The following is a 57,671-nucleotide window of genomic DNA, read 5'->3' as shown; positions in this document are numbered from 1 at the left end:
AGAGCAGGCAAAGCCTACAGTTACGCAACTGGCGAGGAGATGGTGAAATACACAGAAGAGAAGGTCATCGACATGGTGGCAGCAGACTATAGCGGCTGCAAAATCCTCATCATGGCTCCTGTGGTAAGAGGCAGAAAGGGTCACTACCGCGAACTCTTTGAAAGTATGCGGCGAAAGGGCTATCTCCATATCAGAGTGGATGGCGAAGTGAAAGAAATCACACGGGGCATGAAGGTGGACCGCTATAAAAACCACGATATCGAAGTGGTCATCGACCGGTTGGCTGTCAAAGGCAACGATGACGAACGACTCAAGAAGAGCATCCGCATCGCCATGAAACAAGGAGACGGTCTGCTGATGGTCATGAATCACGACACGGGAGCGGTCAAATATTTCTCACGCCGGCTGATGTGTCCAACAACGGGAATCTCCTATAGCGACCCCGCCCCCAACACCTTCTCGTTTAACTCACCGCAAGGTGCGTGCCCTCGCTGTAAAGGTCTGGGATACATCAATGAAATAGATCTCGGTAAAGTGATTCCTAAACGCAATATGAGCATTTACGAGGGAGCCATCGTGCCATTAGGAAAATACAAAAACCAAATGATATTCTGGCAAATCGATGCCATCCTCAAGAAATACGACTGTACGCTAAAAACAAAAATTGAGGACATCCCCGATGATGCGCTCAACGAAATACTCTACGGTTCGTTGGAAACGGTGCGCATCGACAAAGAACTGGTTCATACGTCAAGTGACTACTTCGTAGATTTCGACGGTGTAGTGAAATATCTGCATGATGTGATGGAAAATGGCGAGAGCAGCAACGGACAGAAATGGGCGGACCAGTTTCTTGCCGAATGTGTATGTCCAGAATGTAAAGGACAAAAGCTCAATCAGGAAGCACTCTCCTATCGCATCTGGGATAAAAACATTTCGCAGCTTGCCAATATGGACTTGGTAGAACTGCGCGAATGGCTCAACGAGGTGGGAAACCACATGGACGACCAACAACGGCAGATTGCCACAGAAATACTCAAGGAGATTCGCACACGAATAGATTTCCTCCTTGAAGTAGGTCTTGACTACCTATCGCTCAACAGACAGGCAGCAACGCTGTCGGGAGGTGAAAGCCAGCGCATACGTCTTGCCACGCAAATCGGTTCACAGTTGGTCAATGTGCTCTATATCCTTGACGAGCCAAGCATCGGACTGCACCAGCGCGACAACGACAGACTCATCCGTTCGCTGAAAGAGCTACGCGACCTCGGCAATACGGTCATCGTAGTGGAGCACGATCGCGACATGATGCTCAATGCCGACTATATTGTGGATATTGGGCCGAAAGCAGGAAGAAAAGGTGGAGAGGTGGTCTTCCAGGGAACCGTTGAGGAGATGATGCACACCAATACCATCACCGCCCAATACCTCAAAGGCGAGCAACAGTTGCAAAAAGGACGCCACAGAAAAGGCAACGGCCAGTTACTGACGTTGCGAGGATGCCGAGGCAACAACCTCAAGAACATCGATGTTTCGTTTCCTTTAGGATGCCTGATTCTCGTCACAGGAGTCAGCGGTTCGGGAAAATCAACGATGATCAACGAAACGCTCTACCCCATCCTCTCCCAGCATTTCTACCGTTCGTTGCAAAAACCCATGCCCTACGACAGTATTGAAGGACTGGAGCATATCGACAAGGTGGTCAATGTGGATCAGAGTCCCATAGGACGCACTCCACGATCAAACCCTGCCACATATACGGGGGTCTTTGCCGACATACGATCACTCTTCGTGAATCTGCCAGAAGCACAGATTCGAGGTTATAAGCCAGGACGCTTCTCGTTTAATGTCAAAGGCGGAAGATGTGAAACCTGTGGTGGAAACGGATACAAAACGATAGAAATGAACTTTCTGCCCGACATACAAGTACCGTGTGAAACCTGCCATGGCAAGCGATACAACAGGGAGACGCTGGAAGTGAGGTTCAAGGGAAAATCTATTGCCGATGTCTTAGACATGACCATCAACCAGGCCGTCGAATTCTTTGAAAATGTGCCCGATATCTTGAGGAAGATCAAAACCATACAGGATGTGGGATTGGGATACATCAAACTCGGACAACCTTCGACAACGCTCTCTGGAGGTGAAAGCCAGCGCATAAAACTTGCCACAGAACTGTCGAAAAAAGATACGGGCAAAACCCTTTATATCCTTGACGAGCCAACCACGGGACTTCATTTTGAAGACATCAGAATTCTTATGGATGTTTTACAGAAACTGGTAGATCGTGGAAATACCGTTATCGTCATAGAGCACAACCTCGACGTCATCCGCCAAGCGGACTACATCATCGACATGGGGCCGGAGGGCGGACGAAAAGGCGGTGAGGTGCTTTCTGCCGGTACACCAGAAGAAGTGGCGAAGAGCAAAAAGGGATTCACGCCCAAATTCCTGCTTGAAGAAATGAAGAGAAATAGTGACGCTCCCGACAAACCCTGTGGAGGTAGCTGTGCAGATGCTTGAAACAAGTTCTTTGTAAACAAATGAAAAGTCTACAAGGTCATTAATTTGGCGAAGCAAGTGCTTCTGTGGAACGACCTTGCCATATAGACCGGAATAATCGGTAAACTGGAATGTTTCTTGTTGTGGCCAGCATATCTCTCTAAATATGCTATAAAGGTACAAAAAATAATGCACATATGCGAGCAAAGCGCCCTACACATGAGCATTATTTTTAGACATAAAAGAATTTGAGAATTTTTTTTCAGTGCTCTCCATCGAACTTAACTTTCGATGGGAGCAACTCTCAAATTTATGTAGAATATAAAGATTGGTCAGAAACTGTATGAGAGGGTGCAGAGTACCTGATGGCGCTTGTCGCTCACACTAACAGGTGAACACTCATTGACCTCGGTCTGACGCACATTGTCGGCATCAATATAATCGGCTGAATAATAACTCATGAAGGGATAGAAATCGCCGTTGCGCTGACTATACTGGTAAGCCAAGTCTAAACGGAACTTGTCGAAGGTGAAACCTACACCTGCCGTGATACGGTCGGTTGCCCCCCAGTTCGTATAGTCGGTGGTCGAAGCATAATAGACACCCGGAGAGTCGATGGTCTGGTCGCGCACAGCACCTTTGTTAAACATCGGAGTCACGTGGTTATAACCCAAACGAATGGCGAAACTCTTATCAGGACGGAACTCGCCTCCGAGTTTGATAGTGCTCACACCTTTGAGGTTCTTCTTGGTCAACTGGTTCATATAAAACTCACTACTGCTATTCTCATGATAGCCATCGTAGTAGTCGTAATAGGCATCGTCGATGGTGCGCATGTCACACGAACCGTAGTCTGCATATTCGTAAACGGCTCCAAGGGCAATCTGATTACCAATGGTGTGACCGAGGCTTATGCCAAACTTCCATGGCGTATTGAAACGGAAATCCTCACTGGCTGCCGACTTATCAACATTGGAACCAATAGTGGTGTAGTTCTCTGTGGTGAGCTTATAGAAGGTGGGAGTAGTTACAGAGAGACCGATGCGGAAGGGAGACTCTTCAATGGGACGGAAGATGGCACCAGCCTTGATATTGAAACCTGTTCCCGAAATATTGTGCTGATCGCTGATGAGCACACCTTCTATATGATCTTGGTTTGGCTGTAAAGTCTCGTAATACTCGCTGTAGTCCTTATAGTGAACATCGCTAATACCTATGGTAAGACCAAGATAGAGGCGGTTTTTTTTATTACCACTGATATTTATGTCGTAGTTGCCTATGTAGCCTGAGGTGGCACGGTTGAAGTCGTACATATCGCCTCCATAACCCACAACATATTTTTCATGCGTATCAGGATCTTCTTGGAGCAGCAAATTACCCAGATAAATATCGTCAAGCTGCGAATAAGCCAACGAATTCTTATTGAGCAGTCCGTTCATGTCCTTGAGCGTGGTCTGCAAACTCTGCGACGAACCATTCAACTTGGCTGCAGCGGTGAGTATCTGATTGAAATTGCGGCTTTTGTGATAGTTGAAACCAAAATTGAGGAAACTGCTCACACCGGTTCTGGTGCTGAGCACCACACCAATCTGGTCAAACGACACATTGGTCTTGTTGGCATTGGCAAACGAGGCGGCATTCTGCAAATTGACAAAGCCAAACGAAGTGCTCACCTGTCCCTTGCGAAACAATCCGATACCGGCAGGATTGGTGCCGATTGTGGAAATATCTGCGCCAAGCGCATCCATGGCTCCACCCATACCCACATAACGGGCTGTACCATTCAGGTCTTCTGTAGATAATGCTGCGGCATCATACGAGTCGCCAACGGCTGGCACCTCAGATTGTGCCTGCATCTGAACTGCTGCGGCAGAAGCCAGCATGACAGCGGTAATTGCTTTTATATTCATAGTCGTATTTTGTTTTCGTTGATAAAATATTTGTATCTCTCACCAAATAGCGATGACGCATCAGCGGCGTCCGCCATAGTTATGACCGCCTCCTACTGAGCGTCCACCACCAGAACGGCTGCTTCCGCCAAACGACGAACCGCCATTGCTGTAAGACGGACGGCTGTAGGAACTGTTGCTGTTACTGTTGTAAGAGCGTGAACGATAACCGCCCAAATCGCGCACATTGTTACGCTGACCGCGGGTGCCGTAGTCTATGTTACTATTACGCTGACCACGATAGCCTGCCAGACTACCTCCACGGCGGTTGGCATTACTGTCGGTGTTGCCTGCGTATTTATGATGTGAATAGCCTGAGCGACTCCACGATCTGCCGGCATGCACAGGACCTGAGATATAGACTCCTCCTCCCCAACCCCAATAGGGACGATCCCAGTAATAGCCGTAATGCCAAGGACTGTACCAAGTGGAATAATAATAAGGTGAATACCATCCCCAATAAGAACTATAGTACCAGGGATCATACCATGGGTCGTACCATGACGAACGCCAAGGACTGTACCACGAACCGTACCAAGCATCGTACCATCCCGGACGCACACCTGTCCATCTTCCGTCGCGGTAACCTTCCCAATAGGCTTCACTGGGCGTATAACCGTCAAAACGACTCATCTTACGCGTACAAGCGTAGTCGTCGGCTTCTGAATATGCGGAATCAGGATAGACACCCTCTGTGGCTGAGAAATTGATAATATCATTGCCTGCCGAATCAATGGGAGCAACAGAAGACCATGCACGACGATTGTACTCGCGCGATGATTTCTTACTACCAGAATAATAGGTGTCTGCGGGCATTCCGTAGGATTTGAGTTCTTTGGCTTTCGATTCCTTGGTGGGAACGAAATACATATCGTCATCCTGTGCCATAGAGAGCATCGGGAGACTCACCAAAATCGTTGTCATTAAGATAATCTTCTTCATATCTCATTGCATTTTTATAATTTCACATTGCAAATTTATTATCAAATATCATGCAAATTTAGGGATTTTCCCTAAGAAGGGGTAGGTTTTTCCCTATTTTTTGTAATTTTGCACAAAAATAAAGCAATAAGATGAAGTATTTTGAAGTAGATTTCCAATTATCGCCTCTCTCGCAAGACGCTTGCGACATTTTGGCAGCACTTACTGCCGACGCAGGATTTGAATCCTTCGAAGAAACGCAACACGGCATACGGGGCTACGTACAGCAACCATTACTCGATAGACAAGCACTTGAAGATATAGTAAACAACTTCCCTATAATGGGAACCAATATTATTTACACAATAAGCGAGGCAGAAGACAAAGACTGGAACGAGCAATGGGAACAGGAAGGCTTCGAACCTATCATCGTAGGCAACAACAGACTGGCGATTCACGATGGGCGACACCTGCCATCCCAACCTGCCGACATCAGTGTGGAAATAGATGCACGACTGGCATTCGGCACGGGCACCCACGAGACTACCCAGATGATTTGCGAATGGATGCTCGATATGCCCATGAAAGACTTACGCGTCATGGATGCGGGATGCGGAACGGGCATTCTCGGCATTGTTGCACTAAAACTCAAAGCAAACCATGTAACTGCCTACGACATAGATGAATGGAGTAGCGACAACACTCGCCATAATGCCGTTATCAACCGTGTTGACAGTCAATTGTCTGTTTACTGTGGCGATGCCTCCCTACTCGACTCCAAAACTGCCGACTACGATTTGGTACTTGCCAATATCAACCGCAACATCCTACTCAACGACATGCCTCGCTTTTGTCAAATCATGAAGCAAGATGCTAAACTCATTCTCAGCGGATTCTATACCGAAGATATTCCGTTGCTTGAAGCACGTGGAAAGGAACTCGGGCTTACATTGACAGGTGCGAAAAACCGCGACAAATGGGTTTCCATCATCATGCAACGCGTAAATAATGCGTAAATAAATAGGTGGAATCATTTCGCCAATTCGCAACTTTTTGTTACCTTTGCATAGCAAAAAAAAGAAAAAAATTCATAAACACACATAATTATGCTTACACTTAAACTCATCAACGAGGAAACAGAACACGTCATCAGCGGACTGGAGAAGAAACAGTTCAAAGGTGCACGCGAGGCCATCGAAGAAGTATTGGCCGTGGACAAAAAACGCCGTGAAACCCAGCAGCAGTTGGACAAAAATCTAAGCGAACAGAAACAGCAGGCTGGACAGATTGGCAAACTGATGAAGGAAGGAAAACGCGAAGAGGCGGAAGCTATCAAGAAAGAAGTGGCTGCCATGAAAGAGTCCTCTAAACAACTGGAACAGCAGATGGGTGAAGCACAGGAAACCTTGGTAAAACTGCTCTGCCAGATACCAAACATCCCTTACGATGAAGTGCCCGAAGGAAAAGCCGCAGAAGACAACCATGTGGTAAAGAGCAATCAGAAGGAATGCGACGGAACAGATACCGTGGGAACATGGACTGCCAACCCCAAAAACGATGAAGCAAAAGTGCCCCACTGGGAACTTGCCAAAAAATACAACCTCATCGACTTTGACCTCGGTGTGAAGATTACCGGTGCCGGATTTCCCGTTTATATTGGTAAAGGTGCACGCCTGCAGCGCGCCCTCATCAACTTCTTCCTTGACGAGGCACACAAGAGCGGATACACCGAAGTCATGCCACCTACCGTGGTCAACGCTGCTTCTGGATACGGAACTGGACAGCTGCCCGACAAAGAGGGACAGATGTACCACTGCGAGGTAGATGATTTCTATCTCATCCCTACTGCCGAAGTGCCCGTGACCAATATCTACCGTGATGTCATTCTCGACGAGTCGCAACTTCCTATCAAAAACTGTGCCTATACTGAGTGCTTCCGTCGCGAGGCTGGATCATATGGTAAAGACGTGCGTGGACTGAACAGACTGCATGAGTTCTCAAAAATTGAACTCGTACGCATCGACAAGCCCGAACACTCAAAACAGAGTCATAAGGAAATGCTCGATCACGTAGAGGGACTGCTCAAAAAACTCGAACTCCCCTACCGCATCCTCTTGCTCTGCGGAGGCGACCAGTCATTCACCTCTTCCATCTGCTATGATTTCGAGGTTTATTCTGAAGCACAGGGGCGCTGGCTCGAAGTATCGTCAGTTTCCAATTTCGATACCTATCAGGCCAACCGTCTGAAATGCCGCTATCGTCGTGCCGACAACAAGAAGATCGAGCTATGCCACACTCTCAACGGTTCGGCTCTCGCACTCCCACGTATCGTGGCTGCCATTCTCGAAAACAATCAGACTGAGAAGGGCATTGTCATTCCAAAGGCACTCGTACCATACACTGGCTTCGACATCATCGACTAAACAGAAGCCTCATACTAAACAAAAACAAGACAAGCCAACATCATGAACAAAATCGTAAGGAAAGAGCAATTCTCTGAGAAGGTATTTCTCTTCGAGATAGAAGCTCCCCTGATTGCCAAAAGCCGTAAGGCTGGCAACTTTGTCATCGTGCGTATCGGTGAGAATGGTGAGCGCATGCCGTTGACCATTGCCGGTGCCGACATTGCCAAAGGCACCATCACACTCGTCGTACAGCAAGTAGGTCTATCATCGAAAAAGCTTTGCATGCTCAATGAGGGTGACTATATTACCGACGTGGTAGGACCACTGGGCAACCCCACACGCATCGAAAACTACGGCACCGTCGTCTGTGCTGGAGGTGGACTCGGTGTGGCTCCTATGCTGCCCATCATCCAGGCACTCAAAGCTGCCGGAAACCGCGTATTGTCAGTCATGGCAGGCCGCTCTAAAGACCTCATCATCCTGGAAGACAAAGTGCGTGAAAGCAGCGATGAAGTGATCATCATGACCGACGATGGCAGCTATGGCGAGAAAGGCGTGGTGACCATTGGTATTGAGAAATTCGTAGAACAGGAACACATCGATAAGGTGTTTGCCATCGGACCTCCTATCATGATGAAATTCTCAAACCTCACCGCACAGAAGCACAATATTCCTTGCGAGGTGTCACTCAATACCATCATGGTGGATGGTACAGGTATGTGTGGTGCCTGTCGCCTGAGCATCGGTGGTAAAACCAAGTTTGTCTGCATCGACGGACCTGAATTTGACGGTGCACTCGTTGATTGGGATGAGATGTTCAAGCGCATGGGTACTTTCAAAGAGGCTGAGCAGGAAGAGCTGCAACACTTTGAAGAACACCTCAACGCATGCAAGAAATGCGACAAGCAGAAGAAAAACACCGACGTGGAGATGGACGTAGAGCCTACCGACGAACCCATGGAAGTGCTTATCGACCGCAATGCACCATGGCGAGATGAACTCCGCAAGAGCATGAAACCCAAAGAGCGTACTCAGATTGAGCGCGTGAATATGCCAGAACTCGACCCTGTCTATCGTGCAACAACACGTACCGAAGAGGTCAACATCGGCCTCACCAAGACCATGGCGATGACCGAGGCCAAACGCTGTCTGGACTGCGCAAAACCCACCTGTGTGGAAGGCTGTCCTGTAAACATCAACATCCCTTCGTTCATTAAAAATATAGAGCGCGGACAGTTCCTTGCAGCTGCAAAGGTGCTGAAAAACACCTCTGCCCTACCTGCTGTCTGCGGACGTGTATGTCCACAGGAGAAACAGTGTGAGAGCAAATGTATCCACCTGAAGATGAACGAACCTGCAGTAGCCATCGGCTATCTGGAGCGCTTCGCGGCCGATTATGAGCGCGAGAGCGGCAATAGCAGTCTTCCTGAAATTGCTCCCGCCAACGGCATAAAGATTGCCGTAGTAGGATCAGGTCCTGCCGGACTCTCCTTTGCTGGCGATATGGTTAAGAAAGGCTATGAGGTCCATGTCTTTGAGGCGCTACACGAGATTGGCGGTGTACTCAAATATGGTATTCCCGAATTCCGACTCCCCAACCGCATCGTTGATGTAGAGATAGAAAACCTCTCGAAGATGGGCGTCAATTTCCAGACCGACGTCATCGTGGGAAAGACAATCAGCGTAGAACAACTTGAAGCAGAGGGCTTCAAGGGAATCTTCGTGGGATCGGGCGCTGGACTGCCTAACTTCATGGGCATTCCTGGAGAAAACGCTATCAACATCATGTCGAGCAACGAATACCTGACTCGTGTCAACCTCATGGATGCTGCAAACCCCAATACCGACACTCCCATCAACTTCGGTAAGAATGTATTGGTGGTAGGTGGAGGAAACACCGCCATGGACTCTTGCCGAACCGCCAAACGACTGGGAGGAAACGTAACCCTCGTCTATCGCCGCAGCGAACAGGAAATGCCTGCCCGTCTGGAAGAGGTGAAGCACGCCAAGGAGGAAGGTATCAACTTCCTGACCCTCCACAATCCTATTGAGTATCTGACCGATGACAAGGGAGCCGTCAAGGCTGCCGTTCTTCAAGTGATGGAGTTGGGCGAACCAGATGCTTCAGGACGCCGCTCTCCTGTTGCTGTAGAAGGAAAGACTGTCACCCTTGATGTAGATCAGGTCATTGTAGCAGTAGGTGTATCTCCCAATCCATTGGTTCCCAAATCCATTGCCGGACTGGAACTCGGTCGTAAGAACACGATCGTTGTCAATGAAGGTATGCAGTCTGCCCGTGAGGAAATCTTCGCAGGTGGTGACATCGTGCGCGGTGGCGCAACAGTCATCCTCGCCATGGGTGACGGACGTCGTGCAGCAGCCCACATGGACGAATATCTGAAAAAGCAGTAATCGAATGAACGGAATATATACCGTATGTCTGTTGCTTTTAAGCAACATCTTCATGACCTTCGCATGGTATGGACATCTGCGATTACAGCAGACTGGAACAAGTAGCAATTGGCCTCTCATCGGGGTCATTGCTTTTTCTTGGGTCATAGCCTTCTTCGAGTATTGCTGTCAGGTACCTGCCAACCGCATTGGTTTCGAGGGTAACGGTGGGCCATTCTCGCTGGTACAGTTGAAGGTCATCCAAGAGTGTATCTCGCTGATTGTCTTCGCTGTGATTGCCAATGTGATGTTTCAAGGACAAGAGCTCCACTGGAACCATTGTCTGGCTTTCCTCTGTCTCATAGCCGCAGTCTATCTCGTATTCATGAAATGATTACACAACCAAACTAAAACCCGAAACTTCCGAACGTAAGGAACGAAGTTAAACTCGTTAGAGTTTGGGGCATGGTGAGAAACGAAGGATGAAATTGATATGGATTTCGTCCTTCGTTTTTTTAATCACACACGCCTCACAAATATACTTTTGCATGTATAATATATTTACCATTTTTATCTCTCTTTTCATTACATTACATTTCGCAGAACTCCCTTACCTTAGTTTTATAAGAACAAAACCATGAATATCTTTGGGAAGATTTGCCTAATTAGAACAATAAAATTAGCTTTTCAAAAACTGTAATACTGTAGGACATTTCGTCACGAGTTGACGGACAAATGGGTGAACCTATTGCTTTTCTTTGTACCTTTGCACCGGCGTCCAAGATAGGCGGCACCTCGGAAATGAAAAGAAAAACGAGTTTCTCTTTTACATTCCACTCGGTTTGCACTATCTTTGCACTGCGATTCAAGAGAGAATCACTCATCGCACTGAACATTCCGTCCGCACACAGACGTGGGCAACTCCTCAGTAAGTCACCAGTGAATCCGCATTAAATCCCAGAATCAGGCGGGCGACGATGGGACAAAATGGGAGGAACATGGGAACTGAAAAGGTGAAAGGCCAACGATGTAGGAATGAAAAGGTGCGAAAAAAATGGAGGCGTGACAATGACTTTGACACACCTCCCAGTATAATGAAAATCTGATAAATCAGTCGAGACCGAACAACAGTCGCAAGCCGCCGTCAACTCCAGAGAAACCCATGAAGGCAAGACTCAACAGACCTGCTGACAACATGACGATAGCCATGCCACGCATACCCTTGGGGATGGATGAGAGTTCCATCTGCTCGCGCATTCCGGCAAACACGGTCAATGCCAAGCCAAAACCGAGGGCTGTAGAGAACGCATAGACTACCGACTGGAGCAATGAGAAGTCTTTCTGAATGACGAGGATTGCCACACCAAGTACTGCACAGTTGGTGGTGATAAGAGGCAGGAAAATACCTAATGCCTGATAGAGCGCTGGCGACACCTTCTTGAGAATAATCTCCACCATCTGCACCAGAGCGGCAATGACGAGGATGAAGGCTATGGTCTGAAGATAAGCCAAACCGAAGACGTCGAGCACATAATGCTGTACAAGCCAAGTAACGATGGTGGCGAGAGTCAGCACAAAGGCTACTGCGGCAGACATGCCGAGCGAGGTATCTACTTTCTTTGAAACGCCAAGAAACGGACAGATGCCGAGAAACTGTGACAACACGATGTTGTTCACAAAAATGGCGGAGATAAATATCAATATATATTCCATAACATTATGCCTTCTTTAGTTTGTTTACAATAGCCACAAGGAAACCGAGAGTGATGAAGGCTCCTGGAGGCAATACGAAAAGTAGGATATTGTAGGTCTCGGGCAAGAGTTGCAGACCAAATACGGAACCAGAGCCTAACAGTTCACGGCAAACGCCAAGCAGTGTCAGACCGATGGTGAAGCCCAGTCCGATGCCGATACCATCAAAAAGCGACGCTACGGGCGAGTTCTTTGCAGCAAAGGCTTCCGCTCTACCGAGGATGATACAGTTGACGACAATCAAGGGAATGAAGAGTCCGAGAGAGGCGTCGATTTCAGGCAGATAGGCCTTGATAATCATCTGGAGAATGGTAACAAACGCTGCAATCACTACAATGAAAACAGGGATGCGCACCATGTCGGGGGTGACTTTCTTGATGCAACTGATCACAAAATTGGTGCAGATGAGCACCGCCATGGTTGCCAGTCCCATTGACATACCGTTGATAGCGGAAGTGGTCGTGGCGAGTGTAGGACACATACCCAACATCAAGACGAAGGTTGGGTTTTCCTTCACGATTCCATTTTTTATTATACTCAGATAACTCATAACGTATTACTTTTCATTGGTTTGTTGAGTGGCTCCGGTCTGCGCATCGGCAGAGGCTCCATTCTGGATGTTCTTATTGTTCTGCATATAAGCGGAATAGGCATTGTTGACAGCCTTGAGGAAGGCACGACTTGTGATGGTAGAAGCTGTAATCGCATCCACATCACCACCATCCTTCGATACGGTGAGCGGGGTGATAGGGTTCTTACCAATGATGTTACCCTTTTCGCCCTTCTGGAACCACTTGTCGGCCTTGGCGCCCAGTCCTGGGGTTTCAGCGTGTTCCAAGAGTGTATAGCCCAAGATATTACCAGCCTCGTCAAAGCCTACCAGTACCTTGAGGTCGCCACCGAAGCCACCTGTAGTACTCTCTACGGCAGCGCCATAGGGTTGACCGTTGTTTTCAATAGTGTAAATGACAAAGAGCTGTTCCTTTCCCTTGCTATCAGTCTGAGACAAGGTATCGGTTTCAGCAACGACAAAATTGTCTATTCCCATGACCGCCTTGATACCGTCAGCGAGGGCTTTCTCTTTCTGTTGTGCTATGGGTTTACTCGTGATGTCGTTGACAGCAGCGAGAATGCCTCCCATGATGACCGTAACGGCTGTGAGCACGAGGGTCATATTGAGCAATGATGATTCTAATTTCTTCATTTGGCTACCTCCCCGAAACGTTTAGGTTTAACATAATTGTTGATGAGGGGTGTGAAGGCATTCATGATAAGAATGGCAAACGACATACCTTCAGGATAGGCGCCCCAGTTACGGATGATGACGGTTAGTGCACCGATTGCCACACCGTAGATGAGTTGTCCGCGATGAGTCATCGGCGAAGTCACATAGTCGGTAGCCATGAAGATGGCACCAAGCATCAGACCGCCACTGAGTACTACTGAAACGGGATCGGCATAGACAGGATTAACCACGTGCATCAATCCGGCAAGAACAAATACCGTGACGATAATGCTCACGGGAATGTGCCAAGTGATGATTTTCTTCCACAGCATATAAGCCAGTCCGAGCAGCAAGGCAAGGGCACAGATTTCACCCATGGCACCTGCTCCGTCAGGATGATTGCCGAGGAAGAGCGACAAGGAGTCTGGCAGACGGTCGAGCACAGAAGCATCACCACTCTTGATAGCCTGTTTCATGATAGACAGCGGTGTGGCGCCGGTCTCTGCATCGAGATAGGCAAAGGTCTGTCCTACCTTAGGCCATGTGGTCATCTGCGCAGGGAAAGCTACCAACAGGGCTGCACGTCCTACGAGTGCAGGATTGAACAGATTGTTACCCAGTCCTCCGAATGGCATTTTTGCAAAACCGATGGCGAAAAGGGCACCGATAATGATGATCCACAACGGAAGGTTGGACGGAAGGTTAAAGGCAAGGAGCAATCCGGTGAGCACGGCAGAACCGTCGCATACGGTGGTGCGCTCATTACGGAGCATGTATTTGTTTATGGCCCACTCGAAGAGTACACATGCTGCAACACTTGTTGCAGTCACGATGACCGATCCTATGCCGAAGAACCAAAACGAAGCCACCAAAGCAGGCAACAGGGCGATGATGACGCCATACATGTTGCGCTCGACGGTATCAGTTCCATGAGCATGGGGCGATAATGAAACGATGAGTTTTCCCATTGTATTTTCGATATTTATATTTTAAATAATGTGTCTTTTGATTATTTCTTGGCCTGACGGCTGCGGATGATTCCCATGACGGTCTGCTTACCCAAGCGGATGTTATCAAGCAGCGGACGATGGGCGGGACAGGTAAACTGGCACGATCCACATTCAATGCAGCTGACAATGTCTTCGGACTCGCAACGTTCCCAATTGCTCACAGCAGAAAGTTTGGCAAGCAGATAGGGTTCGAGGCCCATCGGACAAGCACTCACACACTTGGCGCATCGGATACAGGGCTGTGGTTCTTTACGTACAGCATCCTCACCAGAGAGGATGGTCACCGAGTTAGTACCCTTGCACACAGGAACATCTGTGGAGGTCAGAGCTTTACCCATCATAGGACCGCCTGCGAGCACCTTAGAATCTTCTTCTGGCATTCCACCGCACACGGCAATGAGGTCTTTCATAGGCGTTCCCATACGCACCAGATAGTTGCCTGGCTGACGCAACTTCTTACCAGTCACGGTTGTGTAGCGTTCAAACAGAGGTTTGTGTTTCATCACTGCCTCATAGACAGCAAAGGCTGTTCCTACATTCTGCACAATGGCGCCAACATTGACGGGTATGGCAGGAGGTGCGGGCACCTGACGGTTGATAACAGCATCAACGAGCTGTTTCTCACCACCCTGTGGGTAGCGCTGCTTCAAGGGTACTACTTCTACCTCATAGGCAGAACCGCCAAACTTCTTGGCACACTTATCAGCAAGGAGTTCAATGGCCTGAGGCTTGTTGGTCTCAATACCAATATAACCACGGGTAACCTTGGCAGCCTTCATGAGCAGTTCGAGACCAACGAGAATCTCGTCTGATTTCTCAAGCATAAGACGATAATCTGCGGTGATGTATGGTTCACACTCCACTGCGTTGATAATGACACACTCAGCCTTGGCTGTGGGAGGCGGACAAAGCTTAATAAAGGTAGGGAATCCTGCACCACCCATTCCAGTGACGCCAGCCACCTTGATGCGATTGACAATCTCTTCTGGGGTGAGTTCGGGATGTTCCTCTACGGTTTCGAGTTTGTTAGAGCGGTCGATACTCTCCTCCCACTCGTCACCATCTACATTGATGATGATGGCAGGTTTACGGTAACCAGTAGCATCTACGGCAGTGTCAATTTTCAACACGGTACCGCTTACCGATGAATAAATAGGTGCTGAGACGAAACCGCCTGCTTCAGCAATCATCGTGCCGACCTTCACCTTGTCGCCTTTGGCAACAACAGGTTTGGCAGGAGCACCAATATGTTGCGAGAGTGGGAAAATAGCTTGAACCGGTAATGCTGCTACCTGAGTTGTCGCATCGTTGCTGAGTTTGTTTTCCTCTGGATGTATTCCTCCTATACTGAATGTTCTGATTTTCATGCTTGTTCCTCCTCTTGTTTGGTTGTCGTACTGGCCTTTGGCTGTGCGACAGGTTTCACTGCCGAAAGAGTAGCTTCAGTCTGCACCTCTGCCTTAGGTTTAGGGGCAGGGAAATTAACAGCCTTGATGGCGTGTGTAGGACACACTGCCACGCACTTGCGGCACAGACGACACTTGGTATAATCAATATACGATACGTTGTTCTCTACAGTAATGGCGCCAAACGGACACTCCTTGGCACACTTGCCACAGCCTATGCAGGCAGCCTTACAGGCCTTCAAGGCAACGGCACCCTTGTCTTTGTTGACACACTCCACATAGACGCGACGGCCCTTGACACCTTTCTTGCGCAACTCAATGACGTGGCGCGGACAAGCCTTGGCACAGGCTCCACAAGCCGTACAGCGGTCTTCATCCACTTCTGGAAGACCCGTTTCTGGATTCATGTGGATCGCGTCAAACTGGCAAGCAGACACACAGTCGCCACAACCGAGACAGCCGAAGCCGCAACCGGTCTCACCGGCTCCACAGGCATTCATTGCCGCACAACTGCGAAGGCCGTCATAGGACACAACCTTCTGGCGTAACTCGCAAGTACCGCCACATCGAACTACTGCCACCATAGGGTCGCCATTGGCAATGGCCATTCCCAAAAGGTCTGCCACTTTGCCCATCACTTCCTGTCCACCAACGGGACAGCTGATGCCGTCGAGACTTCCTGCATCAGCACCTTTGACCAGAGCATCGGCCAAGGCACTACATCCGGCAAAGCCGCAACCACCACAGTTAGCACCGGGCAACAATGCTGCAACCTGCGAGATACGAGGATCCTCATAGACAGCGAATTTCTTCGAGCAGACATACAATACCAAGGCCGCCACCAAACCGATAGCGCCCAATACTGCCACTGCAATCATCATAAAATTCATAATAGCTTTTATATTTGTTTTAGTTTAATGCTTTTCTATTCCGAAAGTCAACTGCCGGCGCATACGATGGCGCAACAGATAGAGTACACCATAATAAGGCAACAGCGACAGCAAAGATGCTACAGCTGCAATACCCTCATGACCAACAGTCTCCATCAACACAATCAGCACAGTCACCATCAATACAAAGGGTATGGCAAAAGCCCATAACAACGCACGCGATGCTACAGCAGCAGTGGCCCACACCACTACACTGTCACCCTTTTCAAAGGACGATGCAGAAGAGGTAAACACATCTACCATTTTCTCCTTAGATTCAGAGGCATGGCAGAAAGAGGCTGCCTGACAAGCTGCACATGCAGAAGTCTGCATGATACGCACCTTTACAGCATGTGGACCAACACTTTCCACAACACCTTCGTGACGGATTCTTTTTTCCATTGAATTGCAATCTCGACTTTACAATGCAAAGATACTATAAAAATGCGAAATATATAACACGTCAGAAGAAATATTTTTATTTTTCTTCGTAATCGTTTGCAATTATCGGTACTTTTTCTTACTTTTGTACCATATTACATAAATATGACTATGAAAGCAAACGAGCAAACCCTACAACAGATTGAAAGGGCAATCAGAAAAGTGGCGGATAAATTTCCACCAGTTGAAGAACCCACCGTACTGACAGACATCCACTTACGCGTCAATCAAGAGACGGGCGAGCTGTTGGCATTTGATGATGACGACAACGAAATCACTCGTTGTGTAGTGGAACAATGGATAGATAACAAGGATGATAATTTCTACGATGAGGTGACGGCAGCATTGCGCAAGACCATTGCCAGCAAACGAGAAATGGTCAACCAAATGTCTATACTCAAGCCCTACTCTTTCGTACTGGAAGACGAAGAACGAGAGAATATTGCAGAACTCTACGTGGTAGATGACGACACCGTCATTATCGACAAGGAACTCATGGAAGGGCTGGACAAAGACCTAAACGACTTTCTCAACCAACTACTGGCGTAAGCCGCATCCACCTGCCTAACGCAGGTAAAGGCGGTCGCCCACTTCCAACTGGTAATCGGCAGGAAGGTGGTTGAGTTTATAGAGATACTTCAGACGGATTCCATACTTCTGGGAAATGGAATACATCGACTCACCCGGACGTACATAGTGCGCCCGGTTTTTATATTCTTTCGGTGCGTTACGACGCTTCTTTTGCAACCACACATAAGTGCCTTCCTCTAATTCTGCACCAACATAAAGTTCGTTGAAAGATGCTAACTTACGCGCAGAAACACCAACTTCCTTACCAATCAACGCAAACGTATCTCCTTTTTTAGCAACAACATAATAGTTTTTATTAAAGGAATGAATAGTATGCATCAATGAAGTAGGCTGATGGGTTTGATACTCATTATAACGGTTGTATTTGCGTGCTTCGTCGTACTGATAGAGTTTGTATAACTGGATGATATCTATCAGTTGAGCGGCGTAACGCGGATTGGTGGCATAGCCACACGACTTTAAGCCATGGGCCCAACCCTTGTAGTCTTTCAGGTTGAGTCGGAACAAGGAACTGTAACGGCGACTACTCACCAAAAAGACAGAATGGTCCTCATAACTGTCATAAACATTGTCATAAGCACGGAAACATTCATTGCGCTCATCATCATCGTGATAAGTGGTACGACCAGTCCAACCGTGACACTTAATGCCAAAATGATTATTACCCTTACGAGCCAATTCACTATAACCTGCACCCGACTCCAACACTCCTTGTGCCAGCGTGATACTGGCGGGAATGCGATGTTTCTTCATCTGTTCGATGGCGAGATCCTTGTAGCGGTCGAAATATTCCTGATAGCGTGTGTTCCACTTGATCTGTGCCACAGACGTAAACGGCAACAGCAACAAGAGAGCCACTCCAATGCTTATTCGTCTCATGTGTGTTATTTTTCCTAATTCTGTTGCAAAAATAAAGAAAAAATATTATATTTGCAACAAAATCCTATACATTATGAAAAAGATAACCTTGAATATTGACATTCAACTCGCTCAAATTGACGAATTGCCTGAAGAGGACCAGCAACTCGTCAAGATGGCGATAGAACAGACAGAGCATTCATACTCACCATATTCGCATTTCTCAGTTGGTGCTGCGCTACGGTTGGAGAACGGCATGACGGTGAGAGGATGCAATCAAGAAAATGCCGCCTTCTCTGTCACCATCTGTGCAGAACGATCGGCGCTGTTTGCTGCGGGGGCAGCCTTCCCCGATCAAGCCGTCACCACACTTGCCATTGCTGCAAGAAAAGAAAACCACGAACTATTGGAAGAACCAATCAGTCCATGTGGCACTTGCCGGCAAGCCATCATCGAGACGGAGACTCGCTTCAAACGCCCAGTCAGAATTTTGCTTTATGGTAAAAAACACATCTATGTGTTTGACAGCATCAAAGCATTAATGCCGTTATCATTTACTGAATACTAAACACCATGATGCCGCACGACACGAGAAAAATGGTATTAAGGTTCTGAACTTGTTGTTTTCTCACGAATGTCACCAATGCCGAGTTGATAGGCTGGCGAAGTGGGCAACAACGAAAAATCATAACTTTGAATAGTTTCATCCACAAGGCGGAAATGTGACTTTCCGCCATTTTCGTCATCCGTCCCCTCCCATACTATATCAGTAAAGGTATCGCCCATCAAAGGTTGATCACTACGAATCATGCAATGGGAGAAATGAAGATCGGAACCTTCTGCACTAAATACTAAATCATCGTATCCTGTCATCAGCGAATGGGTGCAGGCTACAGAAGCTTTGATGGTTCGGAAGGCCTCACCACGATCAGCCGAGAAGGGATAGAACTGTGCAAAAGTACAATGGTCAGCTGTCACACTCCCACCCTTTGCCTCTAAACAGCATCCGCCAGCATTGGTCAGCCGGCAATGAGTCAAGGCGAGATGTGCTCCTTCTGAAAAGATACCTGATGCACTGCTGTTGTGAACAGATGTGCGCAAGAGTGTGGCTTCCGCATTCGAACCTAACTGGAGCGCATCGGTGGCATTGCGAATCACACAGTCGGTCCATTCACCTTTGGCATTGGGTGCCAAGACAATACCTTTCCATTGTCCGCTAACACGGTCGTAGGGCAAATCATCAAACATGGCATCGAGGCGGTCACCACGAAACAGGCATTCTGAAGCTTGAAGACTGCCTTCCACGTCAATGCCAGCACCATCATGAAAGAAAAGTTGCGCAGACCGAAGCGTCAGCTTGGCTCCCGTTGCAATATGCAATCCTTTCCGTATAATGATAGGACACGGACTATCCAGCGTAACATTTCCGTTAACATCCCACTGGTCGTGAATGTCAGCATCCCACTGATGAGCCCGCAAAGGAACCTTCTGTTGCTTTCCATGGGAAAGGTAGAACACCAGACAGTCGCCAATGGGTTGCACATCTGTTTGTCCACACTTGGGTGCGGTAAGTTCTACAAATACACAAAGGGAGTCACCCTTGCGGACTTCTACCCCATTTAGCTCCCCGTCAAGATATTCGCCATCAACATTGACGCGAAATCCCTGTGTGCCCTTTTCAAGGGCGACACGATTTATAAGAAGAGAGGCGTCACAACGGTTATAGACCCAAAAAGAATAGGTAGATGAAGGAATAGTACTGAACACCGTGTCCATCTTCAGAGTGTCAACGGAAAATGTCAACACATCAGTATTGGTAGTCGAATACTTCTCTTCATCGGAGCAAGCAGCAACCATCATGGCAAGGGTTATACAGAAAATAAATATCCGTTTCATCATTAGACAAAACGGATATTCATTATGTTTATTGTCATCCACAGCTAAAAATAATTTGTTGCCATGGAATCTTCCGAACTTTTGACAAGTCAGATGGAAATCTTATTTGCCAAAATATCTCTTCAGCAGTCCTGCGAAGCCTGCACCATGGCGAGCCTCATCTTTAGCCATTTCGTGTACGGTATCGTGGATAGCGTCAAAACCAGCTACCTTAGCATTCTTGGCAATACGGAACTTGTCCTCACAAGCTCCAGCCTCTGCAGCTGCACGCTTCTCCAGATTGGTCTTGGTATCCCAAACACACTCTCCAAGGAGCTCTGCAAACTTAGCAGCATGCTCAGCCTCTTCGAAAGCATAACGCTTGAAAGCCTCAGCAATTTCGGGATAGCCTTCACGGTCTGCCTGACGAGACATGGCAAGATACATTCCCACTTCTCCACACTCACCATTGAAATGGTTGCGCAGGTCTTGAATCATCTCTTCGCTCACACCTTCGGGTTTTCCATCTCCAATCTTATGAACTGTGGCATAAGTCATTTCTGCATCGTCTTTCAGTTCGGTAAACTTAGATGCAGGAGCCTTACAGATGGGGCACTTTTCAGGGGCAGCGTCGCCTTCGTAGATATATCCACAAACGGCACAAATAAACTTTTTCTTCATATTAGTATTCGTTTAGTTTTTTATTTGATTCAATGGCAAAGATACACATAAAAATTAAATCCCGCAAGAATATGCAGGATTTTATTTTTTAGTGTTTCGTTTTTTCCAAATTACATACATCGCCAGACGTACGGTAACGCGACAAGAGGGGAATCTCTTTGCAGAGTGCATCTGCCAGTCGCTGGGCTACCATGTGGGCACCATAGATATTGTAATGGGTGTTGTCCTGCCTACCTTGAGGGATGGCTGGATGTTCACCTGGCGCGTAAATCATGTGCAGTTTCTTAGAACCTTCCTCACCCAACGAATCTTCAAGCAGGTGGGTAATGCGGTTAGCATCTACGAAATGGACATTCATACGCTGCGCAACATCACGTGGTGCAACGATATAGAGACCATGAGTATCTACAAGTACGTGAGGGAGTTCGACGGCAGTTTTCTTCTTCTTGCGTTTAGCTTTCGCTGCGGAGGTAACCTTTCCTGTAGCCACCGTATTGCGCAGATTCTCATCGTCGATTTTCTGTCCAACAGGTTTTGCAGTCTGAGCCTGATCGGCAGGAAGCCAATTGCGTCGTACTACTGCATTCATCAGAATGGGGATTCCCCCTTTTTCACGCGTTTCTCTTACAAACTTTGCCAAGTTGTAATCGAAAGTAGAGCCTGGGTCTGTATGACGGTCGGCCTTAGGTTTCTCATCGTTGTGACCAAATTGGATAATGACGTAGTCTCCTGGTTTGAGGAGCGACAATACTTTATCCCAGCGTTTCTCGTTGATAAAGCTCTTAGAAGAACGTCCGTTGACAGCATGGTTATCAACTCGTACAAAGGTAGAATCAAAATAACATTGCAGAGCCATTCCCCACCCTCTTTCTGGTGACCCTGTAGAAAGGTCTTTCTGTGCAGCCGTTGAATCACCTATGATAAATATGGTGGTCACATGGTCGGCTTGGAAGGCACATACCACGCAAAACATGACGGCAAGCATAAACCAACGTCCAATCTTTTTCATCATTCAACTTTTTTATCGGATTGAGGTTCAAGCCTTAACGATAGTCACCAGTTCATCACCAGAAACCATCTGCTGTTCGCCTGTTATCATGTTCTTCAACGTCACCTTACCTTCGTTCATCTCGTTTTCTCCTGCAAGGACAACAAACGGAATCTGCTTGGCATTGGCATAGTTCATCTGCTTCTTCATCTTGGCAGCATCAGGAAACATTTCGGTACGAATACCTGCCTGACGAGCCTTAGTGACGAGGGGCAGACAATAGGCTGTTTCCTTTTCACCGAAATTGATGAAGAGGAGTTGTGTAGCGTTAATGGAATCTTTTGGATAGAGATCGAGTGTGTTGAGGACATCATAGATGCGGTCTGCTCCAAACGATATGCCGACACCGCTAAGTCCTGGCATTCCGAAGATGCCAGTAAGGTTATCGTAGCGTCCACCACCTGTAATACTACCAATCTGCACATCGAGAGCTTTGACTTCGAAGATGGCACCGGTATAATAGTTCAGGCCACGGGCAAGTGTCAGATCGAGCTGGATTTCGTTGTTCAGTCCGATTGTTTTGAGCGTTTCAAGAATATAGCGAGTTTCCTCTACACCTTTCAATCCTGTTTCGCTCTCAGCCAGAACACCAGCGATGGTATTGAGCTTCTCATCATTACTTCCTGTCAAGGAGATAATAGGTTGCAACTTTTCTATCTGTGCGTCGCTGAGTCCGTCTTGACGGAGTTCCTCATTCACATTGTCAATACCGATCTTGTCGAGTTTGTCGATGGCAACGGTAATGTCAACAATCTTATCGGCAGCACCGATTACTTCAGCAATTCCCGTGAGAATCTTACGGTTGTTGATCTTAATCTGAACACGGATACCGAAACGGCTGAATACCGTATCTACGATCTGCATCAGTTCCACCTCGTTGAGCAAAGAGTCGGAACCCACCACATCAGCATCACATTGATAGAACTCACGATAACGGCCCTTCTGGGGACGATCTGCGCGCCAAACGGGTTGAATCTGATAGCGCTTGAAAGGAAGTTGAAGTTCGTCGCGATGCATCACAACGTAACGTGCGAAAGGCACGGTAAGATCGTACCTCAATCCCTTTTCACACATTTTCGATGCCAAGTGGAGTGCATTACGCTCTGCGAGTTCTTCATCGCTTACCTTTGACAGGCAGTCACCACTATTCAGCACTTTGAAAAGCAGTTTGTCGCCCTCTTCGCCATATTTCCCCATGAGTGTTTGCAGCGTTTCCATGGCAGGGGTTTCAATCTGCTGGAATCCATAAAGTGCATAGACCTCACGGATGGTGTTGAAGATATAATTGCGCTTAGCCATCTCTATGGGAGAGAAGTCGCGCGTTCCCTTTGGAATATTTGGTTTCTGTGCCATTTATTTTCTTACGATGGTTTGTGCTCGGTCTGGACCGATTGAGATAATCTGAATGGGAGTCTCAAGTTGGGCTTCCAGGAATTTGATATAATCGTTGAATGCTTGTGGGAACTGCTCTTCGCTGGTAAACTGAGTCATGTCGGTTTTCCATCCTGGAAGTTCCTCATAGACCGGTTCAATATTTTCCTCAATATTATAGGGGAAATAGTCAATCTGCTGTCCATTCTGCTTATAGGCAACGCAAGCCTTGATGGTGTCGAATCCGTCGAGGACATCACTCTTCATCATGATGAGTTTAGTAACACCATTGACCATGATAGCATATTTCAAGGCCACAAGGTCAATCCATCCACAGCGGCGTTCACGACCGGTCACAGCACCATATTCGTGACCGAGGTCACGGATGCGCTTACCTGTTTCGTCAAAGAGTTCTGTGGGGAATGGTCCTGCTCCGACACGTGTGCAGTATGCTTTCATGATTCCAAATACATCTCCTATTTTGTTTGGACCGATACCGAGTCCGGTGCATGCTCCAGCACAAATGGTATTAGAAGAAGTCACAAAGGGGTATGAGCCGAAATCCACATCAAGCATAGTGCCTTGAGCGCCTTCACAAAGTACGCTCTTGCCGCTCTTCAGCAGGTTGTTGATTTCATGTTCAGAATCGACGATATGGAACTGGCGAAGATAATCTATACCTTCCAGCCATTTCTTTTCCACTTCAGTAATGTCGTACTCGAAGTTCAAAGAACGGAGGATGGCTTCGTGGCGTGCCTTACAAGCAGCATATTTCTCTTCAAAGTTTTCAAGGATGTCGCCTACACGGAGACCGTTACGTGATACTTTATCAGTATAGGTCGGTCCAATTCCCTTTCCTGTGGTTCCTACCTTATTCTTACCCTTTGCAGCCTCATAAGCGGCATCAAGAACACGGTGTGTGGGCATGATGAGGTGAGCCTTCTTTGAAATATGAAGACGGTTTTTCAGTTCATGACCACTGGCTTCAAGCGCCTTGGCTTCTTCCATGAACAAGTCTGGAGCGAGCACTACGCCATTGCCGATGATATTCACCTTTCCACCCTGGAAGATACCGGAGGGGATGCTGCGTAGCACATACTTCTGACCTTCGAACTCCAGCGTGTGACCAGCATTAGGACCACCTTGGAAACGTGCCACTACATCGTACTGTGGGGTCAATACATCGACCACCTTACCTTTACCTTCATCGCCCCACTGCAAACCAAGCAGGACGTCAACTTTACCTTGATTCATTGTTTCGGATTATTTTGATTCTTTATTTTCTTGTTTTTTCTTCTCCATCGTTAGTTTGGCCTGACAACTGCTACACACACCATAGATATATAATGTGTAACTGTCTTTTTTGAACCGTCGCAGCCGCATGGATTCGACTGCCTTCACGAGCGCTGTCGCCTTCACATCAGTCACTTTTCCACACAGGGTGCAAATCTGAAAGAACTGTCCACCTTTGTTGTATGCGGCACTATAAGTTACCTGTTTTTGGAAATGATGTTCTATTATAAGTCGCAGTTTGAGAAATAGCTTGATAGTATTGTAGAGTGTTGCCCTACTAACTGGGAATCTACGTTCTTCTGCGAGTCGTTTTCCAAGTTCATCGAGTGTGAAATATCCGTTCATAGCATAGACAGTTTCCAGAATAGCATATCGCTCAGGAGTCTTACGCCTGTTGTTCTGTGCCAGATAATTGTCTAAGATCTGCGTTACCGTTTCTTTCACGTTCTCTTTCATGACAGTTGCAGTTTAAAACCGCACAAAGTTACGACATTTTATCGAGATTATGCCTATATCGTTTAAAAAATGTCTATTTCTATTTGTTTTAATGCACTTTTGGCCAATCTTTCATAGACAAGTCCAAGGTCGGCAAAACGCGTCATCGTCTGAAGGGCAGCCTTCTTAACCGCCAGATTGTCGCCTTGCAGGGCTACAAGTGCTTGGTCTATAAACTCGTTAATACCTCTTTCGTTAGGTTCTTGTCCCTTCATAAAAAGGCGTGTGAGCACATGGAAGCCACACAACTGGTGGAGTGGTTGTGGAGAGGCAATCCACTGATAGGCTTTCTGTGCGGCAAAGGGCAGATGCTGATAGAGGTTGAATGTGGCTTGTTCAGCAATTTCCTGGTTATGGGTCTGTTCCATCCAGATATCCACCACTTCAGCACATATTTCATCGGGAGGCATCAGCATGGTAGCTAAGATTTTACATTCCCTCACGTCAGCTTTCCACAATTCAATGGCGAGGTCGTAATCCTGTCCTATTTCTGCGGCCTTTTCTTTCAGCATAAGGATTGACGCTCCCCAATTGAGTTTATAGTCAGAGCCTTTGTCGCGCATCGACTGGGAAGTCTGTCCGTCCATAATCAATCGGAACGACTGTTTGATTTCGCGAACTTTATCTATTACTTGTTGTTTTTCCACTTGTCTTTATTTTGATGAACTCATATCAGCGTACCGTAGTCACTACTGTATCGTAGCATCTGTTGGGCGTAGCCTTCACTATAGTCAATCTCAATATGATCTATCTCCCCGTCAGCCCCTAACACAGGGTTGAGTATGGGATTGATGAATCCTTTATAAGGGGCCAACCCCAGTTGCTGGTAACGTTCGAGTATTTCACGATGAAGTGTGGGTTCGACTTTCACACCATATTGCTCCACCAATTGTCTGGCTGCCTCATAATCGCCCTCGCTCTTGATGCGTTGTACTTCGGCAAGCAGTTGTGCGAAAAGTTGGCGAAGCTGTGGGTAATCGGTGATACGTACGTATGTTTTTCCGTTGCACTTCTCAAGACTGATTGCATCGCCTTTCTCATAACACCACCTGGCTATGAGTGCCCTGTTGCGCATGTGAGCCTCTTCTATCTGCTGTCCGGGCTGGATACGGATGAGTTGCGTAAGCAGTCCGTTGAGCACATAACTGTAATACTGGGCTTTATAAGCCTCATCATCGGGAAGAAGCCCGAGTTCTATCAATTTCTTGTCGGCTATATAATAAAGTCCGAACAAGTCGGCGCGTGCTTCTTCTATAGTACTGCCGTAAGCCTTGAGTGCATCGGGATCTGTATGGGGTAAGAGTTGTCCACTTCCGTGTCCGAGACATTCATGAAGGTCTGTATGCAGTTCGTCGCAACGGTCTCCATACTTTTTGATGAGGTCAAGAGTTGCTTTGTCAACAACAAATTCCTCTTTGAATCCATTGCCCAGCGATGCTTTATTGTAAGCATCAGTAATATTGGTAATGGTAACACTCTTGCTGCCGTATTGTGCTCTAATCCAGTCGGCATTAGGTAGGTTGATGCCAATGGCGGTTGAGGGATATTCATCGCCGCCAAGCATGGCAGCACAGATAGCCTTTGCCATGACGCCTTTCACCTTCGGCTTGCGGAATTGCGGATCCACGGGCGAGTGATCTTCAAACCATTGTGCATTGTCGCTTATGAGTTTGGTGCGACGTGTGGCTTCCTTGTCTGTATATTCCACAATACCTTCCCATGAACCTTTCAGGCCGAGCGGATCGCCATAGACCTCAATAAATCCGTTGACATAGTCGATGTCGCCTTCGTGACATTTCACCCACTTGATACAGTAGTCGTTGAAATCTTGCAGATTACCACTCTTATAATACTGTATAAGGGCTGTTGTCACCTCTTCCTGCTGTGGGGTTTCTGCCACATCCTTGGCTTTTTCAAGCCAATAGACGATCTGTTTGATAGCCTTACCGTATTTCCCGTCAGCACACCATGTCTGCTCCTCTATTCCTTGTGGAGTTTTCACAAGAGTGGAATTAAGTCCAAAAGAAGGAGGTTGCTGACCTTTATAATCGCGTTTCTGCGCATGATAGAAGTCTTCCACTTCCGTCTGCGTCAAACCTTGGTAGTAGTTGCATGCTGAGGTTGTGACAAGGTCTGCACCGTCAGCCTGATTGACTCGTTTGGGCAGAATTTCAGGATTAAAAATCACGGGAAACAATTCATCGCACAACTGTCCGACCGTTTCCCCTTCACATAACGGCAAAGAGGTTAAATCTATCTGTTCCAAAACTTGACGCAAATAACATTCGTCAAATTCCGGAATCATTTTTTCTGTGCCGTAGTGGTGATAAATTCCGCTTGAAAACCACACCCGCTTGAGATAAACTTCCAAAGCCCGGAAATTATCATTATCGCGATCTATCCTATCGGAGGTATAGACAGCTTCCAGCATTTTGCGTATGCGAAGATTATATCGTCCAAACTGGTCGAATGTAATATCGCGTCCGTAGAGTGTAGCTTGCGAAAGATAATAGACATACAGCTGTTGACGCTTGCTGAGTTGCTCAAAACCATTCAGTCGGTAGCGCAACAGCTGTATGTCTGCGAAGTGTTCGTCTTCGTATTGGATCATTTCGACGATCTGTCTTTCTTCTGATTCTCTACTTTCTGAGAGGGGTGTTGTTCAAGGAACTTCACACGATACTCTCTTGGCGACATATTCATGATGCGATAGAAAGAGGCATAGAATGACTGACGGTTAGAGAATCCTACCATGTCGCTGATTTGCTCCATGGTGAGCTTCTGATAACGTCGGTCAACCATGAGTGACATGGCCTCGTCGATTCTGTACTTGTTAACAAAGCAAGAGTAATTGGTATGGAACTTCACGTTGATGACTGCTGACACATAACGTGTGTTTGTTCCAAGGTCCATTGCCAGTTGTTTGGCAGAATACTCTTTGTCCTTGTACTTTTCCTGAATTACAATAATGCGAAGGATTTTTTCTTTCAGAGTGTCCATCATTTCAGGATTAACTAGACTCCGATACTTCGCCTCGTGTTCTTTTTTTTCTGTGATATTATACTTAGCCATAACTGTAAATGTAATAGCGGTTATTATTTAGCTACAAAATTAGCATATTTTTTTCAGACAGCACAACTTTTTTCATAAATATTTAACAACTTTGTGCAATTTTTAAGATTTTACATCAAATCCCTTTTTCACAACAAACGCGTGAATCGCCAGTCTTTAAAAACATACTATATTATTATTCAGATACTTATATCGTTTTTATTGAAGCAAAAACCTGTTGTTTATAAAATTTTAAAAAATTACGTTATTAATTACCTTTCTTTTCAAACATTCTTTTCTTTAGCAGACAAGCACATCGAAAGTTTCTGCTTTCAGACCCGCCTGCTCTACTGAACTTTTGCCAGGTCTTCCAACGGAATATTGCGCAATTGATGCAGGTACTCCGTATGAATTTCCAAAGTTTTACTCCATTGTTCCGTGAAGAGTGCGCTGACATCAAGTTCTATCTTCCAAGTGCCTACACTCTCCAAATGGTCAACCATAGTGCCTACCGTCATGCTACGCAAGTCATGGGCTGGAATAAAGGAAGATGTCTCACCCTTTTCGTCGGCAGATACCTCCAGCAGCAATTTGGCATCAATCAACTTATAAAGCAAATCGTTGACAATACGTATGGGCAAACGGGTGCGCTTACGCAAGTCGAGAGCGGTCAAAGGCCGACCTCCTTGTTTGAAGCGTTGCGCCACACAACTCATCAACAGAGCACACATCATGACTCGGTAACGATAACTTATTTCGCCTGTATTGGCATCATAATCATAATAATCGAGATTCTGATTCGTATAACAGAGTTCTACGCCAAAAAGACAGATGGTCCAGGAAATCTGCAACCAGAGCATAAACAAAGGTAAGGCTGCAAAAGAACCATAGATGGCATTATAACTCGACAGAAACATTTGAGCATGAATATAGAAGATCTGCACGCCCTGCATCGCAATACCTGCAAGAATACCTGGCACGACGGCACACATTGGTTTTACATGCGTATTGGGCATAAAGATATAAAAGGCGATAAAGAGGCCCGACATCAATACATACGGCACCATGTCTATCAGAAACCTTACCACAGGAGTCAACAACATGAAATCATCCATCTCGTTGACCATAGTCGCCATAAAGATTGACAATCCAGAGGTCAGGACAATAAGGATGGGAAAACAGAAGAACATGGCAAGATAATCCGTAAAGGTACGGAAAATGGTGCGTGGTTTCTTCACCTGCCAAATCTCATTAAATGCCTGTTCCACATTACTCACCAGCATCAAAACGGTATAGAGCATGAACAGCAGGCCAATACCAAGGAAAATGCCGCTTTTCGTATGTACCAAATAGCTGTTTACAAAGCCTATGATAACCTCGGCTGCCTGTGGCTGGGACTGCAAAGCATCACGAAACCACACCTCAATATATTTATTATATCCAAAACCACGGGCAATGGCAAAGACCACTGCCAGGATAGGCACAATAGCCAACAGAGACGAATAAGTCAGCGCCGCCGCCTTATTCACCACGCGTTTGGCTGTAAAGAAGCGAATGGCGAGTACGAGTTTCTTAAGGATCTCTATCATAATCCACTTGAACGGAGTCGTATCGTCTTCGTTCAATTGCCATAGTCCGTAACGGAAAAAACCGATTATATGTCTAATTTGCTCTTTCATATTGTTTGAACTGCAAAGATAAGAAAAATATATTATAATTCCCAACAAAGGCGCTGATATTTTCAAGCTATCGGCTTATTCTGCAAAAGGTCGAACCTTAAAAGCCTCATTCTGTTCCCATGCACCTCCACAATAACACGCAACAGGGTCTGCTTGGTTATGGGAATTACTACGGACTTATAACGGACTCATGGCGGAAACGTATCCCGAACACTTCCCGATGGCATCCCGAAGCCGAGAGCAGAGCCATAAAAGTTCGCTTTATGGCTTTGCCGAGACAAAGAAGACAAGACCAAAGGTCATGGCATCCCGAAGCCGAGAGCAGAGCCAATTTTCTCTCAAAACATCATATTTTATTCACATTTTTGGATATTTCTAATTTTTGCATTAACTTTGTCCGTCATATCAGACAATAACAGACAAGAAATACAACAATATGACAAGAAAGAAAAAGGCATTACCCATACTCGAAAACATCACCATCACAGACTTTGCAGCAGAAGGAAAATGTGTTGCAAGGGTCAACGATATGGTTGTCTTCGTGCCTTGGTCTGTTCCCGGCGATGTAGTGGATTTACAGGTCAGAAGAAAGAAACATAGTTTTATGGAGGCTGAAATCATACGCTTCCATGAGGAAAGTCCCCTCCGAACAAAACCATTCTGCCAACACTTCGGCACCTGCGGAGGATGTAAATGGCAGCAGCTCCCCTACGAGGAACAACTGAAAATGAAGCAACAACAGGTGAAAGACCAACTGACTCGCATTGGCAAAATCAACCTACCCGACTTCCGTCCTATCCTCGGTTCGGTAAAAACACAGGAATACCGCAACAAACTCGATTTCGGATGTTGTAATAAACGTTATCTGACCAACGAAGAAATCAGTAGCGGACTGCAATTCCAGCGCAACGCCATAGGATTCCATATTACAGGTGCCTTCGACAAAATACTGCCCATTGAGAAATGTTGGCTGATGGACCATCTGCAAAACGAAATCAGAAACGAGATTTTCGATTATGCACTAAACCACGAGATGACTTTCTTTGACCTCAGAGCACAAACCGGACTCTTGAGAGATGTCATCGTACGCAACTCCAATACGGGCGAATGGATGGTCATCATTCAGTTCCACTATGATGAAAAAGGTGATGAACAACGGGCTGCAGAACTTCTGCAACACGTGGCAGATAAATTCCCGCAAATCACAGCATTACTCTATGTCAACAACCAGAAATGTAATGACACCATAGGTGATCAGGATGTTATCGTGTTCAAAGGCAACGACCACATCTTCGAAACCATGGAAGACCTGCGGTTTAAGGTGGGACCGAAATCGTTCTACCAAACCAATACCGAACAGGCCTACCACCTTTACTCCGTTGTCAGAGAGTTCGCTTTCATGCCTGTTAACGGACAGACGCCCAACGAAGCGCCCCTGATCTACGACCTTTACACCGGTACGGGAACCATTGCCAACTTTGTTGCTGCCAAAGCCAGCAAAGTCATCGGTATCGAATATGTGCCAGAAGCCATTGAAGACGCCAAGGTCAATTCCTGCATCAACGGCATTGGCAATACCCTGTTCTATGCAGGGGACATGAAAGATATTCTGACCGATGAGTTTATCCAACAACACGGCAGACCCGATGTTATCGTGACAGACCCACCAAGAGCAGGAATGCACCCTGATGTTGTAAACACCATTCTGAATGCTGCGCCACAACGTATCGTATATGTGAGTTGCAATCCTGCCACTCAAGCACGCGACCTACAATTGCTCGACGTGGCCTATACGGTCAACGAGGTGCAGCCCGTAGATATGTTTCCACACACTCCTCACGTAGAAAATGTTGTATTACTAACCAGAAGATCATAATTAAGAATATGAGAAAAATCGTTTTGCTTCTCACAGCCTCGTTGTTCGTACTCGGCATCAAAGCACAGGAAAACAAACAGGAAAAGAAAACCGTTTCCGTAGAACTTCCACAATGGGTCAAAGACATCAAACTCAGCGGATATGGAATGTTGCAGTATCAGGCTCAAGACCCCTACCGCACAACAACAGATGAAGAGGGAAACATCATCACAGAAAAGAATGCTTCAAACACCTTCAACATCAGACTGCTAAGGCTCATGCTCGATGGAAAAATCGGCGACGTGGCATGGCGTGCACAATTCCAAGGAAGCGGATCGTCTGCCTTTCTTGTTGACCTCTATGCGGAATGGCAGAAATACAGAGAAATACGAGTCAAAGCAGGACAATTCAAACGTGCTTTCACCTTTGAAAGTCCTACAAACCCCATCGACCAAGGTTTCTACTCCTATGCCCTCGTCATCAACAACCTCGTGGGCTACGGAGACCGGACGGGAGAGAAATCGGCAGGAGGACGTGACATCGGCGTCCAACTGCAGGGTGATTTGCTAAAAAACAAAGCCGGACGCTATCTGTTACACTATCAGGTGGGAGTATATAATGGCGAAGGTATCAACACAAAAGATGCTGACAACAGAAAAGATATTATCGGAGGACTTTGGCTGATGCCGGTTGAAGGGCTTCGCATAGGTGCTTTCGGATGGACTGGAAGCAGAGCGGGCGTAGGCACAAAAAACCGTTATGCGCTATCGGCTGAATACAGCAAGAACGACTGGACTTTCCGGTCAGAATACATCCACAGTCAGGGTGCAGCGGCTCCTGGCAAAAACCTTGGCGATAAAGCCGACGGTCTCTACGCATTCGGTATTGCACCTGTTATTCCCAAGAAACTCTATGCCAAAGCACGATACAATATGTACCGACAGGATAAATCATGGAGTTCGTCAAAAACCATGTACGAAATGGGTATGAACTATGTTTTCTGCAAAAACCTGCAGGTCAACATGGAATATGCCCGCGTCAACGACAGAACGATTGTCAATCCTGACAAACACAACTACAATTTTGTAGATCTTCAGCTTGACTTCCGCTTCTAAAGCCGGAAGTCAAACTGATTTCTGGCATAAATATGGATGAGCAATAAGTCGAAAACATGGGCTATAAAGATTCCGACACCCACACCCGAAAGTCCGGAATAATGCCATCCGACAATAACTGAAATCACAAAAAACACATAATAGACCGTCTCCAAAAGAAGATAGTCAAGCGAACGGCCTCGCGCTAAGGTGAGATAAGCAACAGGAAGTGTTGCCGACTTAAGTATCATCGCGCCTGCCCACCAACGGGCAAGAGGAACAATAGGCAGAAACGATGAAGAAAGCAACAATGGTACTAACCACGGCAACAACACCATAACGATCAAGACTAACGGAATTGTCAAACCGGTCAACACCAACAACTGACGGCGCACTATTCCTGAAGCCGCACGATGGTCAGAGGTTGCTGACAGACGAGGCATGTAATCCTGTTCTAAAGCGGAAAACAAAATGGCCATATAACCTGCTGTAAGCAATTGGGCTGAACTAAACCATCCTACCACCTGCGAAGATGCTTCGCCTTGAAGCCACACACGAATACCATATTCTGATGCTGCACCTATTACAGCTGCCAAGGTAAAGGCCATTCCTAAACGAAGCATGTAGCGCATTTCTGACAAGGGAAACAGGGTATTGCCTTTTGGAAACTGCAACGGACATACGCGCAACGAACAAAAAAGTACGGGCAACAGGGCTGCTAATGCTGTTAAAACCACTACCGCTACGATGGATGACGCTCCATAATATATATATAGAGGTACGGTCAGCAAGAGACTCGACAATACGGAGACGATCTGCGACAAGGCCAACCAACGAAGGCGACGGGCGGCTTTGAGGATTGCCAACTCACCTGAACAGACGATCATCAACAAGACTGCTGGCGACAACAGCCAATGCCCCATCAGACCGCAGACAACCAACCCTAACGATCCGCCGGATATCGTCAACAACCGTACAGACCATACGCTCCGAATGCGTTGCACATTCCCTTCGTCAAAAGCCGACGACAAACGACGGACGCCACTCAACGACACACCCATGCCACAAAGCTGGACCAACATATTGACCAACGTATTGAGCAACGAAAGAGCACCTACACCGTCAGGGCCAAGAAACAAGGCCGCACACTTATTGCGGATAAGTGAAGCGACAACATTAACCGCCTGAACGCCACCAAAAAGGCCGGTGACCATTAAAATATGACGGAATGGCGAAATGCCACTGTTTCTTCTGGTAATCTTCATACTACCCTATTAAACGACAAAATGGCTCAAATTATTGCACTATCGGTAATAAATCTCACGATTTTCCTTTTTTTTTGCTTGCATTTGTGAGATTTTTCGTACTTTTGCATACTGTATGAAAGTATTAAAGTTTGGCGGCACTTCCGTCGGTTCTATAGAGAGTATTCTCAGTTTGAAAAGTATCGTTGAGTCAGAGACCCAACCCGTCATTGTCGTGGTCAGCGCTTTAGGAGGCATCACAGACAAACTGATTGCCATTTCACAACAGGCACTAACCGGTGACGAACAATATAAAGAGGAGTTTGAAAACATCGTTAAACGCCATCATCACATGGTGGAAAACATCATCAAAGACGAAACGGCGAAAAAAGCGCTGCTCGGCACACTCAACGACCTCTTCGATCAGTTGCGATCCATCTACTATGGCGTATTCCTCATACATGACCTCAGCGCAAAAACGCAGGCCACAATAGTCAGTTATGGAGAACGCCTGAGCTCGCATATCGTAGGGACGCTTATCAAAAACGGTAAGCGAATGAATTCACGCGACTTCATCAAGACCATCAACAAACAGGGTAAACATACACTCGACACCAAACTCACCAACCAACTGGTGAAAGATACTTTCGCTACTATCGACTTCAATACGACAGTTCCTGTGGTGCCCGGTTTCATCAGCAGAGACAGAGACACCAACGAGACAACCAATCTGGGACGAGGCGGAAGCGACTATACCGCTTCTATTATCGCAGCAGCACTCGATGCTGACGTGTTGGAAATATGGACTGACGTCAACGGATTCATGACAGCCGACCCACGCGTCATCAAGTCGGCTTATACCATCAACGAATTGTCCTACATCGAGGCGATGGAATTGTGCAACTTCGGAGCTAAAGTCGTATATCCTCCTACCATATATCCGGTTTGCGTCAAAAACATTCCTATCAAGGTCAAAAACACATTCAACCCCTCTGATCCCGGAACGATCATCAAAGACAAGATTGAAAACGACCGCAAACCCATCAAGGGTATTTCAAGCATCAAAGGAACAACACTCATCACCGTTACCGGCCTGTCAATGGTCGGTGTGATTGGTGTCAACAGACGCATCTTCACAGCATTGGCAAACAATGGTATCTCGGTATTCATGGTGTCGCAGGCATCGTCTGAGAACTCTACGTCAATAGGTGTGCGCGATGAGGATGCTGACAAAGCCGTTGAAACACTCAACGAGGAATTTGCAAAAGAAATCAAAACAGGAGCTATGTTCCCCATGCACGCTGAAAGCGGATTGGCTACAATCGCTATCGTGGGCGAAAACATGAAACATACACCTGGTATTGCCGGTAAACTCTTCGGTACATTGGGACGAAGCGGAATATCCGTCATCGCCTGTGCACAGGGTGCATCCGAAACAAACATCTCGTTTGTTGTCCACTCAAAATATCTGCGTAAATCCCTCAACGTACTGCACGACTCGTTCTTCTTGTCGGAATACAAAGTACTCAACTTGTTTGTGTGTGGTGTGGGAACCGTCGGAGGTAACCTCCTGCAACAGATTGCATCACAATATCAGGAACTCGCCGATACACGCCAACTGAAACTTAACGTAGTGGGTATCGCCAGTTCACACAATGCCATCTTCAACCGAGAAGGCCTTGACCTGAACAACTACAAAGAGCAACTGAAAGCGTCGGAGCCCAGCAACATTTCAAAAATGTGCAAGGAAGTGGTGGGCATGAATATCTTCAATTCCGTATTCGTTGACTGCACAGCCAGCAGCGAAGTGGCAGAACTGTACCAGACGTTTCTGGAGCACAATATTTCAGTCGTAACAGCCAACAAAATTGCTGCCTCTGCGGAGTATGAAAAATATGCGAAACTCAAAGAAACTGCGCTGCGCCGTGGCGTGAAATTTCTCTTCGAAACCAATGTGGGCGCAGGACTGCCTATCATTGGCACCATCAACGACTTGAGAAATTCAGGCGACAAGATCCTTAAAATCGAAGCGGTATTATCTGGTACGCTTAACTATATCTTCAATACAATAGCAGCCGACGTACCTTTCTCTGAAACAGTCAGACTTGCCAAAGAGGAAGGCTATTCAGAACCGGACCCACGTATCGACCTGTGCGGTAAGGATGTTATCCGTAAGTTGGTCATCCTTACTCGCGAAGCAGGATATAGAGTAGAACAAAGCGACGTCGTGAAACAGTTGTTCATGCCAGATGATTTCTTCGAGGGTAGTCTGGAGGATTTCTGGAAGCGCCTACCGTCACTTGATGCTGACTTTGAGCGCCGCCGTGAAATATTGGAAAAAGAGAAGAAACGCTGGCGCTTTGTGGCGAGCATGGAGAAGGGCAAGACAAAAGTGTCGTTGGAGGCCGTCAGCGAACATCATCCTTTCTATGGTCTTGAAGGATCAAACAACATCGTCCTGCTGACGACAGAACGATACAAAGAATACCCCATGCTCATACAGGGTTATGGAGCTGGTGCAGGTGTAACTGCAGCAGGTGTGTTTGCTAACATCATGTCAATTGCTAATATATAATCACATTGAAACATATCATCATATTGGGCGACGGAATGGCTGACCACCCCGTTGAAAGACTTGGTGGAAAAACACTCTTGGAATATGCACGCCCTGAATACATGAACCGCTTGGCTAAAATGGGACGGACAGGAAGACTGCAAACCATCCCAAGTGGATTTGCTCCGGGTAGCGAAGTAGCTAATACGTCCATTCTCGGATACGACCTCAACAAGGTATATGAAGGACGTGGCCCGCTTGAGGCTGCTTCTATCGGATATGAACTGCATCCCGATGACTTGGCGCTACGGTGCAACATCATCTCGCTGGCGGATGGGAATATCATCACACACAATGGCGGAAACCTTGAAACGGCTGATGCAGATGTGTTGATACAAGAGCTCAACAAATACCTGGGAGATGACCGTGTGCGCTTTATCACTGGCATTCAATACCGTCACCTGCTCGTCATTCGTGGTGGTTCAAAACATGTTGTCTGTGCTCCCCCACACGACCATCCCAATGAACCATGGGAGAAACTATTGGTGAAGGCAGAAGACAACGCACCTGTTGAACCAGGAAGAATGACTGCAGAGGAAACGGCAGAACTCATCAACAGACTCATCATAGAATCCCAGCAGATTCTGTCCGCACATCCTTTCAATCGCAACAGGGCGGCAAAAGGTGAACGACAGGCCAATAGTATTTGGCCATGGGGCGGTGGATACCGACCTTCCATGCAGCCACTCACACAACTCTACCCACAGGTTAAGAGCGGTACCGTGATTTCTGCCGTTGACCTGATCAGAGGCATAGGACATTATGCCGGACTGGAAATCGTCAACGTAGAAGGTGCTACTGGTTTGGCAAATACCAACTACGAAGGTAAGGCACAGGCTGCTATTGAAGCCTTGCAACACGATGACTTCGTATTTGTTCATGTAGAGGCTACTGACGAAGCTGGTCATGATGGCGACCTCGAACTGAAACTGCGGGCCATTGACTATCTTGACAAACGGCTTATCAAACCCGTTTATGAAGCCGTATGTCAAATGAACGAACCCGTATGCATCGCTATCCTCCCCGACCACCCTACTCCCGTGGAAATGCGCATCCATGTCGATGAACCTGTCCCCTTCCTGATCTGGCATCCTGGCATCGAGGCTGACGCAGTAGAACACTATGATGAGGTGAGTTGCGTAAGCGGCAGTTATGGGATGTTGAAACTCAATGAATTTATGAACCAACTGATGAAAATATAATGAAATATTACAGTACAAACGGAAAAACGCCAAACGCAGACTTGCATAAGGCTGTAGTAAAAGGTCTGGCAGAAGATAAAGGTCTATACATGCCTGAAAAGATCAAGGCATTACCACAGTCGTTTTTCGACCATATCGAGACACTTTCATTTCAGGAAATCGCCTATACTGTTGCCGATGCCTTCTTCGGTGAGGATGTGGAGGCGGATGCGCTGAAGAAGATTGTGTATGATACTTTAGCCTTTGACTGTCCTGTGGTAGAGGTTGAACCGACCATCTACTCGCTCGAACTCTTCCATGGTCCCACTCTTGCATTCAAAGATGTAGGTGCACGTTTCATGGCTCGTCTGTTACAGTATTTCATCAGCAAAGAAAAGAAAGGCCGCGTGAATGTTCTCGTGGCAACCAGTGGAGACACGGGTAGTGCCGTTGCCAACGGATTCCTCGGTGTTGAAGGTATTCATGTCTATGTTCTTTATCCAAAAGGCAAGGTCAGCAAAATACAAGAGTCACAGTTTACGACCTTGGGACAGAACATCACAGCCATTGAAGTTGATGGAGTCTTTGATGACTGTCAGGCGTTGGTGAAAGCAGCTTTTATGGATCAGGAACTCAACGCGCACATGCGCCTCACATCGGCAAACTCTATCAATGTTGCGCGCTTTCTGCCACAGTCGTTCTACTATTTCAATGCCTATGCACGCATGAAGGAGCGCGGACTTGCTGATAAACTGGTGGCTTGTGTTCCCAGTGGCAACTTCGGCAATATCTGCTCTGCCCTCTTCGGCAAAAAGATGGGTCTCCCCATCAGCCGTTTTATCGCAGCCAACAATGCCAACGATATCTTCTATAAATATCTCTGTACTGGCAAATACGAACCAAAAACCAGCGTACAGACCTTGGCCAATGCGATGGATGTGGGCGATCCCTCAAACTTCGCACGCATCTATGACCTTTATAAGGGAAGTCATCAGGATATCTGCCAAGACATCAGCGGTGCCACCTATTCCGACGAACAAATCAAAGAGACGATGACACAATGCTATCGGGATAATGGTTACACGTTGGATCCGCACGGAGCCTGTGGTTACCGTGCACTCAAGGAAGGATTGCAACCTGGAGAGGTTGGCGTATTCTTGGAAACAGCACATCCTGCTAAGTTCAAAGAGAAGGTCGATGCCATCCTCCATACCGACATCACCATTCCAGAACGTCTTGCTGCATTTATGAAAGGCGAAAAGAAGAGCATTCCCATGACGAAAGATTTCGCAGATTTCAAATCATTTCTCATGCAAGAATAACATCATCAGGCTATCATCACCACCTTTCTGATATTTTGAAGAAAGGTAAATTTAGGTAAATAATGCAATAAACAAAAAGAGAATCTCTGAATTTGAATAGAGATTCTCTTTTTTTCTTGACGTATGGACTTACAGCTTTGAGAGGAATTTCTCCCGGTCCACAACAAAGCGAAGATGAGTGCCCTCACCAAGCAATTGTTCGCCGCAGAATGCTTTCACAGCATATTCTATTTTCCGACCATCTACTTTGGTCACCTCTGCCGTAGCCGTTACGGTTTCGCCGATTTTTGTCGGCCGAAGATGCGAAGATTCAATATGACCGCCTACTGTAGTACTGCCCTCCGGCAACACATCAGCAACAGCCAGCATGGCGGCATTTTCCATAAGCGCCATCATGGCTGGAGTCGCCAATACCTCCATATCTCCAGAACCTATCTTCTTCGCTGTTACATTTTCGTCAACAACCAGCTCACTGGTATGTTTCATTCCTGTTTCTATCATATTTCCGTTCTATTAAGTTTTTATAAATGAAATGCGAAATTAGTTGATTTTACCGAAACAGCCAAATATTTTTATCATTCTTTTTTGGTGGTGTGCAATATAATTCCTATCTTTGCATCAAAACAAATTCAATACTAACAATCCTATATATTATGGAATATTCACAAGAAGATCTAAAACAGATTTCCCAAAAAGGAATCAACGAAGCACAAGTAGAGAAACAACTTGAACTATTCAAAAAAGGGTTCCCTTTTCTGAAGCTTGAAGCTGCTGCTAGCATTCAGCATGGTATCATGGCACCCAGCGATGCTGACCGGAAGAAATATATAGAGGCATGGGAAAGCTACAAGAAAGCAGGCCACAGAGTAGTCAAATTCGTACCTGCCTCTGGAGCCGCAAGCCGTATGTTCAAAGACATGTTTGCCTTTGTCGATGCCGACTATGATATCCCCACAACAGACTTTGAGAAAAAATTCTTCGACAACATCAGCCACTTCGCCTTCTACAACGAACTTGATGCTGCCTGCCGCAAGAACAATGGAAAAGGCATCAGCCAACTCATAGCCGATGGACAATACAAAGCTGTAGTAGAAAATATGCTCAAACCGGAAGGCCTCAACTACGGACAACTGCCAAAAGGTATGCTGCTGTTCCACAACTATCCGGAAGGAGCACGCACACCAATGGAAGAGCATCTTGTGGAAGGTGCCCTCTACGCTGCCTCTAACAACGAGGCTCACGTACATTTCACGGTGAGCCATGAGCACATGGACTACTTCAAACAGCGCGTAGCCATGAAAGCCGATTCTTTTGCAAAGAAATATGGAATCCGCTATGACATCAGTTTCTCAGAGCAAAAACCTTCTACCGACACCATTGCAGCCAATCCTGACGGTACCCCGTTCCGCAACCAAGACGGATCTCTGTTGTTCCGTCCCGGAGGCCATGGCGCACTTATCGAGAATCTGAACGAGATCAGCGCCGATGTCATATTCGTCAAAAACATAGATAATGTAGTTCCAGACCGACTGAAAGACGAAACAGTGGAATGGAAACAAATCATTGCAGGAGTATTGGTAACGCTCCAGAAACGCGCTTTCGACTATCTACAGCTGCTTGAAACCGGTTGTTACAACCACCAGCAGATTGAAGAAATCATCCGTTTCGTCCAACAAGATCTTTGCTGCCGCAAAAACAACATCAAGGAACTGGAAGATGCAGAACTGGTAATGTACCTCAAAAAGAAGCTCAACCGTCCCATGCGCGTGTGTGGCGTCGTGAAAAATGTAGGCGAACCGGGAGGTGGTCCTTTCCTCACCTACAACCAAGACGGAACCGTTTCGCTGCAAATTCTGGAAAGTTCACAGATAGACAAATCAAATACCGCTTATATGGAAATGTTTACCAAGGGAACACATTTCAATCCAGTCGATTTGGTCTGCGCCGTGAAAGACTATCAGGACAAGCCTTTCAATCTGCCCGACTTTGTAGATCCTACCACAGGATTCATCTCACAGAAATCCAAAGACGGAAAACCGCTTCAGGCACTTGAGCTCCCAGGCCTTTGGAATGGTGCCATGAGCAATTGGAATACAATCTTTGTGGAAGTTCCTCTTGGCACTTTTAATCCTGTAAAGACCGTCAACGACTTATTGCGCAGCCAGCATCAATAAGACTTTGCGATATTAACAAACACCGCGGCACTTTTCCATCATCAAGAAAGTGCCGCTTTTATTTTATCAGAACCTCCGTGTGCAGCCCCTTTTAATGTCGGAAATCGAATGACACGGATTTTTTGCGTTGGTGCTCGGGTGTTGTAGATCCGTAGTTCCGTGGTTCTGTAAATCCGTAATATTTCTGGCCATAGGCCATATTTTATCAAAGATTTCCTCCAAAGATTTCTTGCGAAGCAACCCAAACTCATCCAGCTAAATCAGCATAAAGTATTATAATTTAAGTTAAACCAATACTGGTTTTAGTTAAATATAATTAATAGGCGATATAAAAAGTGCCAAAACTCTTGCATTCCGTGGGTGCCATGTTGTATATTTGTATTTCAAGCCGAGGATGATTTCCAAAACAAGAAAGAAACCTTCAAATCAAAAGTTAAACAAATAATTTACAACTAAAAAGCCACTTATGTTTACAAAACAAGTAATTCAACACACCATCCGGTCCCGACAGAGAGACCACGGTTTCCCGATCGCTTCTCGTTCGGTTCCCGTTAACTTCTCGTTAGGTCCTCGTTCGTCTCTCGTTCGTCTCTCGTTGGTTATTCGTTAGTCTATCGAAGACCTATCGAGGACCGAACGAGGAACAAGCAAAAAACGAACGAAAGAGCAACGAACGTCGATCGAGATGCCGACGAGAAACTATCGGCAACTCGACGATTTGCCTCCGTCATGGCTGGCAGAATACCCTTCTGCAACCACAAACCAGCATGCTGCCATTCACCATGCTCCTGCGAGGCAGATAGCAGCACTTTCGGCCCCACCCAGGCATTCTCACGGCGAATCAAGCCTTTTCCACCCATTCTGCACATTCCACCCTCCCACATCAAAAGCCCCTCACAGGCTCTAAAAACACCTCACTACCATACTGCCCAACAACCACCCAAAACACACTCTACTCGTCCTAAACATCCACTTACAAGCACCTAAACACAACCCTTCACGGCCTCAATAGTAGGCCTAACACCACGTTTTCGTAAAGCCAGAGAGCAGAGTTAGGTGCACTTGAGCTCTGATTTGGCAAGAAAAGCGCTATAAAATGAAACCATCACCCAAAAGCCCCCATCCTCATCATTTTATCAAATATAAGAATAATATGTTTACATCGACCTCGTATTACGCGTCCTACAACTTTACATTATCACTAAGGGAGGTGAGCATACCACGTTCCGCAAATATAAGTAGCTACACGTTCAATTTTTGCTCTGCCTTGGAGGAGATTGATTTCCCCGAGACTTTGGAGTGCATAGGCAACTGGGTGTTCCGCGGCACAAGCCTGAAGAAAGCCGACCTCTCGCACACATCGCTGCGAAACATCATTTGGGAGGTATTCCAGTCGCCTGTCACAGAGCAGGCAACGCTCATCGTGCCCGAAGGCTCGGAGCAGGCCTACCGCAATGCCGAGGTGTGGAAGGAATTCAAGAACATCGCCACCCCGACATCTCTGAAATCTGCTATAGTAGATACAAAAGACAGTGAGCGCATCTATGACCTTAGAGGTGTAGAGCAGAATAGAGAGAAAGGGCTTGTCATTAAGAATGGAATTAAAATAATTAATAATTAAAGCGAAAGTTCAGTGAATTATTCAAAATATCGCTGCAAAGTTACAAAACATCGGGCAAACCACCTAATCAATAAAGAAAACCATCGGTCAATAAAGTTAAAAGTGCTGCGAAAAAGTCACTTTTATCTTTATTGACCAAAATTTTTGCTTTATTGACCTACGACTTCCAATGTTTTTTCGTAACTTTACAGCCGAAATATTGAATTAATTAATAATTTTGAGTATGAAGAAGACTATTTTTTCAGTTATTATGCTTGCGATAGTAGGCGTATGCACCATTACGACATTGTCGGCATGTTCTGACGATGATGACAACAAGAAAGATAATGGTGACGGTATTACAATTAACGGTGTTGACCAGGTTGAGTATTTCCGTCAGTTTCTTGGTGCGTTTACCAAGAATGACATCCTTGGCACCCCATTCAGAATGAAAGCCATTGACAAGCTTACCCCCACGGTGTATAGCTATTTTGTGGAAGACGAGAAGGAAGCTGAGACATTGTTCCTCACTTGGATTCCACAAGAGGCTCGCAAGGCTGTTGTCCGCAACGGTAACACCATTGTCTATACTCCGCGCGATGCCCAAGGTGCAAAGCAAGGCACTATCACATTCCGTGCAGCCTTGCCATCTGAGACTGCTACGTTTGCCGTAGTGGAGTTCAAGGACGTAAGCAAGATTAAGGGCATAGACAAAATAAAGTTCCAGCCCGAGTCGGCAAACCCAGACAATATTGGGGTGTTCGATGGCGTGCCGCACCACTTAACCCTTGAAGAAGTTAAATCTGGTAATTGGTTTTGGGGTAAAGTACAGAAAGGTGACTTTTTTGATTATCCTTATGGAACAAGACTATATTATAGCGCTGCCCTTCCAAAGTTAATTACAGGAAAGGAACTTATTGAGAAAATGGGTGATAAAACCTTCTATACGAACTATGCTTTCGAGAGTTTCTGTATCATGACGAGTCTCAGTACAAAATTTAATGATCATGTATGTGATAATTTCAACCCGGGTGACCATAAGATTATTATCGAAGCTGGCAAGTACTTTGGGGGAGACGAAATCATGATTCAAACAGCCGAAATCTACATTAATAAAACTTATAAAGATATAATGATTTCTGAATGTGATCCTCCTGTAGATGAAGCTTTTGAATCTCTTGATGAGTCAGAACAGTATTGGGTGTGCCAAGGCTATATAGTAGATTATAAAAGTGGAATGAGTTATTAGTACTATCGGAAGTGATGCTTTATTGACCAACGACTTTCAATGTTTTTTCGTAACTTTGCCGCCGAAATACCATTGAAAGTCGTTGGTCAATAAAGTTAAAAGTGACCTAATCCCTAATTCCTACTTCCCCAAGAATTCCCTCATTGTGTTCTGATAGAGGTTTCCGTAGTTGTCGGCATTGTATATCGTGACGTGCGAACCGAGAGTTCCTGTGAACGCCACGTTGTAGAGGTCGCGGAGAGATGTCGCAGGGTCGGAATACAGACGGGAGATGATGGACGATGTGAAGCGGTTGGTAAGATAGACATTATAGGGGGCATACCACAGGTCGGCCTTCGACGACTCGTTGGCATTGGCTGCCGTCATCACGAGCAGTCCGGGAATGCCCTCGCACTCCTTTGCCACTCCGCCTGAAAAGCATGCCTCAACTATCCACATCATCTTGCGGAACCGCTGCTCGTCGCTCATCTTCTGTAGTATGCGCGCCATCTGCTTACCCGACACTAGGTCGATGTCGCCAAGGGCAAGTCCTGCCGGCATGCCGTGACTACTCCAGAAGAAGAGCACGTTGTCGCCTGCGCCACTGTCGAGCACTTCGGGATGGGCAACGTCGGGCTTGCCCGAGAAGATGACGGCAAGGTCGTTGTAGGTGATGTCCTCAAGGCGGTAGTCAACGACAACGTTCTTATACAGGTTGTCTCCATCCACCGAGCGGCGCACCACTCCCTTCTCGGGATTGTTGGCGTTCTGCGCGAGGTCGTCAGCCATGATGAGTATGATGTCGTCGTCGCTATAGCCCGAATTGCGGAGCATCTGGTAGTATTCGAGCGCATCGGCCTGGAAACGGTAGTTCTCCCAACCGCCCGAACCGGCAATGATGACCGCCTTGTTGCCCGTGAGGGCAGGATAGCCAATGTCGGACATGTGCTCGTCGAACTGCTGCTGGTAGGTCTTGTTCCATTCCCAGCTGACTATGGGAGACGAGGAGTGCTCGCCCTCGGAACGCTTCATATAGTTGAGCGAGAGGAACTGTCCCTCATACACCATCCAGAAGTCGTAGGTGGAATGGGTGATGAGCGTGTAGTTCTTGGGATCGAAATCGAGCTTGCCCACGGCACCGCTCACCTCGGGTACACCGCCCTCGGCAATCGTCTCGAAAGCCTGCTTCATGTTGCCCGACATCCATCCGCCCTGACTGTCGGAGTGGTAGTAGAGCAGGGTGCCGACGGCATAGTTGAGGTTGTCGAGATTATGCACTTCGTCATAACGGCTTGCAAGACAGGTGAGCATGATGGCATCATACAGCTCGGCATCGCCATGGATGGGAGCCTCGCCGAAGCGAGATTTATACACCACGCCAAAGCCCGAAGCGGGGTCAGCCACAAGGTTGAGTCCCACAAGTCCCTCGTTCTTCAGCATGGCGGGTTCGTAGGCACGGTCGGTGAAGAAAGGTACAGAGAAATGGGAGAAGTTGTCCATCTTGGTACATTCGTACATGATGGAAGCCTCCTCGGCATTGTTTGGCACGCATAATGTCAAGGTAGGATTATTGGCGCACGCCTTGAGATAGGCATCGGGGATTTCCGACTTGTCCTTATATGTGGCAAGGCCCACGGGATTAAGTCCCATCTCGGCTGCCTGGAAGGCAAACCAATCCACGAAGGTCTGTCCGTAGTCGTTGTCGCAGGCAAGCAGGGCTACATCAAATTGAACCCCTCCATCAGCCATGAGCGAGAGCAGTATCTCGCACTGCGTGATGTCACTCTCGGAGAGTCCCCAGTAGTTGCCGTGTTGACCGAAGATGCGCGCTAACTCCTGCGAGGTGTTGAAGGTGAACATGGTCTTGTCGGTCTTGGCGCACTCGTAGGCGAGCGTCTTGGTGTGCTGGTCGTCATAGCAACCCACCACGGCTGCTATATCCTGGCGCGAAGCGAGTTCCACGGCCAAGGAAGCGAGGGCAGTGGTGTCCTCGTCGTAGTATTCGTAGGATGGCACTACCCCACCCCTTGCCATTGTGATGTTCTCGCGTGCCATGTCGAGTATGCGCTGCACGCGCTCCTGGCGGTCGCCCTTCTTGAGCACCACGGCTATTTTCACCTCGCGGTTAGAGATGACCTCAGGACTGTCGGTGGCGATGTTGTTGTCGTCGGAGCAGGAGGAGAGGAGGAGGAAGATTATTATTAATTGGGAGTTAAAGAAGTTACTTGCTCTTTTCATACTTTGTCTCCTTTCCTAAGATATTGTTCTTGAATGTTTCTATGCCTTGTGCGTCAGTTTCCTTCCAGTCGTGACAATAGATGACGTTGACATAACCCGAATCCCAGAGGAAATCCTGGTGTTGGGGTATTTCCTTCTTATCAAGCCACAGGGCGATGAAGTCGTTGGTGGCACTGCCGATGTTCTTGACGAGCGAACAGTTCATCAGGCCCGAATAGGCAGACATGTCACCGTCGATACCCGCAGTATAGACACCTTGGTTGCGCGAGAACTGATATACAGCCTTGTTGCTGCCGCCTGCCACGGGGAAGAAGAAGGTGTGGCCTGATTCGTATAGGCGGTTGCAGAGGGCGTATGCTTCATTGGGCATGTTGTAGCCGTCGCCGTCCCTGTCGGAGATATAAGATATGGTGGCATCCGCACCTCCTGCCTCAATGAACCCGTCGCGGAATCCCTGTGCGGCTCCGTCAACATTACGGTCGAAGGGATTGGCGGCAAGCACGGCTGCCTTGTAGTCAGATTCATCCTTATTGGTTAGGGCTGTGTATGCACCGATGAGATATGCCGCGCCATACATGCCTATGCGGAAGGTATATACACCGTCGATGGGTTCGTGGGTCTCGTAGAGCAGCACTGAGCTGTTGGCGTCCGAAGGGCGCACCGAGGAGTTACGCAAGGCACTCTCATACTGGTTGCTGGCGAAGATGAACAGCCGTCTCTCGTCCTTGGCGGTCTTCTGCGCCCATTTGTTGTAGATGGCGATACCGTCCTCCACCGATGCGGGCACATGCATCATGACGTCGAAGCCCAGCCGCTTGCGCGACTCCTCAAGTCCCGTGAGTATGATGTCGTTATAGCCCAAGTCACCGAAGCCGGATGGCGAGAAAACGACCTCCACCACATTAGTGGAAGTCAATGAGGGTGTAGTGTTGTTTTCATCGTTATCCGAACACCCTACAATAGAAAAAAGGATGGCTACTATAAAAACTACACGGATAACATTCCTCGTTATGATACCATTCATTTGTGATTATACTAAAATGTCATTATTTCAAGTTGTCTATAAAATAGTGCCTAGGGTCATAGGGACAGGTACCACTGATTCGCGACAAATAACGAACCTACGTACTGTCCCTATGACCCTGGTAAGATATATTTCATCAAGTTCACGTTAATTCATCAGTGGAATACTAACTGTTTCACCATCCTTAACAGCATAGCAACGAATAAGCCAATAGTCACCAGATGGAGGTAAATTATTAATCAATCTGCCCCAAACCAATTCATCTCTCCCGCAGAGATAAGAGTAGAAAGTGGTACGTATGCCTCCGGGGTACGATATAGGCCCCCCTCCCACGAATACTTCAATTCGAGGTTTACTAAGCCTTTTTATTACTTCTGCTTTAAACTTTGGGTCATTATCCATTGCAATTCTAAAACAAACATAACAAAACGGAGAATACCAAACTTCTTTATAATTATATACTTTATTTAAGCGTACTTTTAAGGGGTAAGTATAGTAAATAGTCAATTTTTCCTTATCATCATGCCATGTAAAAATCTCTTCTTTTGGCACTTTTCGATAAAACCAATTGCCATTTTCTATATCAGTTAAAGTCAGAGGCCTGGGATAAATGTCATAATTGTCTGGCATCGCCGACTCAGGCTGGAACTTTATCTTGTCGATGCCTTTCATCTTGTTCACTCCGTTGAACTCAACCACGGCAAGCGTAGCCGTTTCCGTTGGCAGGGCAGCGCGGAAAGTGATGGTACCCTGTGACGCTCCCTGTGCGTCGCGCGGAGCATAGACTATGGTGCTGCCGTTGCGGCTCACGCCATCAAGAGCCTTGTCGGGAATCCAAGCAAGGAACAACCTCTCTGCCTCCTCCATGTCTTCTACAAAGAAGCTATAGACGGTAGGAGTGAGCGCGTCTAAGACAGTCATTCGTATTGGAAGGAGGATGCTGTCGTTTTCGGCAAAGATTCCAAGGTTCTTGCGGAAATACTCCGCCTGGTCAACACCTTCGATGGTAATGCCACCACCATTAGTGCTGTTGTTCTCGTCGTCGTCGGAGCAAGCCGACATTGTCATTATTGTGAATACTCCCGCTATCGCAAGCCATATCACAGAAAGAACCATTTTCTTCATTCCTAATTTATTTTTTTAGTTATTTACAAAATTCTGCTGCAAAATTAATGAAAAAAGGGGAAACAGAAAAGACAAAACGGAAAAACACCGTTCAAAATGGAAAAAAGTGACTTTTCACGGCTGAAAAGTCACTTTTATCATTCTTAATTCTTAATTAGTACTGATGCGATTAATTCGCACTGCTATTAAAATTCATCAAATAAAGTGAGTTCTTTGACATTTTGGTTTTGAATGATTGAGTCCTTTGGCTTAGTGATGAGGTCTCTCAAATCAATTCTTTCGAGAGCTGAGATTCTTATCAACGTAGCTACTTTAGTGATTGAATATGGACTTTTCGACTTGTGGGTAGTCAGCTTTATGGTAAAGTCACCGCAGATTCCTGTGCTTGCCTCAAAGTCATGGCGATGGTCTGTGACCTCGTACCTCATATTGTCTTTGGGGCGGCTAATCCAATAAGCGCCAGCTTTATGAAAGCGATACAAGGCAAGGAAATCGACGTATGCCTTATCCATCATGTAGAACGCAAGTGGCTCAGACACAATTCATTGCCTTTGTTTATATACGTTCACTCTCAAAATACGCTAATGGAAAGATTACTGCACTTCACGAAATATGATATGGCAGAGGCAGACTTGGTGGCTCTGTTGGAAAGTCGTGGACTTGTCATTTCCGATGAAGCCAAAGCGGTTCGGTATTTGGAGAGCATCGGGTACTATCGCCTTTCCCCTTATATGTACCCATTCTTGATGTTTGTTTCTTTGTCGTCTTAGTCCGAGATGACTCTGATGAATTCAAGAAACTCGTTCATCCTTCGCTTTGTCTTTTGAAGAATAATCGAGAACGAACCTTTTTCAACTGGGATCCAATCGAAAAAGGTTCGGGATGAGTTCGGGATGGCTTCGGGAACAGATAAACTACCAATCGACAGTTTGTTGATAGTCGTCATGTGGTGAGTCGTGGTTCTCGTGTTTCGGCCTAATGCCCTCCCTTCTTTTGGGTGTTTGGCAGAAAACCTGCGATAATGCCCAATAATGGTAGGAAGGCACTTGCCTGGAAAATGAATTCGATGCTTGTTTTGTCTGCCAACCATCCAAAGAAGGCAGATCCGAGACCACCCAATCCAAACATCAGTCCGAAGAAGATACCGGCAATCAATCCCACCTTGTCGGGCATCAGATCTGTGGCGTAAACCACAATCGAGGAGAATGCCGATGCAATAACTAATCCAGAAAGGAAAGCGCAGATTATCGTCCAAGTGAAATTGGCGAATGGCATGGCTAATGCGAATGGTGCTGCACCGAGGATGGAGAACCATATCACGTATTTTCTTCCGAATCTGTCTCCAAACATTCCTCCTGCCAATGTGCCAATGGCAAAAGCGGTCAGGAAAACGAATAGGCAGATTTGTGATGTTTGTACGCTGACGCCGAACTTGTGGATCAGGAAAAACGTGAAGTAACTTGTGATACAGGAAGTATAGAAATATTTTGAGAATACGAGCAGAATCAAGATGGTTAGTGCTCCGTATTTCGCCCTTTTGGAGATGTCGGTATTCAGTCCCGTATCCTTTTGCGGATGCTTCACAGCATAGACGAGTCGCGCTCTAAACCATGTTCCAAGCCTTATCATGATGATAGCGGCAATTAGTGCTGCAATAGCAAAATAGGCAATCGCATGTTGACCAAAAGGCAGAATGATGATGGCGGCTAAGAGTGGCCCCATGGCAGAACCGCCGTTTCCTCCTACCTGAAAGATGGCTTGTGCCAAACTTTTCTTGCCGCCTGAAGCCATCTGTGCCACGCGTGATGCAGTAGGGTGGAATATGGATGAGCCAAAGCCTACCACGCTTACTGCCAGAAGGATTAAAAGATAGTTTTCTGCAAATGCCAGCAACAGCAACCCTGTTAATGTGAAGCACATGCCAATCGACAGGGCGTAGGGGCGTGGGTGCTTGTCGGCATAATAGCCAGTAAAAGGTTGTAGGATGGACGAAGTCATTTGGAATACCAAGGTGATGATGCCTATCTGTGCGAAGGAGAAGTCAAATTTGTCTTTGATGATAGGATAGATGGACGGGATGATTGACTGGATCATATCGTTGAGAAAGTGGGAAATGCCACATATCATCAGCATGGAATAGACTGTTCTTTCCGTCATGGTAGGTTTTCCTTTGATGATGCTACCTATTGATTTCATGTGTTATCAGTCGTTTATTGCGTTCAGCAATTGTTTGAGTTGTTCGAAATTGTCTGCCACTTCAATCATATTGTGCCAGTTTCCGCGAATCATTCCTTTTTGGTCGAGGTCATCCATGAGTGCGATGAGTGCGTTCCAAAATCCTTTCATATTATAAAGGATGACTTTCTTAGCATGGTATCCGATACATTTTGAAGCTACTACACAGAAGATTTCGTCAAGCGAGCCAACACCTCCAGGAAGAGCAACCACCACGTCACATTGGTCAATCATCAGACTCTTGCGGTCGGCAAGGTTATCTGTGGGGATATGTACATCGATATAGTCGGATGTTCGTCCACCTTTTTCTACAAGTGATGGTACAACGCCGATGACCCGTCCACCTCCATCGTGTACGGCTTTAGCGATGCAGTTCATCAGTCCTTGGTTGGTGCCTCCAAAGATGAGGTCGTGATGGTTGACTACCATCCATTTTCCCAACTCTTCTGTCATACTGAAGAAATCGGGGTCTATATGCTCGTTGGCAGAGCAGAATACTGTAATTTTCATAGTTATTTTAAATGTTTATAAACCTCTCATCGACAACGATATGCGTTGGCGTTTTATATCAACCTCAGTCACTCTTACTGTTACATGTTGGTGTAGTTTCACCACATCATTTGGGTCTTTCACAAATCTGTCTGCCAGTTGTGAGATGTGTACCAGTCCGTCATGATGAACACCAATATCTACAAATGCTCCGAAATTGGTGATATTGGTCACTATTCCTGGCAAGAGCATTCCCACTTGCAGGTCATTAATCTCATGTACGCGTGAGTCAAATTCGAATACTTCTACGGCTGCACGTGGGTCGCGACCAGGCCGTTGAAGTTCTGCCATGATGTCGGTAAGGGTGGGCATACCGGTCGTGTCGGAAACGTAGTTCTTGAGGTCAACTGATCTTTGTAGTTCTTTGTTGTCAATAAGTTGTTCCACAGTACATCCCTTGTCCTTTGCCATTGCTTTCACAATATCGTAGCTTTCGGGATGAACGGCGCTATTGTCGAGTGGGTTTTTAGCTCCAGGGATGCGTAGGAAACCAGCACATTGCACGAAGGCTACAGGACCGAGGCGTGGAACTTTCTTGAGTTCTGCACGCGATTTGAAGGCCCCGTTCTTTTCACGATATTCCACGATATTTTTGGCGGTTGTGGCATTGAGACCGCTGACATACATTAAGAGGTGACGACTAGCCGTGTTGAGGTTTACTCCAACGGTATTAACGCATGATTCCACCACCATATCAAGACTCTTTTTCAGTTCTCCTTGATCCACATCGTGCTGATATTGTCCCACGCCAATACTTTTGGGGTCAATCTTCACAAGTTCGGCAAGCGGATCCATCAGTCGTCGGCCTATCGATACGGCTCCGCGCACGGTAACGTCCTCGTTGGGGAATTCCTCGCGTGCCGCTTCTGATGCCGAATAGACCGATGCTCCATCTTCACTCACTACAAAGATATTGGTATCTGTATCAAGTCCAATCTCTTTCAAGAATGTGGAAGTCTCACGACTTGCAGTACCGTTGCCCACGGCAATAGCCTCTATCTTGTATTTCTTCACCATGTCAAGTACTTGACGAGCAGCCCCTTGACGGTCGTTTTTAGGAGCATGGGGATAGATGGCTTCAAAGTGGAGTAATGTGCCTTGGGCATCAAGGCAGACAACTTTGCATCCGGTACGGAATCCGGGATCTACGCCCATCACGCGTTTTTGTCCTAATGGTGCAGCCAAGAGAAGTTGACGCAGATTTTCGGCAAAAACTTTGATAGCTTCGTTGTCGGCAGCTTGTTTGCTTGATAGGGCATATTCTGTCTCTATTGATGGTTTTAGCAGGCGTTTGAAGGCATCGTCAGCCGCTTCGCCGACCAAATGACTGCAATAGCCTCGTCCTTGTACATATATTCTGCGGATTCTGTTCTTACATTCATCGTCATCGGCGGAAATACTGATACGCAGAAATCCCTCCTTCTCTCCGCGACGCATGGCGAGAAGTCGGTGTGAGGAACAACGCTTCAGAGGTTCAGAGAAATCGAAGTAGTCGCTGTATTTCTGTGCACCTTCGTCTTCTGCTTTGGTCTTCACAACCTTCGATGTGATGACTGCGTTATGGCGAAATACGTTGCGTATCTCTTTGCGCACCTTCTCGTTTTCGTTTATCGTTTCGGCAATAATAAATTTGGCGCCTTCTAATGCCTCGTCGGCAGACTGCACATCACCCTTGACGTATTTCTGTGCTGTCATCTGCGGGTTAGGATCCCGTTGTAGCATGATGGTATTGGCGAGCGGTTCTAATCCTTGTGCACGTGCGATGTCTGCTTTTGTGCGACGTTTAGGCTTGTAGGGCAGATAAATGTCCTCCAGTTCCGACATGTTCCAACAATCCTCAATACGTTTTCGTAGCGCATCAGTCATTTTTCCTTGCTCCTCTATTGTCGTCACGATAGTTTCTTTGCGTTTAGCCACATCTTGTAGTTTTTCGCGCATGAGTGCAATATCTGCCACCTGCACTTCATCCATGTTGCCAGTACGTTCCTTTCTGTATCGGCTGATGAAAGGAACGGTACAGTTTTCTTCAAGCAGTTGTATAGTATTGTCCACGCCTCGCTCAGGCAAAGCAAGGGCGTTGGCTATGATTTTTGTAAATACGTTCATATCTTATGTCGGGTATTTTCTGGCATTTTGTCGTTTTTGTCTTTGTCAAATTACAAAGGTACGATTAAGCGAGCGAAAAACCAAATTATATTTGAGTTTTTCCGAGCGTGAGTACCTTCGCATCCGTGATGCAGAGGTACGATTAAGCGAGCGAAAAACCAAATTATATTTGAGTTTTTCCGAGCGTGACTACTTCGCATCCGTGATGCAGAGATACGATTAAGCGAGCGAAATACGAAGAAAAGCAGATTTTTTGCTCATCCAGGAAATGAAGTGATATTGTCTGTTGTATAAGTTCGTTGTGGCGTGTATTATGATGATTGATAGCAGAAATCTCACGCTTTCGTTAAGCCAAATAAATAGAACCACAATTTTTAGGTATTGCACTATAAGCGCAAAACCTCTAACTTTGCAACCGCAAACAAGAAACGTTTCTTGCGGGTGTGTCTGTCTCATGAAGATTGATCCCCGCAGCATCAATCAAGATTCAACAACAAGCAATAGTAAATCAGAAAAGATGAAACCGACAATTGTTATTTATGGTTCTTCCACAGGTACATGCCAGGGAATTGCCGAAACCATAGCCGCCAAGCTCGGCGTGGGTGCATTAGATGTTGCCAATATCAGTTCAGATATCGTAGTAGCCAACGATAACCTCATTCTCGGTACTTCCACATGGGGAGTGGGAGAAATGCAGGATGACTGGTATTCTGGTGTAGAAACGCTCAAGAGCGCCGACTTAACCGGAAAAACCGTTGCCCTGTTTGGTTGTGGAGACAGCGATTCTTATTCAGATACGTTCTGTAGCGGTATGAAAGAAATTGCCGACGTAGTGAAAGCTGCAGGTGCAACGTTGCTCGAAGGAGTTCCAACCGATGATTATTCTTTCTCCGATAGCGAAGCGGTAGAGAATGGAAAGTTCTTAGGACTTGCCCTTGACGATATTAACGAAAGCGACAAAACAGAAACTCGCATCGATACATGGCTCGAAGCCATTAAACCGTTTTTATAGTCAATAACAATCTCCAAATCCTATAAGCGATTTGGCCAAAACTCCAGTCACAATGCAGTCAGTCACCATGCCAATAGATCTGAAGGTTCTGATGAACCATATTTATGAGTATAAAAAAGGTGTGCGCCGTATGGTGTTGTTCACCTTCAACAAAAAGTATGAAACTTTTGCCGTGTCGAAGCTGAAGAGCGAGGATATTGATTATATCATCCAGCCCATCGGCAACGACCGCCTCAATCTCTTCTTTGGCAAACGTGAATGTCTGGATGCTATCCGTATGATGGTCACAAAACCGTTGTGTCATCTTTCTCCAGAAGAGGATTTTATCTTAGGAGCCATGTTAGGCTACGACATCTGTGCACAGTGTGAACGCTATTGCGAACGCAAGAAACGGGTGAGCTGACATGCGCTACTTACCATAGCTTTCTGACCGATTCTGGTTCAAGATAGTCCCATCTGTCGATTCTATAAATGGAATATTACAGATGGGACGTCTTGGCTTGATCTTTCTCGTCATGTTATAGAAATTGCAAGTACAGGGAAAGAAATACACGTAAATAGTTGGCTGTCTCAAAATAATCCCATAATTTTGCGCTTTCATTCGACAAGCGTAATAGAACAGCATTATGGCATTATCCAATATAGAGAAACATTATAACAAACATCCCGAAGACCTGCGCTTACTGCGCAGACACGGTATTGTTGAGTTTGAAACCACCATGTACCATCTGCGCAGATTTCTGAAACCCGGTTATCGTTTGCTTGATATTGGTGCAGGTACAGGGCGTTACACCTCGGCACTCATGGCAGAAGGCTATGAGGTGAAAGCTGTGGAATTGGTGCGTCGCAATATTGATGTGTTTTTGAAACGGGAACCAACAGCTGATGTTGTGCAGGGCGATGCACGCCACATGCCGTTTGTGCCTACAGCATCGGCAGATGTCACGCTTCTGCTTGGTCCGCTCTATCATCTTATTGGTGATGATGAGAAATTGAAAGCATTAAAAGAAGCCAAGCGCGTGACCAAGCCAGGAGGTCTGATCTTTGTTGCCTATCTGATGAACGAATATAGCATTCTGTCGTATTGTTTTGACGAAGACAGAATAGGAGGCTTATTGGATAGAGGAGTAGTGGATCAGAATTTCCACATTCAAGCACAGGCAGACGAACTGTATGACTATGTGCGTTTGGAGGATATTAATCGATTGGACGAAAATGCAGGATTGGAACGAGTGACGATATTCTCGCCTGATGGTGCCTCTGATTATATGCGTACACGACTCAATCGTATGAGTGATGAGACCTTTGCCCATTTCATAGCCTATCAGAAGAGTATTTCCGAGCGTGCAGATCTCATCGGTGCAGGCAGTCATGTGGTAGATGTGGTGCGCGCTTGACATCAAACAGCTCATCTTCCTGAACAGAACACTCAGGTTCCTCCTAAATCCTAACACCCGATTCGAGAAAAAATCCCCATCCATCATGATCAATAAGCGGTCATGTGGATGGGGAAAATCGCATAGAATATAGGGTTTTTAAGCCTCGGCTTTGTCTTTAGGCAATACGAGATTGAGGATGACTGCCAATAGGAACACCACTGCCACACAGTTGTTGGCGAATACGGTGCGGACAATCTCAGGGAAGATGTTGAACATCTCTGTGGCTTGGGTGAAGCCAAGTCCGACGCTCAGCGACAGACTGACAATGACCATGTTGCGATGAGATGAACCGCAACGGCCCATCATGCCGAAGCCAGCATAGAGGATGCTGCCAAACATCATCAGCGTGCAACCGCCCAAAACACATTGTGGAATCGTGGTTAGTGCATAACCTATCATGGGGAATATTCCACCCAGAATCATGATGAGGGCACCCGTGGCGATGGTGAAACGGTTGATAATGCCCGACATGGCAACCAATCCTACATTCTGTGAGAAAGAGGTGATAGGGGTACAGCCAAACAGTCCCGATACCGAACTGACGAAACCGTCGCAACTGACAGCGGCTCCCATCTCACGCTCGTTGGGGTCGCGTTTCAAAGCACTATTGCAGAGCGCACTCGTGTCACCAATAGTCTCGGTAGCAGATACCAGATAGACGGCAACGATAGACAGAATGGCTCCGATATTGAAGGTTGGGGTGAAAGGCAACAGATGGGGCAATGACAGGATAGGACGACTACCGATGCCACTGAAATCGACCATGCCCATGCACAAGGCAAGGATGTAACCTGCCACAAGACCTACCAAAACAGATAGTGAGCGAAGAAAACCTTTTGCAAACACCTGACAGAGCAGACATGTGAGTAGGGTGATGCTGCCCACAATCCAGTTGTTGATACTGCCAAAGTCGGCAGCTCCTTGTCCTCCGGCAAACGAGTTGGCACCAATGGGAAGCAACGAGAATCCAATAGCAGTTACTACCGTTGCTGCCACCACAGGTGGAATCAGTTTAATCCAGTAGCGTGCAAACAGGCCGAGTGTGCCTTCTACCAATCCACCGATAATTACGGCCCCCATCAGTGTACCCATGCCTTGTGTGGCAGCGATGCTGATGGCCAGCGACAAGAAGGTGAATGAAATACCCATGACGATAGGCAACCGTGAACCGATGCGCCATATCGGATAGAGCTGTACCAACGTGCCGATACCGGCAATAATCATACAGTTTTGAATGAGCATACTGCTGGTGACACTATCGATACCGATAGCACCTGCCAGAATCATGATAGGGGTGATGTTACTGACAAACATGGCCAGTACATGTTGCAGACCGAAGGGTACGGCCTTGCCGACGGGAACACGTCCGTCGAGTTGATAGAGATTACTGATGTCTTGTCCCATATAAAAATGTAATGGATGAGAATTAAAAAATCCTTGCAAAGGTAATTGTTTTTTCGGGAATATCCAAAGAAATACCATTCAAAACCTATTCATATCCATTTCTCATTCCATACAAGGAGCTGATAGACTTTGATGCCAGCTGAGGACGATGCCTATGACATGTTTTTTGGACTATCTTCTTGTATCTCTTGCAAAATTAGTGTATCTCTGCATCCAGAGATGCTAAGTGAAATGCACCCCTAAAGTTAGACATAAAGCTTTTAGAGGTACATTATGAGTAGTTTTCATTCATTAAAAGAAAGATTAGAAACAGTATTAAAGGTAAAGTCTGGCGTACCCATCGTCCAGTTATGC

General features: G+C 46.6%; 49 protein-coding genes (1 of these 49 running past the window's edge). 19 read left to right on the top strand and 30 right to left on the bottom strand.

What is annotated here, in order from left to right; genetic code table 11:
• Positions 1-2,523 carry the 3' portion of an excinuclease ABC subunit UvrA gene (gene uvrA / locus CIK89_RS05620; RefSeq protein WP_094390419.1) on the top strand. It extends 348 nt beyond the left edge of the window, so the window shows 2,523 of its 2,871 coding nt (coding positions 349-2,871); its start codon lies beyond the left edge, outside the window; the stop codon is at positions 2,521-2,523.
• A 311-nt stretch (positions 2,524-2,834) separates the two neighbouring features.
• On the opposite strand, the gene CIK89_RS05615 is transcribed toward uvrA, so the two are convergent.
• Positions 2,835-4,412, bottom strand: a complete 1,578-nt coding sequence (locus tag CIK89_RS05615; protein WP_094390418.1) for an OmpP1/FadL family transporter — start codon at positions 4,410-4,412, stop codon at positions 2,835-2,837.
• Positions 4,413-4,472: 60 nt separating this feature from the next.
• A complete protein-coding gene (locus CIK89_RS05610; RefSeq protein ID WP_254046360.1) occupies positions 4,473-5,393 on the bottom strand; it encodes a hypothetical protein in 921 nt (306 codons plus the stop codon).
• Between the two features lie 131 nt (positions 5,394-5,524).
• On the opposite strand from CIK89_RS05610, the gene prmA reads away from it, so the two are divergent.
• From prmA to CIK89_RS05590, 4 genes are all read left to right on the top strand, one after another.
• Positions 5,525-6,388 (top strand): 50S ribosomal protein L11 methyltransferase, encoded by an 864-nt coding sequence (gene prmA, locus CIK89_RS05605; RefSeq protein WP_094390417.1) that lies wholly within the window; start codon positions 5,525-5,527, stop codon positions 6,386-6,388.
• A 90-nt stretch (positions 6,389-6,478) separates the two neighbouring features.
• Positions 6,479-7,795, top strand: coding sequence for a serine--tRNA ligase (gene serS, locus CIK89_RS05600; RefSeq protein WP_094390416.1), 1,317 nt, complete (start codon positions 6,479-6,481; stop codon positions 7,793-7,795).
• 42 nt (positions 7,796-7,837) lie between these two features.
• Positions 7,838-10,189, top strand: coding sequence for a bifunctional dihydroorotate dehydrogenase B NAD binding subunit/NADPH-dependent glutamate synthase (locus tag CIK89_RS05595; RefSeq protein ID WP_094390415.1), 2,352 nt, complete (start codon positions 7,838-7,840; stop codon positions 10,187-10,189).
• A gap of 4 nt (positions 10,190-10,193) precedes the next feature.
• Entirely contained in the window at positions 10,194-10,562 is a 369-nt protein-coding gene (locus tag CIK89_RS05590) for a DMT family protein (protein ID WP_094390414.1), read from the top strand.
• 716 nt (positions 10,563-11,278) lie between these two features.
• Here the strand turns inward: CIK89_RS05590 and rsxA are convergent.
• From rsxA to CIK89_RS05550, 7 genes are read right to left on the bottom strand one after another with little or no spacing between them, the layout of a single operon-like run.
• Positions 11,279-11,881, bottom strand: a complete 603-nt coding sequence (gene rsxA / locus CIK89_RS05580; protein WP_094390412.1) for an electron transport complex subunit RsxA — start codon at positions 11,879-11,881, stop codon at positions 11,279-11,281.
• 4 nt (positions 11,882-11,885) lie between these two features.
• On the bottom strand, positions 11,886-12,470 hold the full coding sequence (gene rsxE, locus CIK89_RS05575; protein ID WP_094390411.1) for an electron transport complex subunit RsxE: 585 nt from the start codon (positions 12,468-12,470) through the stop codon (positions 11,886-11,888).
• Positions 12,471-12,476: 6 nt separating this feature from the next.
• On the bottom strand, positions 12,477-13,124 hold the full coding sequence (locus CIK89_RS05570; RefSeq protein ID WP_094390410.1) for an RnfABCDGE type electron transport complex subunit G: 648 nt from the start codon (positions 13,122-13,124) through the stop codon (positions 12,477-12,479).
• Positions 13,121-14,113, bottom strand: a complete 993-nt coding sequence (locus CIK89_RS05565) for an RnfABCDGE type electron transport complex subunit D (RefSeq protein WP_094390409.1) — start codon at positions 14,111-14,113, stop codon at positions 13,121-13,123. The genes CIK89_RS05570 and CIK89_RS05565 overlap by 4 nt, the downstream gene beginning before the upstream one ends.
• Before the next feature lie 41 nt (positions 14,114-14,154).
• Positions 14,155-15,522, bottom strand: a complete 1,368-nt coding sequence (gene rsxC / locus CIK89_RS05560) for an electron transport complex subunit RsxC (RefSeq protein ID WP_094390408.1) — start codon at positions 15,520-15,522, stop codon at positions 14,155-14,157.
• Positions 15,519-16,451: a Fe-S cluster domain-containing protein gene (locus CIK89_RS05555; RefSeq protein WP_094390407.1), complete on the bottom strand. Its 933-nt coding sequence runs from the start codon at positions 16,449-16,451 to the stop codon at positions 15,519-15,521. The genes rsxC and CIK89_RS05555 overlap by 4 nt, the downstream gene beginning before the upstream one ends.
• Positions 16,452-16,475: 24 nt before the next feature.
• Positions 16,476-16,892: a SoxR reducing system RseC family protein gene (locus CIK89_RS05550; protein WP_094390406.1), complete on the bottom strand. Its 417-nt coding sequence runs from the start codon at positions 16,890-16,892 to the stop codon at positions 16,476-16,478.
• Positions 16,893-17,042: 150 nt separating this feature from the next.
• Here CIK89_RS05550 and CIK89_RS05545 point away from each other — a divergent pair, with 150 nt between their 5' ends.
• Complete coding sequence (locus tag CIK89_RS05545; protein ID WP_094390405.1) at positions 17,043-17,480, top strand: hypothetical protein; 438 nt, start codon at positions 17,043-17,045, stop codon at positions 17,478-17,480.
• Positions 17,481-17,495: 15 nt separating this feature from the next.
• On the opposite strand, the gene CIK89_RS05540 is transcribed toward CIK89_RS05545, so the two are convergent.
• Positions 17,496-18,401, bottom strand: coding sequence for a glucosaminidase domain-containing protein (locus CIK89_RS05540; protein ID WP_094390404.1), 906 nt, complete (start codon positions 18,399-18,401; stop codon positions 17,496-17,498).
• Positions 18,402-18,474: 73 nt separating this feature from the next.
• Here CIK89_RS05540 and CIK89_RS05535 point away from each other — a divergent pair, with 73 nt between their 5' ends.
• Positions 18,475-18,948 (top strand): cytidine deaminase, encoded by a 474-nt coding sequence (locus CIK89_RS05535; RefSeq protein ID WP_094390403.1) that lies wholly within the window; start codon positions 18,475-18,477, stop codon positions 18,946-18,948.
• 35 nt (positions 18,949-18,983) lie between these two features.
• Here the strand turns inward: CIK89_RS05535 and CIK89_RS05530 are convergent, their stop codons facing one another.
• The 10 genes from CIK89_RS05530 to CIK89_RS05485 all read right to left on the bottom strand — a co-directional run bounded on the left by CIK89_RS05530 (position 18,984) and on the right by CIK89_RS05485 (position 29,873).
• Positions 18,984-20,279: a right-handed parallel beta-helix repeat-containing protein gene (locus tag CIK89_RS05530; RefSeq protein WP_094390402.1), complete on the bottom strand. Its 1,296-nt coding sequence runs from the start codon at positions 20,277-20,279 to the stop codon at positions 18,984-18,986.
• A gap of 99 nt (positions 20,280-20,378) precedes the next feature.
• Complete coding sequence (locus CIK89_RS05525) at positions 20,379-20,936, bottom strand: NADH peroxidase (RefSeq protein ID WP_094390401.1); 558 nt, start codon at positions 20,934-20,936, stop codon at positions 20,379-20,381.
• 88 nt (positions 20,937-21,024) lie between these two features.
• Entirely contained in the window at positions 21,025-21,948 is a 924-nt protein-coding gene (locus CIK89_RS05520; RefSeq protein WP_254046361.1) for a rhamnogalacturonan acetylesterase, read from the bottom strand.
• A 24-nt stretch (positions 21,949-21,972) separates the two neighbouring features.
• Positions 21,973-23,337, bottom strand: coding sequence for a histidine--tRNA ligase (hisS, locus tag CIK89_RS05515; protein WP_094390400.1), 1,365 nt, complete (start codon positions 23,335-23,337; stop codon positions 21,973-21,975).
• Positions 23,338-24,609: an adenylosuccinate synthase gene (locus CIK89_RS05510; RefSeq protein WP_094390399.1), complete on the bottom strand. Its 1,272-nt coding sequence runs from the start codon at positions 24,607-24,609 to the stop codon at positions 23,338-23,340.
• Between the two features lie 9 nt (positions 24,610-24,618).
• The gene (locus CIK89_RS05505; RefSeq protein ID WP_094390398.1) at positions 24,619-25,104 is read right to left on the bottom strand and encodes a Fur family transcriptional regulator; all 486 of its coding nucleotides are present in this window, start codon (positions 25,102-25,104) and stop codon (positions 24,619-24,621) included.
• Positions 25,105-25,166: 62 nt separating this feature from the next.
• Positions 25,167-25,790 (bottom strand): DNA alkylation repair protein, encoded by a 624-nt coding sequence (locus tag CIK89_RS05500; protein ID WP_254046623.1) that lies wholly within the window; start codon positions 25,788-25,790, stop codon positions 25,167-25,169.
• A gap of 20 nt (positions 25,791-25,810) precedes the next feature.
• Positions 25,811-27,754 carry a dihydrofolate reductase gene (locus tag CIK89_RS05495; RefSeq protein WP_094390396.1) on the bottom strand — a complete coding sequence of 648 codons (1,944 nt, stop codon included), beginning with the start codon at positions 27,752-27,754 and terminating at the stop codon, positions 25,811-25,813.
• Positions 27,751-28,215, bottom strand: coding sequence for an AraC family transcriptional regulator (locus CIK89_RS05490; RefSeq protein WP_094390395.1), 465 nt, complete (start codon positions 28,213-28,215; stop codon positions 27,751-27,753). The genes CIK89_RS05495 and CIK89_RS05490 overlap by 4 nt, the downstream gene beginning before the upstream one ends.
• 326 nt (positions 28,216-28,541) lie before the next feature.
• Entirely contained in the window at positions 28,542-29,873 is a 1,332-nt protein-coding gene (locus CIK89_RS05485) for a YihY/virulence factor BrkB family protein (RefSeq protein ID WP_094390394.1), read from the bottom strand.
• A 436-nt stretch (positions 29,874-30,309) separates the two neighbouring features.
• Here CIK89_RS05485 and rlmD point away from each other — a divergent pair, with 436 nt between their 5' ends.
• Together rlmD and CIK89_RS05475 are read left to right on the top strand one after the other, a co-directional pair.
• Entirely contained in the window at positions 30,310-31,749 is a 1,440-nt protein-coding gene (gene rlmD, locus CIK89_RS05480) for a 23S rRNA (uracil(1939)-C(5))-methyltransferase RlmD (RefSeq protein ID WP_094390393.1), read from the top strand.
• An 8-nt stretch (positions 31,750-31,757) separates the two neighbouring features.
• Positions 31,758-32,843 (top strand): porin, encoded by a 1,086-nt coding sequence (locus CIK89_RS05475; RefSeq protein ID WP_144007357.1) that lies wholly within the window; start codon positions 31,758-31,760, stop codon positions 32,841-32,843.
• Here CIK89_RS05475 and CIK89_RS05470 read toward each other — a convergent pair.
• Positions 32,840-34,087, bottom strand: a complete 1,248-nt coding sequence (locus tag CIK89_RS05470; protein ID WP_094390392.1) for an oligosaccharide flippase family protein — start codon at positions 34,085-34,087, stop codon at positions 32,840-32,842. The genes CIK89_RS05475 and CIK89_RS05470 overlap by 4 nt on opposite strands.
• 115 nt (positions 34,088-34,202) lie before the next feature.
• Between CIK89_RS05470 and thrA the strand changes: the two genes are divergently transcribed.
• From thrA to thrC, 3 genes are read left to right on the top strand one after another with little or no spacing between them, the layout of a single operon-like run.
• Positions 34,203-36,641, top strand: coding sequence for a bifunctional aspartate kinase/homoserine dehydrogenase I (thrA, locus tag CIK89_RS05465; RefSeq protein WP_094390391.1), 2,439 nt, complete (start codon positions 34,203-34,205; stop codon positions 36,639-36,641).
• 5 nt (positions 36,642-36,646) lie between these two features.
• Positions 36,647-37,882, top strand: a complete 1,236-nt coding sequence (locus CIK89_RS05460) for a cofactor-independent phosphoglycerate mutase (RefSeq protein ID WP_094390390.1) — start codon at positions 36,647-36,649, stop codon at positions 37,880-37,882.
• Positions 37,882-39,183 (top strand): threonine synthase, encoded by a 1,302-nt coding sequence (gene thrC / locus CIK89_RS05455; RefSeq protein WP_094390389.1) that lies wholly within the window; start codon positions 37,882-37,884, stop codon positions 39,181-39,183. Before CIK89_RS05460 ends, thrC begins: the two co-directional genes overlap by 1 nt.
• A gap of 129 nt (positions 39,184-39,312) precedes the next feature.
• On the opposite strand, the gene CIK89_RS05450 is transcribed toward thrC, so the two are convergent.
• Positions 39,313-39,684, bottom strand: a complete 372-nt coding sequence (locus CIK89_RS05450) for a thioesterase family protein (protein WP_094390388.1) — start codon at positions 39,682-39,684, stop codon at positions 39,313-39,315.
• Between the two features lie 152 nt (positions 39,685-39,836).
• On the opposite strand from CIK89_RS05450, the gene CIK89_RS05445 reads away from it, so the two are divergent.
• From CIK89_RS05445 to CIK89_RS05430, 3 genes are all read left to right on the top strand, one after another.
• Entirely contained in the window at positions 39,837-41,357 is a 1,521-nt protein-coding gene (locus CIK89_RS05445; RefSeq protein ID WP_094390387.1) for a DUF4301 family protein, read from the top strand.
• Between the two features lie 1,153 nt (positions 41,358-42,510).
• Positions 42,511-42,978, top strand: coding sequence for a leucine-rich repeat protein (locus CIK89_RS05435; protein WP_158214975.1), 468 nt, complete (start codon positions 42,511-42,513; stop codon positions 42,976-42,978).
• A 223-nt stretch (positions 42,979-43,201) separates the two neighbouring features.
• On the top strand, positions 43,202-44,206 hold the full coding sequence (locus CIK89_RS05430) for a hypothetical protein (RefSeq protein ID WP_094390384.1): 1,005 nt from the start codon (positions 43,202-43,204) through the stop codon (positions 44,204-44,206).
• A 120-nt stretch (positions 44,207-44,326) separates the two neighbouring features.
• Here CIK89_RS05430 and CIK89_RS05425 read toward each other — a convergent pair whose 3' ends face one another.
• The 4 genes from CIK89_RS05425 to CIK89_RS05410 form a co-directional block, all read right to left on the bottom strand.
• Positions 44,327-46,423: a C13 family peptidase gene (locus CIK89_RS05425; RefSeq protein WP_094390383.1), complete on the bottom strand. Its 2,097-nt coding sequence runs from the start codon at positions 46,421-46,423 to the stop codon at positions 44,327-44,329.
• Positions 46,407-47,447: a BMP family ABC transporter substrate-binding protein gene (locus tag CIK89_RS05420; protein ID WP_094390382.1), complete on the bottom strand. Its 1,041-nt coding sequence runs from the start codon at positions 47,445-47,447 to the stop codon at positions 46,407-46,409. Before CIK89_RS05420 ends, CIK89_RS05425 begins: the two co-directional genes overlap by 17 nt.
• 147 nt (positions 47,448-47,594) lie before the next feature.
• Positions 47,595-48,515 (bottom strand): hypothetical protein, encoded by a 921-nt coding sequence (locus CIK89_RS05415; protein ID WP_144007356.1) that lies wholly within the window; start codon positions 48,513-48,515, stop codon positions 47,595-47,597.
• A 242-nt stretch (positions 48,516-48,757) separates the two neighbouring features.
• On the bottom strand, positions 48,758-49,111 hold the full coding sequence (locus CIK89_RS05410) for a hypothetical protein (protein ID WP_254046622.1): 354 nt from the start codon (positions 49,109-49,111) through the stop codon (positions 48,758-48,760).
• Between the two features lie 45 nt (positions 49,112-49,156).
• On the opposite strand from CIK89_RS05410, the gene CIK89_RS05405 reads away from it, so the two are divergent.
• Positions 49,157-49,342, top strand: coding sequence for a hypothetical protein (locus CIK89_RS05405; protein ID WP_094390380.1), 186 nt, complete (start codon positions 49,157-49,159; stop codon positions 49,340-49,342).
• 205 nt (positions 49,343-49,547) lie between these two features.
• Here the strand turns inward: CIK89_RS05405 and CIK89_RS05400 are convergent, their stop codons facing one another.
• From CIK89_RS05400 to CIK89_RS05390, 3 genes are read right to left on the bottom strand one after another with little or no spacing between them, the layout of a single operon-like run.
• Positions 49,548-50,768: an MFS transporter gene (locus tag CIK89_RS05400; protein WP_094390379.1), complete on the bottom strand. Its 1,221-nt coding sequence runs from the start codon at positions 50,766-50,768 to the stop codon at positions 49,548-49,550.
• Positions 50,769-50,774: 6 nt separating this feature from the next.
• Positions 50,775-51,317, bottom strand: a complete 543-nt coding sequence (locus tag CIK89_RS05395; RefSeq protein WP_094390378.1) for a TIGR00730 family Rossman fold protein — start codon at positions 51,315-51,317, stop codon at positions 50,775-50,777.
• Positions 51,318-51,332: 15 nt separating this feature from the next.
• A complete protein-coding gene (locus tag CIK89_RS05390; protein WP_094390377.1) occupies positions 51,333-53,462 on the bottom strand; it encodes a Tex family protein in 2,130 nt (709 codons plus the stop codon).
• 517 nt (positions 53,463-53,979) lie between these two features.
• Here CIK89_RS05390 and fldA point away from each other — a divergent pair.
• The 3 genes from fldA to CIK89_RS05375 all read left to right on the top strand — a co-directional run bounded on the left by fldA (position 53,980) and on the right by CIK89_RS05375 (position 55,871).
• The gene (gene fldA / locus CIK89_RS05385) at positions 53,980-54,474 is read left to right on the top strand and encodes a flavodoxin FldA (RefSeq protein WP_094390429.1); all 495 of its coding nucleotides are present in this window, start codon (positions 53,980-53,982) and stop codon (positions 54,472-54,474) included.
• Between the two features lie 67 nt (positions 54,475-54,541).
• Positions 54,542-54,877, top strand: coding sequence for a DUF2023 family protein (locus tag CIK89_RS05380; RefSeq protein WP_254046621.1), 336 nt, complete (start codon positions 54,542-54,544; stop codon positions 54,875-54,877).
• A gap of 223 nt (positions 54,878-55,100) precedes the next feature.
• A complete protein-coding gene (locus CIK89_RS05375) occupies positions 55,101-55,871 on the top strand; it encodes a bifunctional 2-polyprenyl-6-hydroxyphenol methylase/3-demethylubiquinol 3-O-methyltransferase UbiG (protein ID WP_094390375.1) in 771 nt (256 codons plus the stop codon).
• A gap of 138 nt (positions 55,872-56,009) precedes the next feature.
• Here the strand turns inward: CIK89_RS05375 and CIK89_RS05370 are convergent, their stop codons facing one another.
• A complete protein-coding gene (locus CIK89_RS05370; protein ID WP_094390374.1) occupies positions 56,010-57,317 on the bottom strand; it encodes a nucleobase:cation symporter-2 family protein in 1,308 nt (435 codons plus the stop codon).
• Positions 57,318-57,671: the final 354 nt, after the last annotated feature.

Source organism: Prevotella sp. P4-119 (assembly GCF_002251345.1).
GTDB lineage: Bacteria > Bacteroidota > Bacteroidia > Bacteroidales > Bacteroidaceae > Prevotella.
This window is presented reverse-complemented; position numbering and strand designations above follow the sequence as displayed.

Coding starts and splice junctions, on each gene's coding strand:
- CIK89_RS05615 (WP_094390418.1), bottom strand. CDS start 4,412: ATGAATATAAAAGCAATTACCGCTGTCATGCTGGCTTCTGCCGCAGCA.
- CIK89_RS05610 (WP_254046360.1), bottom strand. CDS start 5,393: ATGAAGAAGATTATCTTAATGACAACGATTTTGGTGAGTCTCCCGATG.
- prmA (WP_094390417.1), top strand. CDS start 5,525: ATGAAGTATTTTGAAGTAGATTTCCAATTATCGCCTCTCTCGCAAGAC.
- serS (WP_094390416.1), top strand. CDS start 6,479: ATGCTTACACTTAAACTCATCAACGAGGAAACAGAACACGTCATCAGC.
- CIK89_RS05595 (WP_094390415.1), top strand. CDS start 7,838: ATGAACAAAATCGTAAGGAAAGAGCAATTCTCTGAGAAGGTATTTCTC.
- CIK89_RS05590 (WP_094390414.1), top strand. CDS start 10,194: ATGAACGGAATATATACCGTATGTCTGTTGCTTTTAAGCAACATCTTC.
- rsxA (WP_094390412.1), bottom strand. CDS start 11,881: ATGGAATATATATTGATATTTATCTCCGCCATTTTTGTGAACAACATC.
- rsxE (WP_094390411.1), bottom strand. CDS start 12,470: ATGAGTTATCTGAGTATAATAAAAAATGGAATCGTGAAGGAAAACCCA.
- CIK89_RS05570 (WP_094390410.1), bottom strand. CDS start 13,124: ATGAAGAAATTAGAATCATCATTGCTCAATATGACCCTCGTGCTCACA.
- CIK89_RS05565 (WP_094390409.1), bottom strand. CDS start 14,113: ATGGGAAAACTCATCGTTTCATTATCGCCCCATGCTCATGGAACTGAT.
- rsxC (WP_094390408.1), bottom strand. CDS start 15,522: ATGAAAATCAGAACATTCAGTATAGGAGGAATACATCCAGAGGAAAAC.
- CIK89_RS05555 (WP_094390407.1), bottom strand. CDS start 16,451: ATGAATTTTATGATGATTGCAGTGGCAGTATTGGGCGCTATCGGTTTG.
- CIK89_RS05550 (WP_094390406.1), bottom strand. CDS start 16,892: ATGGAAAAAAGAATCCGTCACGAAGGTGTTGTGGAAAGTGTTGGTCCA.
- CIK89_RS05545 (WP_094390405.1), top strand. CDS start 17,043: ATGAAAGCAAACGAGCAAACCCTACAACAGATTGAAAGGGCAATCAGA.
- CIK89_RS05540 (WP_094390404.1), bottom strand. CDS start 18,401: ATGAGACGAATAAGCATTGGAGTGGCTCTCTTGTTGCTGTTGCCGTTT.
- CIK89_RS05535 (WP_094390403.1), top strand. CDS start 18,475: ATGAAAAAGATAACCTTGAATATTGACATTCAACTCGCTCAAATTGAC.
- CIK89_RS05530 (WP_094390402.1), bottom strand. CDS start 20,279: ATGATGAAACGGATATTTATTTTCTGTATAACCCTTGCCATGATGGTT.
- CIK89_RS05525 (WP_094390401.1), bottom strand. CDS start 20,936: ATGAAGAAAAAGTTTATTTGTGCCGTTTGTGGATATATCTACGAAGGC.
- CIK89_RS05520 (WP_254046361.1), bottom strand. CDS start 21,948: ATGATGAAAAAGATTGGACGTTGGTTTATGCTTGCCGTCATGTTTTGC.
- hisS (WP_094390400.1), bottom strand. CDS start 23,337: ATGGCACAGAAACCAAATATTCCAAAGGGAACGCGCGACTTCTCTCCC.
- CIK89_RS05510 (WP_094390399.1), bottom strand. CDS start 24,609: ATGAATCAAGGTAAAGTTGACGTCCTGCTTGGTTTGCAGTGGGGCGAT.
- CIK89_RS05505 (WP_094390398.1), bottom strand. CDS start 25,104: ATGAAAGAGAACGTGAAAGAAACGGTAACGCAGATCTTAGACAATTAT.
- CIK89_RS05495 (WP_094390396.1), bottom strand. CDS start 27,754: ATGATCCAATACGAAGACGAACACTTCGCAGACATACAGCTGTTGCGC.
- CIK89_RS05490 (WP_094390395.1), bottom strand. CDS start 28,215: ATGGCTAAGTATAATATCACAGAAAAAAAAGAACACGAGGCGAAGTAT.
- CIK89_RS05485 (WP_094390394.1), bottom strand. CDS start 29,873: ATGAAAGAGCAAATTAGACATATAATCGGTTTTTTCCGTTACGGACTA.
- rlmD (WP_094390393.1), top strand. CDS start 30,310: ATGACAAGAAAGAAAAAGGCATTACCCATACTCGAAAACATCACCATC.
- CIK89_RS05475 (WP_144007357.1), top strand. CDS start 31,758: ATGAGAAAAATCGTTTTGCTTCTCACAGCCTCGTTGTTCGTACTCGGC.
- CIK89_RS05470 (WP_094390392.1), bottom strand. CDS start 34,087: ATGAAGATTACCAGAAGAAACAGTGGCATTTCGCCATTCCGTCATATT.
- thrA (WP_094390391.1), top strand. CDS start 34,203: ATGAAAGTATTAAAGTTTGGCGGCACTTCCGTCGGTTCTATAGAGAGT.
- thrC (WP_094390389.1), top strand. CDS start 37,882: ATGAAATATTACAGTACAAACGGAAAAACGCCAAACGCAGACTTGCAT.
- CIK89_RS05450 (WP_094390388.1), bottom strand. CDS start 39,684: ATGATAGAAACAGGAATGAAACATACCAGTGAGCTGGTTGTTGACGAA.
- CIK89_RS05445 (WP_094390387.1), top strand. CDS start 39,837: ATGGAATATTCACAAGAAGATCTAAAACAGATTTCCCAAAAAGGAATC.
- CIK89_RS05435 (WP_158214975.1), top strand. CDS start 42,511: ATGTTTACATCGACCTCGTATTACGCGTCCTACAACTTTACATTATCA.
- CIK89_RS05430 (WP_094390384.1), top strand. CDS start 43,202: ATGAAGAAGACTATTTTTTCAGTTATTATGCTTGCGATAGTAGGCGTA.
- CIK89_RS05425 (WP_094390383.1), bottom strand. CDS start 46,423: ATGAAAAGAGCAAGTAACTTCTTTAACTCCCAATTAATAATAATCTTC.
- CIK89_RS05420 (WP_094390382.1), bottom strand. CDS start 47,447: ATGAATGGTATCATAACGAGGAATGTTATCCGTGTAGTTTTTATAGTA.
- CIK89_RS05415 (WP_144007356.1), bottom strand. CDS start 48,515: ATGACAATGTCGGCTTGCTCCGACGACGACGAGAACAACAGCACTAAT.
- CIK89_RS05405 (WP_094390380.1), top strand. CDS start 49,157: ATGGAAAGATTACTGCACTTCACGAAATATGATATGGCAGAGGCAGAC.
- CIK89_RS05400 (WP_094390379.1), bottom strand. CDS start 50,768: ATGAAATCAATAGGTAGCATCATCAAAGGAAAACCTACCATGACGGAA.
- CIK89_RS05395 (WP_094390378.1), bottom strand. CDS start 51,317: ATGAAAATTACAGTATTCTGCTCTGCCAACGAGCATATAGACCCCGAT.
- CIK89_RS05390 (WP_094390377.1), bottom strand. CDS start 53,462: ATGAACGTATTTACAAAAATCATAGCCAACGCCCTTGCTTTGCCTGAG.
- fldA (WP_094390429.1), top strand. CDS start 53,980: ATGAAACCGACAATTGTTATTTATGGTTCTTCCACAGGTACATGCCAG.
- CIK89_RS05380 (WP_254046621.1), top strand. CDS start 54,542: ATGCCAATAGATCTGAAGGTTCTGATGAACCATATTTATGAGTATAAA.
- CIK89_RS05375 (WP_094390375.1), top strand. CDS start 55,101: ATGGCATTATCCAATATAGAGAAACATTATAACAAACATCCCGAAGAC.
- CIK89_RS05370 (WP_094390374.1), bottom strand. CDS start 57,317: ATGGGACAAGACATCAGTAATCTCTATCAACTCGACGGACGTGTTCCC.